Genomic DNA, 57671 nt, shown 5'->3' with positions numbered 1-57671 from the left:
CATGGAGAAAGATCCTCTCTGTTTATGCAGGATGTGCGATGGCGGTAGCACCGGCACTCGCTCCTGGAATGGCGTGGGCGAGAATGGCACTTTCCGTCAGCTGTTCGCGCAAGATTTCAGCCGCGATCTGCCCTTCCCGCATCACCAGGACCCGGTCGGAGAGCCGGATGACTTCGGGAAGCTCGGAGGAGACGACGATGATCGAATGGCCTTCGCGGGCCAGGGCTTCGATCAATTGGTAAATCTCGGATTTTGCCCCGACATCGATGCCGCGTGTCGGCTCATCGAACAGCAGGATTTGCGATTTGGCCGCCAGCCAGCGGGCAATAATGGCCTTTTGCTGGTTGCCGCCGCTGAACAGACGGATAGGGCGATCAAGCTGAAATGGCCGCAGGTTGACCCGCTTCAACAAATCCTGCGCGCTGGCGCGCAGTTTTCCGGTGCGGATCAGACCGGCAGCGGAAAAGCTGGGAAGCGAGGCGAGCGCCATGTTCAAACTGACCGGACGCAAAGGGATGATGCCTTCGCGCTTGCGCTCTTCCGGCACAAGGCCGATTCCTGCCGCGATTGCGTCACGGGGATTGCGCAGGCTGACACTCTTGCCATCGATGGTAATAGACCCCTCGCTCAGACGATCGACCCCGGCGATCAGGCGCAGCAATTCCGTGCGCCCCGAGCCGACCAGCCCAGCAATGCCTAGCACTTCACCCCTTTTCAGGGTGAAGGAGACATTTTTGATCTTGGTGGCTGAGGACAGATTGCTGGCTTGCAGCCTGACCTGATCGGTCACGAAGGAATGATGGGTTTCCTGCATCAGTTCACGCCCGACCATCATGGCGATGACCTGTTTTTCCGATGTGGCTTTCATATCAACGATGCCAACGAGTTTGCCATCCCGCATGACGCTGGCGCGTTGGCAGATGCGGAAAACCTCGTCCATCTTATGTGAAACATAAATAATCGACACGCCACTGGCCGAGAGATCGGCAATCACCTCAGCCAGCCGGTCGAACTCGCTCGGCGTCAAGCTGGAGGTCGGCTCATCCATGGCGATGACCTTGGCCTTGTCGAGCAGGGCGCGGCCGATCTCGACAATCTGTCGCTGCGCGACTTTCAGGCTGGAGATGGGTGCGGAGACGTCGATGCTGCGGTCGATCATCGACAGCGCTTCGGCGGCTCGCTGCTCCTGCTCCCGGCGCGAAACGAAAAGCCCGCCCATGCGGGTCAGTGAATGGCCAAGAAACATGTTCTGGGCAACACTCAGATGCGGAACCTGTTGAAGTTCCTGATGGATCATCGCAATGCCAGCCTGTCTTGCATCCAGCGGCTTGCGAAACGCGACAGCTTCGCCATCGACGAAAACAGTGCCGGAGGTTGGGCGGAAGACACCGGACAAAATGCGCAGAAGCGTTGATTTTCCCGCGCCGTTTTCACCCAGCAGGCCGTGAATTTCTCCGGGAGCGACGTCAAAGCTCACCTCCGTCAGCGCGTTGACGCCCGGAAAGCTCTTGGAGATTGTTTCAAATCCCAGTCTCGGCACCATCTCTTACCTCCTCCTGCAAGACACGCGCTGCCAGCCCTGAAAGCTGGCAGTGCCCTAACCCCGATTATTTTGCAGCCTTGGCATCTTCCATCAGCACGGCGCGCACATCGACGCCCTTGCCCTGGTAGCGGGCGAGGTTGTCGGCGGTGATCAGCGCCTGAGGCGTTGCGACAACGCGCGGCAATTTCTGGCCGGCAACGAGCCGAAGGGCTGTTTCCATGGCCACTTCACCTGTTAGAACCGGAAAGCTATCGACGGTGCCGGTCAGTTCGCCTGCCTTGATCGAGGCGTAGGCGTCTGAAATACCGTCAGTGCCGAAAACCGCGACCTTGCCCGCAAGCCCTGCCGCCTTGACGGCTTCGACCACGCCCAATGCCATGCCGTCATTGTTGGCATAGAAGCCGATAAGATCGGGGTGTTGGTTGAGGATGTTGGTCGCGGCATCGTAGGAGGTCTGCCGGTCCCAATTGCCTGGAACGCTGGCGACGATCTTGAACTTGCCGTTTTCACCGATGGTGGACTTGAAGCCGTCGGTGCGTTGCGCGGCGGCATAAACACCGGCCTGACCCTCGATGATCGCCACCTTGCCACCCTGCGGACGGTTGGTGATGAACCATTTGGCGACCCGCACGCCATTGTCGCGCTGGACATTGCCGACATAGTGCTCGGCCTGCGGGATCACGGCATCATTGACGTCAACGACCGGAATATTGGCGGCCTTGGCCTGTTCGATCACCGGCTGAAGATTGGAATCCGTCTGCGGCGACACCAGCAGAACGTTATAGCCTTGGGTGATCATCCCCTCGGCAATTGTCAACTGACCAAGCTGGTCGCCTTCGCTTTGCGCCGCCTGATAGGCGACCGGAACGTTCTTGGCCTTGCCGAACGCCGCATAGCCCTCACCGAGCGACCGCCAATATTCGTTGGTCAGTGTCTTTGAGACTGCGCCCGCCTTTGTGCCGTCAGGAAGCTTCGGAAAGGGGCCGAACTTTGCTTCCAGCTGCGACCAGTCCATGCGGTCTTTTTCAGTGTCGGAATTGAGCGGGGCTAGCTGCTGTGCAAAGGCTGCGCTGAACAGGAAGCTGGCAGCAAGGCCAGTGGCAAGCGTCAGTTTCATCATGGTCTTCATCGGTTCCTCCCAGGTGGTATCATCAAGCATGCCTCCGGCATGCCTTTGGTTACAAAGGTCTGAAATCTCGGGGTATTTGGAATTGCGGGCCTTAGCCCAGCATCAGTTCCTGAACGATGGCCTGCGCGGACACGGCATCCTGACGGTCGATGGCGCCCGAAAGACGATTGTCCTGATCGAGGCGATCGACAATCCGCAGCATGCGCTTGACGGTCTGGATATTGACCTCGCATTCGTGGACGGGATCGAGACCCGTCATGTCCGGGAAGGTGTCGAAGTAGATGGCGCCATCGTAGCCGTCCTTGCGGATCTGGCGCAGAAGCTCGATGGTCTGCTGGGTGTGGACCGCGCCCACCATCAGGCCATCGTCGCGCTTGGCATAGCCATCGTTCAGATGCACACCGAGAACGCGGCTATGGCGGGCAATCAAGGCGGCGGCAAAGGCTGGCTGTTCATCGGCGTAGAGAACGTGGGCAAAGTCCAGCGTCACGCCAAGATTGGGCATATCGACATCCCTGATGGCCAGCAATGTCGTTGCCGCATCCGGCATCAGGCTGTAGGACCGAGGTTCGTTCGGCTTGTACTCGATGCTGATCTGGCATTCCGGGTCATGGGCGCAAACTTCACGGATTCCATCAATTTCGTGTTGCCACAGGATGTGATAATCCGCCTGAAAGGCATAATCGAACCCATCCTGGCCGAGCCAGAGCGTCATCAACCGGCTGCCTGCTGCACGGGCTGCGTCAATACCGGCCTTGGTGAGATCGATGGCTTCCCGCCGGACTGCGGGGTCTGAATTGGTGAATGCGCCGATCTTGAAGGCGGGATTGGTGTAATAGCGCATGGCGAACCCATTGATTGCCAGGCCCATATCGCCGATCTGGCGTGCCAAAACAGCAGGGTCTTCGCCAACATGATCGGGATAATTGAGATCGAGATCCGTTAGCCCATCGACTTTTGCGGCACGCTTTGCCATTTGCAGCATGGTCGGCTTGCCGGACAGGTCCGGCCATTCTGCCTTTGGGCAGGAGGCAAAGGAATTCAGGCGGGTTGCAAATTTCAGCTGGGTCACGGCTCTGGCTCACTTTGATCACTACACTTCATACTTCACAAAATAATTGTGATTTGTAAAGTAAAAAATCTCTTAGCCCCCAGTGAATTGCCTGTAGCCGACCTCAGCCACGCAGCAATGCCTCGATTTCGCTGCGCTCCGGCATGGCGGGCGCGGTTCCCCGGCGGGTAACGGCGATGCCCGCCGTCGCACATCCAAACCGGACCGCGTCGAGCGGAGTAAACCCATCGGCAAGCGCTGCCGCAAAACCGCCGACGAAGGCGTCCCCTGCCCCTGTCGTATCGATGACAGGCCCGGCTGCAATGGCCGGCACCGCCACCGAGGCATCGTGGCTATGAAACAACACGCCTCTGCTGCCGAGCGTGATGATGGCAGCACCGACACCGCGCTCCAGAAGCACATCCCCCGCCCGCTTCGCATCTTCAATCGTATCGAGCGGAAAGCCAACCAATGCGGCGGCTTCGGTTTCGTTGGGAATGATATAGTCGCATAGCGGATAGATCGCGTCTGGAAACGGCTCGGCGGGGGCGGGGTTGAAGATAGTGGTGACGCCAGCCTTACGGGCGATCATCAGCCCGTGGTGGGCTGCCTCGGAGGGCTGCTCAAGCTGCGTTACGAAAATTGCGCTGGTCTCGATGGTTTGCCGCGCCGCCTCGACATCCTCAATGGTAATGGTTCCGGCAGCGCCGGGATAGACGATGATGGCATTGTCGCCAGTCTTGTCGTTGACATAGATGAACGCGGCACCGGTCGGCTGGTCATCCATAACGGTCAGTTTTGGCAGGACACCGGCATCCGCATAGGTCTTCAACGCCAGATCACCGAACGTGTCGCGACCGATCTTCGAGATGAAGGAGACGTTCGCGCCCTCCCCGGCCCTTGCTGCCGCAACCGCCTGGTTGGAGCCCTTGCCGCCCGGCCCGACGGAAAAGCCGCTGCCGGTGATCGTCTCGCCTACGACCGGCAGCCGGGCCGCAAGATAAGCTGTATCGGCAACAAAGATTCCGAGTATCGAAACGCCCTTGCCCATCCTGCCCTCCTTATGCTCCAGCCGGTGGGATGACGCCCTTGGTGAACAGGAAGCAGCCGTAGAAGCGGGTTTCGCCGGTTGAAATCACACAATAGGCCTTCTTTGCAAGGTCGTAGAATGCAAACCGCTCAATGCCGTACATAGGCGATGGCTTGCCCTCGGCACTGTCGATTTCAACTTGGACCTCGTGTTGCACCGGCTGAATGTCGTCCGGGGCACCCATGACTTCCATACGACCTGCCGAATTTTGCAGCGGCGTATCGAGCGGAAAAACCGACAGCAGGACGCGCACGGCTTCCGCGGCGGATAGATTGGCCATGGAGAGCGGACGGCCCAGCACGGTTTGGCGCGCCACGCTATCGCTGGGGAAGTTGGTATCGGAAATCACAAGTGTATCGCCATGCCCCATGGATCGCAGCGCATGCAGCACGTCGGCATTCAAGGCAGGATGAAGATTTTTCAGCATGGGACACTCCTTGTCTAACTTAACTTACTACAATGACTGGCCTATTTGACCGCACCGGCGGTCAGGCCCTTGACGATATAGCGCTCCAGGAAAATACCGACCAGGACAAGCGGCATGATGGCGGCGGTGGCGATAGCGGCCATGGACCACCAATTGATGCCTTGCGAGCCGGTCTGGCTGGCCACCATGACGGGCAACGTTTTGGCGTTCGAACTGGTCAGCAGCGCTGCGAAGAAATATTCGTTCCAGCAGAGAATGACTGAAAGGATGAAGGCAGCCACCATTCCCGGCAGGGCGATGGGCAGCACGATCCGCATAAACGCGCCCCAGATCGAGCAGCCATCTACAAGGGCTGCCTGCTCGAGTTCGACGGGGATCGTGTCGAACTGGTCACGCATGATCCAGATGACGATGGGCAGTACCATCAGCGTGTAGACCAGAACGAGACCGGTCAGAGTATCCAGCAGCATCAGGTGTTTATAGAGCACCAGAAACGGCATGGCGAGCACGACGGGTGGCAGGATCAATTGGGACAGGAAGAAGAACGAGATATCCTTATTGCGCAACCAGAGGAATTTGTAGGAAAACCGGCTGAGGCCATAGGCCGCCAGCGATCCGATCACCACAGCCAGAAACGAGGCTCCAGCCGAGGCGACGACGCTGTTGAAAAATCGCCGCATGAATTCGTCGCGCACCGTCGAGGCCACAAATATCGTATCCGGCGAAAGGCCAAGTGAGCGCCAGCCCTTCCAGTCCGGCGTAAAATCCACGAAGGGAATGAGGTGGCCCTGGGTGACATTGACGGCGGTCTTGAACGAGGTGGTAATGGTCCAGTAAATCGGAAACAGGGAGATAAAGGCCCAGAACACCAGCGCCGCGTAAATCAGCAGGCTGCCTGTCATGAAGCGAGGGCGGCGAAACCTTGTTTCAGGACCGCTATGGCGGGTAGGGTTGCGTGCCATGGTCTAACCCTCAGTTGGAACGTTGCAGCCAGCGGCTCGTCACCTTCAGGATGAGCGAGACGAAGATAATGATGATGACGAGATAGAACTCGGCCAGCATGGTGCCGTAGCCGACGTTCGAGCGGTCACGATATTCCCGGAAGATGAAGCTGGAGACCGTATCTGTTGCGCCGCCGGGTCCGCCTGCGGTGACATTGATGACGATATCGGCAAGCTTCAACTGAAAAATGATCCGCAGGATAATCACGGTGACGCTGACCGGCAGCATCAGCGGAAAGGTGATTTCCTTGAAACTTTGCCAGCCGGAAGCGCCATCGACCTTGGCGGCCTCCTTGATCTCCGTTGGCAGGGCCTGAAGCCCGGCCAGAAGCAGGATCATCATGAAGGGGATCGACACCCAGGCATCCATGGCCATCAGCGAGAGACGGGCAAGCCACGGGGTCGAGAAAAACGCCGGGTTGTCCCATCCGAGATGCCGGGCAAGCGTTGCTGCCGGACCGAAGCGATATTCCATCAGGGATTTGCCGATCATCCAGCTGACGGCAACCGGGCTCAACATCAGCGGCAGAAGGAAGGCGACGCGAAAGAACTTCCGGGCCTTGATTTCGGCGTTCAAAAGCAGCGCGAGGCCAAAGGCAATGGCATATTGCACCAGAACCGCCAGAACATAATAGACCATGTTCAACAGCGCATTCCAGAAATAAAAGTCGGCAAACAGCGTGCGCAGGTTGTCGATGCCATTGAAACGCCGTCCTGCGGCCGCGCTGAGGTTCCAGTCGGTGAAGGCAATGTAGAGGCCGAACACCGTGGGAAATACCACCATGGCTATCGTAAACAGCATTGCCGGTAAAACGAACACGGCCCGCTGGCCAGCTTCGCCACGGATCATGATTTGCGCGGCGCACAGAGCCACGGCCCAGACGATATAGGCATAGAGCAAGGGACGCCAGCTGACGAGGCCAAGCGAGGTCACCCCGGCTACATCGAGAACTTGCAGAACGAGCACGCCAAGCAACAGCACCGTGGCCACCGTCAGCAGCAGGCGACCACGCCGGGCACCGGTTTGCCGCAGCGATACCCTTTCGGTCGGGCGAATGACAGGCATGGTCGTGTCGGACATAAGCAAACCCTTGGGCATAACGCCCTGCATAAACCGGTGGCCAAAAGTGGCTTTAGGCGGTCAATAAAGGTCAGGCGACATTGGAAAGCCGCCTGACGCCGTATGGAAATACCAGCGGCAATTTCCCGCTGCTGGCATGGCTCAAACGCCGAGCGAGGCCTTGTAGAGTGATATCTGCTTGTCGCGTCCAAGCTGATCGGTGATTTTTTCCCAAGCAGCCGCAATAGCGTCGGCGCCTTCCTGGGGCTTCACCCTTCCGGCGAACACCTTTGCCAATTCATCTTCCGCCACGCTGTAATATTGGAAGATACCGGGAATACGCGGCTCGATGGCAGCGTTCGGGTGGTTGTAGGACTTCGACTGCGAGGCGAGATAATTGCTGATGAACGCTTCCTCGTAACCCGCTGCCACCCATTCCTTGATATCGAATTGGCTCTTGCGATAGCACTGGAAGCCGGAGGGGTAGGCTGCCGTCCACAAGGCGAGATCCTTGCCGCCGAGATGGGCTGCCGCACTCCAGGCCGCCTTCTTTTTCTTCTCGTCCTTATCGACACGAGCCATGACGTAAACGCCCCAACCCAGATAGGCCATGTTGGGCGCATAGTTCGGCCCGCTGGCCAGCGTCTCCCATTTCCCGGTCTTGGCATTATAGACATCGTCGGAGCCGGGAAGAATGTCGAAGGCAATGGTATCGCCCACCACCGAACTATCGCTGGTCTGGGCGCTTTGCCCGACATCGCCCCACCAGGAGACCATGGAGCCGGTTCCGGCCAGAAACTGCTGGAACGCCGTCGTCCCCGGATCGGCATTCAGCTGGTCACCGGCTTCGGAAGGCAGGGCATCGACCACGTCCTGTATAGCGCGCACCCAGGCAGGATTATTGATGCGCGGCTTCATCGTATCGATGTCGAACAGCCAGGCCTTGTCAGCCGGGTGCTTGGCATAGGCCGTCGCGCGGCTGCCGAGGAAGTAGAAGCCAAAACCACCCCAGGCCTTTGGCGCGTCGAGATAGCCGATGGCATCGGCACCGGCGATTTTCTTGCCCTTGAGGAACTTGGTCGCTTCCTGAACCTGCTGCCAGGTTTTCGGCACGCCCCATTCGCCCGCATGGCCTTCGGCTTTCCAGGCCTTGGCGAGATCGGCGTCGGTGAAATAATCCTTGCGGTAGTTGAAGTTGTGGCAATCGCCATCCACCGAGACACGGTAGACTTTGCCACCCCAGGTGCCGACCGGGGCCTTCAGGTAATCGACGTAATCATCCATGTCGATCTGGGCCTTTACCCAGTCCGGCATTTCCGAGGCAAGACCCTTGCCGCAGACATCACCTTCAAATGGCGCGCCCATTTCCAACAGGTCGAAATCCACGGTGCCGGTGGCAATCGCCTGTTGAAGACGGGGATTGTAATCTGCCTGGGCCAGGTCGATCCAGGTGATCTTCGCGCCGGTATAATCCTCCCAGGGCTTCAGGAAGCCGCGAAACAGCACATTGTGCAGATTCTGATTGTTCAGGCCCATGAAGGACAGTTCGACGCCAGCGAACTCTCCCTTCTTGACGGTCTTCCTCGTGGCCTCCAGGCACAGCTCGCCGACCTTCTGCCAATCGGCATCGGTGGGAGAGCCTTTTCCAACGCCGGGTATTTGCAGGATCTGGGTGCGCAGGGACGCTTCATCGGCAAGTGCCGTTCCAGCATTGCCCAGCAACCCACCGGCAGCCGCCACAGCCCCAAGGCTTGCACCGGTCTTCAGGATGGCGCGGCGGCTCAACCCTATCGCCATCATCCTCTCGTATTCGCTGACTTTCATGCGTATCTCCTCCCTTGTTCGCCTATGTCAAATAACTGCTTTCACATGTCCCCTCCCGTGGACGGGCGAAAGCAGACTCTCGCTTTTCCCTGACAACCTCTATTCCAACCGCAGCCCCGTTTCACCGTCGAACAGATGGACCATGGCCGGGTTCGGCGTCATGGCAATCATCTGTCCGGACGGCTCTGCCAAACGCTCGCGGAACACGCCGATAACTTTCTGCTGGCCAAGCCGGGCGAAGACCTGGGTCTCCGTTCCGGTCGATTCCAGCACGGTGACGTTGGCGGTGACATCGCCGCCAAGCACAAAATGCTCAGGCCGAATGCCGTAGAAAGCCGCTCGTCCGTCCGAACCTGCAGGAGCCGAATTCAAGGGAAGTCGGATGCTCTCTTCGGTCTCGAAAAACGGCGTTGCAGATGCCCGGATATGTCCCTTGATCAGGTTCATCGACGGCGAACCGATAAACCCAGCCACGAACATGTTGGCTGGCGCATCGTAAAGGGCCAGCGGCGAGCCAATCTGCTCGACGCGACCATCCCGCAACACGACGATACGGTCCGCCATGGTCATGGCTTCAACCTGATCATGGGTCACATAAATCATCGTCGTCGCCAGACGGCGTTGCAATTCCTTGATTTCAGCCCGCATTTGCACGCGCAGTTTCGCATCGAGATTGGACAGTGGTTCATCGAAGAGGAAAACCTTCGGATCTCGCACAATCGCCCGGCCCATCGCCACGCGCTGCCGCTGGCCGCCGGAAAGCTGACGGGGATAGCGGGCCAGATAGGGGACCAGATCGAGAATTTCCGCTGCCTTGCGAACGCGCTCATCAATGAACAGCTTGGTTTCACCGCGCATCTTCAGCGCAAAGCCCATATTCTCCGCCACCGTCTTGTGCGGATAAAGCGCATAGCTCTGGAACACCATGGCGATATCGCGATCCTTTGGCGGCAGGTCGTTGACGACCTTTCCGTCGATAACGACATCGCCAAAGGTGATCGGCTCCAGCCCGGCAACCATGCGCAGCAGCGTGGATTTTCCGCATCCCGATGGGCCGACAAGAACAACAAATTCACCATCAGGAATCTCGACAGAAACGCCATGGATAACCCTCAGGCTACCATAGGCCTTGCCGACATTGACGATATTCATCGATGCCAAAAGCAATTCTCCTCCCAGGACGGCGCGCCTTGCGCACGCCGTTTAAGCGGTTTTCCGGAAAACCGTAACGGTTGGAGACCTCCCTCTCGCCGCCCCAGTCCTTGCGTCCCGAAAGACGCTGTCTTCGCCAGGAACTTCACATAGTCTTTTATTTTGGTAAAGTCCGTTATTGCGTTTCGCTTAAATATTTTCGACGTTCATCGAAGCGCAGTCGAAACGGAAGTTTTGGCGACGTTGAACTATGAATTGCGATGAGTATAGCGCGTCGCGCCGCCCTGTTTAAGCATCGCCGCATCGGGAACATCACAAAAATATGTTAAATCGTGAAGAAATTCATGACTACAAAGGGAAGGCAAGCCAATGCTGAAGGGAATAGATCCGGTTTTGAACGCTGAGTTGCTGCATGCCTTGATGTTGATGGGCCACGGCGACCAATTGGTGCTGTGCGATATCAACCATCCGGCCGAGACGATTGCCAAGCACACGACTTATGGCAAGCTGATCAATCTGTCGGGTTGCGGTCTTGAGGTTGCCACGGCGGCCATCTTGACGCTTTTCCCCCTCGATACCTTTGTGGAAGCGCCGGTGAAGAGAATGCAGGTGGTTGGCGATCCCGATGGGCAGGTGCCGATCTTTTCGGCCATCCAGCGTGTGGTGGACCATGCAGAAGGACGACCGGTCAAGATCGACGCCTTGGAACGTTTCGCGTTTTATGCTGAGGCAAAGGCGTCCTTTGCGATCGTCAGAACGTCCGATCCCGGCCCCTACGGATGTTTTATTTTCAGCAAAGGCGTCGTTTGATTCGAAAGCAAATGTGTCTTGATCTATCAGAGGGGTGAATCGATCAGGCCGGATCGATTCAGATAACTCGTTGGACGCTTGAATCGAACCACGCCAGACTCTGGCCATGGAGAAAGAGAACAACAGCCCGGTCCAACTTCGCCGTATTGATCCGTCGCAAAACATGCGGCGCTTTTACACGCTCGCGCTGCAACCGACCCTGTTCGGGGGCGCCTCGGTGATCCGCAACTGGGGTCGGATTGGGACGGCAGGCCAGACCCTGATCGAGACTTTTGATCGAAAGGAGGATGCCCAGCGGGTGCTTTCACGCCTGGAGCGGACGAAAAGAAAACGAGGTTACCATGACGCGGGTCGTCTATCTTGAAGACATCAGACATATTCATACTCTTTTACAGAGCAGTTGAATTTGCGTGCGATTCATCATACATATTCTACTTAGAGAGACGAAGGCGGCTCTGCCCTAAGCGGCAGGGCATGAAAGTGGTGAATGGTGTGACCGGTCAAGTGAAAACACGCGCCAAGGGTGCTGGCTCCCTGGTTGCACAGGTCAGCGACAGCCTTCGCAAGGCGATCCTTGGCGGGGACTATGCGCCGGGCGATCGGCTTCCCAGCGAAATGGAGCTGACCGAGGCCCATGGTGTCAGCCGGACCGTCATCCGTGAGGCCGTGACCGGCCTGCGTTACGATGGGCTGGTGGAGGTGCGCCAAGGGGCAGGCATTTTCGTCCTCAATCATCATCAATCACGCTCAAGCCCGTCGAAGCTTGATCGCGCCCGATTGTCCTCAGATCTTGAGGTTTTGGAGATCCGCACGCCGCTGGAGATAGAGGCTGCCGGGCTTGCCGCGCTGCGCCGTTCGCCGGCGCAGGAGGAAGCGATTTTCGACTGCCATGCAAAATTGCTGGCCTGTATCGAGGCCGACCGCTCCATTCGAGAGGCCGATCTGGCCCTGCATATGGCGATTGCTGCGGCCACCAACAATCCGCTGTTTACGCAATTTCTCGAGATGCACGGTGCATCCGCTATCCCTCAGTCCAAAGTGGTTGCGGAAAACCGGGCTGCTGAACAAACGGCCTATCGCCGCCTCATCCACAGGGAACACCAAGCCGTGGTCGTGGCGATTTCCGACGGCGACGAAAAAACCGCCCGCGCCGCTATGCAGGATCATTTGCGCGGCAGCCAGTTGCGCTACCGTGATCTGTTGCGCGATCTGCGCGGTATCGGCAGCGAGACCTGAATTTTAGGCTTCCGTACCCCAAACCTCAATTTGGGTCAGCGCCGGAAACGGCGATGGATCATCGGCTTTCACCAGACTGTGCAGCCGAACCCATTCGGTGTGCGTTTCGGGCAGGCTAAAACACTGGGCGGCAGAGGATTTAACCAGCGTCAACTGCGTTTCTTCTCCACCCGAAAAGCTCAAAACAGCGCTTTCCCACCAGGCATCGTGCGGGAAATCAGCCCGTAGAGTGAGCACCACTTCACGGAGCGTGACCGGGCGACCGAAAAACAGGGTCAGGGCAGCCTGCGGGTCCCTGTTGATCCCCCAACTGGTGAACGGCCAGAAACCGTGATTGCTATTGGCCCGCTCGCCATCGATGACATTGCGAACTGCAAAGGCCGCCTCCCCGCGTGTTTCGACATTGGCCTCGACATGCGGAAAAGCTTGAGAATTGGCGTGGTCATCCAGGGGGTTAAAGGCAAGGTTTCTCTGTGCTGCTACCTCTTCCGGCCTCGCCTTCGCAGCGTGAAGCCGGTGCAGGTCTCCGCAAAAGGCATGGGGTGGGTAAGCGATCTTTCTGGCGCCGAACGGTATGGAAAAGCTAAAACGGCCCTGCGGCAGATAGAGGATGGCCGGTGCTATGGCGGCATCAAACGCCAGACGGATATGACCGGGCTCTGACACTTCAACCAATAGCTGGTCGCCGTCACGGTAGGGCTGACGATAGACCAGAAAGGCGTCTTCGTCCGCACTGCTCTGCGCCAGATTTTGGCCCGCAGCATCCACCACCGTGAGTGTCACTCTCATTCTCACCCTCCTCAAGTAATCGTCAGCGATAAGCGCGATGTCTCAAACGGCAGCAGAATACGGAAAATTCTCTCCGGCCATGCCTGCCGCAGCCGGGGATCACCGATATCGATTGCCTCGATGATTGGCTCTGCCGCACCGCTCACACTAATTTCGCCGAACCCGTCCAGGACCAGCCTCCCTGCTTCCACGCGTGGCGCAATGCAGGTCATCAGCGATAGAACGGCAGGCTTGTCACCATCATGCTCGTCGATAATCTCGATATGGCTGCCGCGAATGAGCCTGACGCTGCGGCGATAAGAGCGCAGCCCTGCTTCTTTCGGGTAAGCTGCGGCTATCTCCAGCGAAATGCGGGCCTCCTCCACCTCGAAAGCCGTCTCGACATCGCGTGCAGCACATTCCGGCCCCTCCTGCTGCATGATGCCCGCAAAAGCAGGAAGGTTGTGGTAAGCTGATTGCATCGTCCAGATCTCGTAACGCTGCGGCGAGAAAGTCTTGGCCGTATAGGTTTCGACGCCGATATCGATGAGAAATGGTTGTCCGTTCTTGTAAAGCGTCAGGCTGCCGACATCGTTATGATTATGGCTTTCGCCGTTGTGTCCACCCTTCACCGCCAGATCGAAACGGTTGTCGCGGGCGATGAAAAGCCCGGTGCCGGGGTAGAAAATATCACCTTTTGCCGCTGGCTTTGCGGGCGCAGGCTTAACGTCCGGCAAGCGTGTGGCTGCCATCAGCCGGTACCAAAGGTTCCACTCTTTCGACAGCAGAGGATCTGCGGATTGCTGAAGATCGGCAGCGGCAAAATCCATCAGCGCCTTCGAGCCGACCGCTTCGCCGAACAGATATTCCCTGATGCTACAGGGTTCCAGAACTGCGGATGAATCGGCAAAATTGACATAATGCCGTCCAGACACACGCATATTGAGGATGTATTCCGCCATATTGCGGATCTTGGCTGCCTGCCAAAGCGGACGGCACAGGTCCGGCACGACCTGATCCAGCACGGTCATGGCGCCAAACAGACAGAGAGCGGCATGGCGATAATAGAGCACGCCTTCCTCGCAGGCGCCGTCCTCGGCATAGTCGTTGAGAAAGGCATCGAGACTGCCCAGCGCTTTGACCAGCACTGCACGGCGAATCTCCTGGCTGGTGGGCAGGGAAAACGTGGCGATGAGGACGTTCTGGGTGATCCAGGCAGTCCAGTTGTTCATCCTCTCGTTTCCCTGCCCCATCCACCAGAAATGCCGGGTAAGATAAGGGGTGATGATACGGCGGTGGATCTCCTGTTCTATGCGGGCAGGCAGGCGCGGATCGCGTTGCGCAAGAGCCGGTCTCAGCAGCCAAACAACGGTTGCCAGGTTCGCCGCCGTTTCTGCCGAAAAGAGATCGACCACCGGGTCATCAGGATCGGGTAAAGGCTGACGCGGACCGCCGCGTCCATAGGCATTGTGCGCTGGCAATTGCCACCCGCTTTCCTCACAGATCAGGATGACACCATCGATAATGGCGTCAATGAAGTCGCCCCCGTCGCTCTCCCCTTTGCCTTTCGCACATTCCGCCAGAACCAGATCATTCAGCATCAGGCGGCGGCGGAAATATAGATCCTCGAAGCGCGAGCGATTGCCTGTTTGGGTATAATCGCGGTAATGAGAGGCGAGGATTTGCGGCCATTCAGCCTCCAGCGCCGTACGACCTGCGGTCTTAAGGGCGGTGAGATGGTCGGCGCCCAATCGTTGCAGCAGCGTATAAATATCGGGACCTGAGGCTGGCTGGAAATCGGCCAGATAGGGCGGCAAGCTGCCGATATGCTCGCTGAACATTGTGCTCACCTCCCCTTCCTCACCGTCTAGCAATCCCCTGCTATCATACCTATTTTCACCTTTCCAGTAAATTTGTCTGATGTAATAGGAAGTTGTTTGACCAATAACCGATCTATGCTATGCAAGGATCGGGAGACGGGTGCAACCGACAGGCGGCCCCGCATGGAACGCTTGAGCATGGCACGATACGGCTTCGTGCGGGAGGAAAGCTGATGACGGTCATCAGTCCGGTTCTATCTGGCGGCAGCGCCGAGAACGGCAAAGGTGCGACCTCGAAACGCAGGGTGCGGATCGTGTCCAAGCGCCGGCGGCGGATCGAAAATGCGCTGATTGCCTATTCCTTCATTGCTCCGAATTTCCTGGGCTTTGCCGTCTTCACGCTCGGTCCCATCCTGTTTGCCTTTGCGCTGGCCTTCATGCATTGGGACGGTTCCAACCCGATCACCTTTGCCGGGCTCGACAATTTCTGGCGGCTGTTTGAAGACAAGGCCTTTATCTCCGCCTTCTGGAACACAGTGATCTACACTCTTGTCTCGGTGCCTGCGACGCTTGCTTGCGCGCTTGGCCTCGCCATCCTGCTCAACCAGAAAATCCGTGGTCGCGACTTCTTCCGCACCGCGATGTTCTTTCCCTATGTCGCGTCACTGGTCGCCGTGGCTGTCGTCTGGAACATGCTGTTCAACCCCGAAATGGGGCCGGTGAACATGCTGCTCTACACGCTCGGCCTCGACCCCAACGACATGCCCGGCTGGGCCGCTGACCGGCACTGGGCGATGGTCACCGTCATCCTGTTCGGTATCTGGAAGAGCATGGGCTATTACATGGTCATCTATCTGGCCGGGCTACAGGGCATCAATGCCGAATTATACGAGGCGGCCGGTCTCGACGGCGCCAATGGCTGGCAGAAATTCCGGCATGTCACCGTGCCGCAGCTTGCTCCAACGACGTTTTTCGTCACGGTCATGCTGACAATCCAATCCTTCAAGGTGTTCGATCAGGTCTATATGATCACCCAGGGCGGGCCTGGAACCTCGACCCTCGTGCTAGTCTACCATATCTATAACGAAGCCTTCATTTCCTGGGATCTCGGCTATTCCAGCATGATCGCGCTGGTGTTGTTCTTCCTGGTTCTGGCGGTCACCGTTGTCCAGTTCCGCCGCCAGAGGGAGGATTGAACCATGCGGATTGCCGGACGCAGGATCAGGGTTTCGACAATTGCCATCTACGCAACGGTCATCGCCGTCACCATCATCATGTTGCTGCCGTTTGCGTGGATGCTGTCAGCCTCGCTGAAGCTCGACCGCGACGTCTTCGTGTTTCCCATCGAATGGATACCGGCCCATCCGCGCTGGCAGAACTATGTCGATATTTGGACGAAGATTCCGCTGGCCCTGTTCATCTACAACACCTCGAAACTGACGATCATCGTCACGCTTTTGCAATTGTTAACGTCGAGTTTTGCAGCCTATGCTTTCGCCAAACTGCATTTTCCCTTCAAGAACACGCTGTTTCTCGGCTATATCGCTACCATCGCCATGCCCTGGCAGGTCTATATGGTGCCGCAATTCCTGCTGATGCGGGAATTCGGGCTGAACAACACCCATCTGGCGCTGATTTGCCTTCAAGCCTTTACAGCCTTCGGCGTCTTCCTGATGCGGCAGTTCTATATGTCGATCCCGACAGAGCTCTGCGAAGCAGCCCGGATCGACGGCATGAACGAATATCAGATCTGGGCGAAGATCATGCTGCCGCTGTCGAAGCCAGCGCTATCGACCCTGACGATCTTTACCTTCGTGACCACCTGGAACGATTTTCTGGGGCCGATGATCTATCTCACCAAGACCGAGTTGAAGACCATCCAGATCGGGCTTCGGATGTTCATCTCGCAATATTCCGCCGAATACGGGCTGATCATGGCGGCGTCGGTCGTCGCGCTCATTCCCGTGCTCGTCGTCTTTCTGGCCTTGCAGCGCTTCTTCGTCGAAGGCGTCGCATCAACCGGGCTGAAGGGGTGATGCCATGAATGCCATGTTTTCCAACGCACCACAGCCAATCACCGATCAACAGGTGACCATGGCACTCGACATTGCTGTCGCCCAGGTGCGGCGCAATCTGCCTGACTTCACCTATGCGGCGCAGAACCATTCCAGCGTCGGCAACCGGTATCCAGCGGTTGCCAATGACCAATGGACGGCGGGCTTCTGGCCCGGCGAAATCTGGCTCGCCTATGAGCACAGCGGCGATAAGGTCTTTCGATATGCCGCTCAGATTCAGGTGCAAAGCTTCCTGCATCGCATCGAGAACCGTATCGCCACCGACCATCACGATATGGGGTTTCTCTATTCGCCCTCCTGCATTGCCGCGTGGAAACTGGTGGGCGACGAGGATGGACGCAAGGCGGCACTCCTGGCCGCCGACCAACTGATCGAACGCTACCAGCCCATCGGACAATTTATCCAGGCCTGGGGCGCCAAGGGCAATCCAAACGAATACCGCTACATCATCGACTGCCTGTTGAACCTGCCGCTGCTCTACTGGGCGACAGGCGAAACAGGGGATGAAAAGTACCGCGAGATTGCGCTCTCCCATGCGCGCACCACGCTTGCCCATTCGGTGCGGGAGGACTGCTCCACCTATCACACCTTCTACATGGATCCCACGACCGGCGCTCCGGTACGGGGCGTGACCAAGCAGGGCTATAGCGACGACAGTTTCTGGGCACGCGGGCAGGCCTGGGGCATTGCTGGCATGGCCCTGTCCTATCGTTACGAGCGCATTGCCGAATACCGCGACGCTTTTGAGCGGCTGCTGGGCTTTTATCTGCAGCGACTCCCAGACGATCTCGTGCCGGTCTGGGACCTGATCTTTTCGGCAGAGGACGGCGAACCGCGCGATAGTTCGTCTGCTTCCATCGTCGCCTGCGGCCTTCTGGAAATGGCCGATCTCGTGGAAGACGCGGACGCCGCACGCTACCGCGATCTGGCCCGGAGGATGATGAAAAGTCTGGCCGATCACTATGCTGTCAAGGACCCGGCCCTTTCCAACGGGCTTGTTTTGCATGGCACCTATTCGAAGAAAACCCCACACAACACATGTCGCGGCGAAGGTGTCGATGAGTGCGTGTCCTGGGGCGACTACTATTACATGGAAGCTTTGACGCGCCTGTCGCGCAACTGGTCTTCCTATTGGTGATGCGTGAGGGATAAATGGCAAGCATTTCGCTGAAAAAGCTCAACAAATCCTTCGGTGCACTGAAAGTGGTGCACGATATCGACCTTGAGATCGCTGACAAGGAATTCATCATCCTTGTCGGGCCGTCCGGCTGCGGCAAATCCACCACGCTCAGAATGATTGCGGGGCTTGAGGAGATCTCCGGCGGGCAATTGCTGATCGGCGAGGACCTGATGAATGACGTGCCGTCGAAGGATCGCGACATTGCCATGGTCTTCCAGAACTACGCGCTCTATCCGCATATGACTGTCTACAAGAACATGGCGTTCGGGCTCGAGCTGCGGAAAGCGCCGCGCGATGTGATTGAGACAAAAGTCCAGGAAGCGGCAAAGATCCTCGACATCACTCATCTGTTGAACCGCAAGCCCAAGGCGCTGTCGGGCGGCCAGCGCCAGCGCGTGGCTCTGGGCCGTGCCATGGTGCGCAATCCGGAAGTGTTTCTGCTCGACGAGCCGCTGTCCAACCTTGATGCCAAGCTGCGTGGCACGATGCGGGCCGAAATATCCAAGCTGCACAAGCGGCTGAATGCTACCTTCATCTATGTCACCCACGACCAGGTGGAAGCCATGACCATGGCCGACCGTATCGTTGTCATGAAGGATGGTCATATCCAGCAAGTCGATACGCCGCAGCGGCTCTATGACCATCCGATCAACATGTTCGTGGCGGGCTTTATCGGTGCGCCGCAGATGAACATGCTGCCCTCGACGATCCGGCGCCAGGAGGATGGTTTCGTCGCCGTCTTCAACGATCATGCCCTCCCCTTGCCGAGCACCTTCGACCAGAGCCGCATCGCGCCCTATCTGGACCGCGACATCGTTTTGGGCATACGGCCTGAAAATTTCCATGAGCTGGCACCGGGCGATATTGATCCGGCCAATACGGCACCCTTTGAGGCGGTCGTTGAATTGGCCGAACCGATGGGCTCGGAAGTGCATCTCAATCTCGTCGTCGCCGGGCGCTCCATCGTTGCCCGCGTGTCGCCGCGCTTCAAGGCCAGGCTGGGTGAGCAGGTGCGCCTCACCGCGGACATGACCAACGCGCAATTGTTTGACCCGCAGACCGAGCGGTCGATCCTCTACTGACAGGACAACACGATGCAATGGTTGGAGGCGATCTGGACGAAAGAAGGAAAGGGCATCGCCAAGGATGCGCCGAAGCGCACCGGCCTTGCGTTGTTTTGCGAGATCATCGGGCGCGAATGGTGGGAACTGGTCAAGCTCAACCTTCTGTTTCTGGTCGCTGCGCTGCCCATGGTCACGCTGCCCGCTGCCCTCTTCGCCACCGCCAGTATTTGCCGTTCCATGGTGGAAGACCGCAATGTCTACCTGCTGCGTGATTTTGCCGAAGCCTTTCGTCGCTATGTCGCCGTGGCAACGGGATGGGGTCTGGCAACCGGTCTGGCGCTGTGGATCGGTTTTTGTGCGATCTTAACCTATGGCGCCCAAGTGCGCGACAGCCTGATCTACGCGGGTCCCCTGGCTGTCAGCCTTGTCGCGACCGGTTTTGTTGGCGTGTGGTCGGCGCATTTCATCGTGCTTGCGGTGATGAGCAAGCGTGGCGCCCTGGAGATCCTGCGGCTATCGGCGCTGGCAACCCTTCTGCGACCTTTGCCGACGGTGGCGGCGCTGGTGTTTATCGCGGCCCTTTGGCTTGTGCATGTGCTGCTCTATCCGGTTTCTGTCTTCATGCCGGCAATGATCAATTTTTCACTTGGAATGTTCGCCATTTCATTCGGCGCGCATCGGGCAGCGGCGCTGGTTTTGGCCGAGCAAGATACTTCTTATCGAACGACAGAAATATCATAGGAAGCCGCTGGGAGGCGCTTTCAACGAGACAATCAGGGAGGAGAACAGAATGTACAGGCAGACATTTGGGATATCGCTGACCATTGCCACTGCGGCACTGGGAATGGTCACTGTCATGGCAGGCGGCGCATTCGCGCAATCGGCGGCCCCCGTCACCCTGAAATGGGCGCTGTGGGACTGGGACAAGGTGGCCTATTACAAGCCGCTGATCGAAGCCTATCAGGCCAAGCATCCGAATGTGAAATTCGAGCCGGTGGATCTCGGTTCGCAGGACTACACGCAGATGATCGCCACCCAACTGACCGGCGGCGCCAAGGATATCGACGTTGTCACCATCAAGGACGTGCCGGGTTACGCGACCCTGGTGCGGGCCAACTCTATCGGTGATCTCTCGGGCTTCATGACCGAGCAGAAGATCGACAAAGCTGGATATGGCGGGCTTATCGAGGAGCTGAGCATCGACGGCAAGGTCTATGCAATACCCTTCCGCTCCGACTTCTGGGTGGTCTATTACAACAAGGACATCTTCGACAAAGCGGGCGTTTCCTACCCGACCAATGACATGACCTGGACGCAGTTCGACCAGATCGCGGTTAAGCTGAAGGGTGGCATGGGGGTCAACAAGACCTATGGCGCATTGCTGCACACATGGCGTTCAACCGTTCAGCTTCCAGGCATCATGGATGGTCAGCATACGCTGGTCGGTGGCGATTACGCCTTTCTGAAGCCCTGGTATGAGCGGGCGTTGAAGCTTCAAAAGGAAGGTGCGATCCCGTCCTATGCATCGCTGAAAACCTCCAATACCCATTATTCGGCACTGTTCTTCAACGGAACGGTCGGCATGTTGCCGATGGGGACCTGGTTCATCGGCACCCAGATCGCCAAGGTCAAGTCCGGTGAATCCAAGAGCAAGAATTGGGGCATCGTCAAGTTCCCACACCCGGACGGCGTTGCAGCCGGCACCACGGCGGCGCAGATTGCGGCTCTTTCGGTCAATAACAACTCAGCCCACAAAGACGTGGCGCTTGACTTCATCAAGTTCGTGACGGGACCTGAAGGTGCAGCAATCATTGCCGATACGGGAACTTTACCAGCGGTGCGCACCGACGATGTCAGCACCAAGATCACCTCGCTGCCCGGCTTCCCGCAGGACGAAAACAGCAAGGCGGCGCTTAAAGCCGGCAAGTCCTATCTGGAAATGGCGGTCAGTCCCAATGCAGCAAAAATCGAGGTCGTGCTGAACCGTGTGCATGACGCGATTATGACAGACAACACATCTATCGACGATGGCCTGAAGGAGATGAACGACGGCGTCAAGGCGATCAAATAGCGCGCAGCTGGCCTGGCCGCAGGTTGTCTCCTTCCTGCGGCCAATTCACTCGAAACAGTTCATGGATATCGATTGTGGTTTACGATCCGGCCCAGGCCAACCCGCTCTACGGCAACCCCTTGCGCAGCCGAGATGATGTGGCGAAAGCCCTGCTCGACCTGTTCACGCCGCTCCTGCCCTATTTTTCGCAAGGCGGCGCACGGGTAAGGCTTGGCGCATCCGGCGCGATTTTCGATCATGCGGCTGCCGATCTCGAAGGTTTTGCCCGGCCCCTGTGGGGCATCGTACCCTTTGCGGCGGGCGGTGGCGATTTCCCGCACTGGGATCTTTACCGACGTGGCCTGACCCATGGCACCGATCCGCAACACGAAGACTATTGGGGCGATGTCTCTGATCGCAACCAACGGCTGGTGGAGCTTGCCGCCATCGGCTTTACGCTCGCCATGGTGCCACAGCATATCTGGGAGCCTCTGGATGATGTCGCTAAGGCCACCATCTCGGCCTATCTGCTCAAAGCCAGAGACCGCGAGTACGTCGATAACAATTGGAAATTCTTCCGCGTTCTGGTCGATCTGGGATTGGAGCGGGTGGGAGTAGAATTCGACCACGCCAAGACCATTGCCTATCTCGATGAGCTGGAAGGATTCGATATTGGTGATGGCTGGTACCGCGATGGGCCGGTGCGTCGGGTGGACCACTACATTCCCTTTGCCATGCATTTTTATGGGCTGATTTATGCCGTGCTTGCCAACGAAGACGACGCCCGTAAAACCCGTCTCCGCGACCGCGCAACGGTCTTTGCCAGGGATATCCGCCATTGGTTCGGACCGGATGGTGCTGCACTCGCTTTTGGGCGCAGCCAGACCTATCGTTTTGCCGCTGGTGGTTTCTGGGGCGCGCTGGCCTTTGCCGATCTTGATGCCCTGCCATGGGGTGAGATCAAGGGCTACTACATGCGCCATATCCGTTGGTGGTCGGCATTGCCAATCGCCGACCGCGACGGTGTGCTGTCTGTCGGCTACGGCTATCCCAATTTGCTGATGAGTGAGAGCTACAATTCGCCCGGTTCACCCTATTGGGCGCTGAAATTCTTTCTCCCGCTGGCCCTGCCCGCCGATCACCCGTTCTGGCTGGCGCAGGAAACCGAAGCGCCGTCCTTCAATGCGCCGGTGCCGCTCGAAAAACCGGGCATGGTCGCCATGCACACGCCGGGCAATGTGGTTATTCTCTCCTGCGGCCAGGAACACGACAAGATGCGTGGCTCCAACGAGAAATACGCCAAATTCGTCTATTCGACCCGCTATACCTTCAATATCGAGGCCAATGATCGCCATTTCGATGCGGCCAGTTTTGATGGCATGCTGGGCCTGTCGGATGATGGCGTGCATTTTAGGATGCGCGAGACGCTTGAAGAGGCGATGATTGCCGATGACAGGCTCTATTCCCGCTGGAAGCCCTGGGCGGATGTGACTGTCGAAACCTGGCTCGTTCCACAAAATCCCTGGCATATCCGCATCCATCGGATTGCAACGCCGCGCAGCCTGATGACCAGCGAAGGTGGCTTTGCCATTGCCCGCGCCGACTTCAGCCGCGACCGTATAGAAGAAAGTGCTGGCCGCGCGGTGTGGTTCGGGCAAGCGGATGTCAGCGCCATTGTCGATCTATCCGACCATCAACGCACCGGCCGTGCTCATGTGCCGATTGCCAATACCAATCTTTTATGGGCAAAAACCAACCTGCCGCAATTGCGTGGCGCAGTCGAACCGGGCCAAACCGTGCTGGTAACGGCAGCATTCGCGCTACCGCTGGGACGTGCAGCAGATGAGGCTCTTGCCGCTCTGCCTACTTGCCCCGATCTCGAGGTGCTGGAGCAGCAGTTTAGAGACGCTGGACGCCGCGTCGCGGCCTTCGATATCGGCTGAGTGTCATGAGCATGAATGACCGAGCAAACGAGCAAGAGGAAGTGGCATCCTTGCGCCGCCACCGGCTCAATATCCTCACCTGGGAGCGGAATGCGCAGGATATCGAGAGCGCAGCCCATCAGGCACGGCTTCGCCAGCTTCAGACCTATGCCGGCGCAACATTTTCTCCGGGCGCTTATGTCGCGGAAAAGGCTGAAATCCATACGGATAGGCTGGTGATGGGTGCCGGATCGTGGATTGCCGGTCATGCTCTGGTGCGTGGCGATGTCGAGCTTGGCGAGAACGTTTCGATCAATGCCTATGCCTGCATCTCTGGCCGGGTAAGGTTGGGAAATGGGGTGCGGATTGCCTCGCATGTCAGCATTATCGGCTTCAATCATGGCTTCGACGATCTTGAAACGCCGATCTATCGTCAGCCGCTGACATCGCTCGGCATCGAGATTGGTGATGATGTCTGGATCGGTGCCAATGCGGTCATTCTGGATGGCGCCCGGATCGGCAGCGGTGCCATTATCGCCGCCGGTGCCGTGGTCTCAAAAAACATCCCGCCACTGGCCATCGCTGGCGGCGTACCGGCCCGCGTGCTGCGGATGCGCGGCAAAGACACGACGTCTCCCCCCAAAACGGCGGCGGTCGAGGCCGCGCTTGCCGCAATCGATACTGCTGCTTCGGCTGATTGGCGAGCGGTGGTGGAACGACATCGTGTCGGGGAGAATTACAGCTCGCCAGATGCAAGCGGCAAGCCCGTTACCAGCATTCGTCATCTCTGCGACGCCATCGAAATTGCCGCAGCCTTCGGTGATATCGGCTCGATATTCGATGTCGATGCCACCATCGCCCGCCTACAAGCCGTTCAAGACCCCGAAACCGGGCTTTTCCCGGACCCTTATCGTGACGCGCAGCAGCCTCTGCATCACGATCCGATTGCCTTGTACAATGTGCTGGCAGTTGGGTATGCCCTTGAATGCCTGGGATCAGCGCCACTCCATCCCTTCCGGTTCATCGAACGCATGAGTGCAGGTGATCTCGTGCAATGGTTGGAGGAGCTGCCCTGGCAAACACGCGCCTGGCATTGCGGTGCCACCGTCGATGCCATCGCAACCGCCTTGCATTTCAACGGTCACTATTTTGGTGCAGGTGTCAACCGGCACAGTTTGTTTGGCTGGCTGAGCCTCAACTGCAATCCAACATCCGGCCTTTGGGGTACGGAGACACCGGAAGACGGGCTGTTGCAGCCGGTCAATGGTTTTTACCGGCTGACACGCGGCGCTCATGCGCAATTTGGCATACCGGTTCCCTATCCGGATGCCGCCATCGATTCCGTTATCGCCAATTACCGCGCTCATGACGGATTTCGTGGACAAGGCTTCAATGCCTGCAATCTGCTCGATACTGTGCACCCGCTGCTGCTTTGCCTGAAGCAGACACCTCATCGCCGCGACGAGGCGATAGAAATCGCAACTGGCATCATTCTGCAACTGTCGACACGATGGCAAAGTGGGCAAGGCTTCCCGTTCGCAGACGGTCATCCACCCGGTTTGCAGGGAACTGAAATGTGGCTCACGACCTGTTGGCTTGCAGCCGAACTCCTGAACCTCTCCAGCAGCCTGTCATTCAAGCCACGAGGCATTCATCGGTACCGAGGATGAGACAGCATTTTCAAACGCTACCCCCTCGCCAACCTCTTTGCTGCGAGATATCGATTATGTCATTTTCTACGTAATTTGAAGTGGCCTCCCGGGGCGTATGATCTCGAAAGGCCTGCCATATTCGGGTAACTGCACAAAGTGTCGCAATAAGGCCTCTATGTTCTCCTTTTAAATTGACCTACCGGCCTCATCGAACCGGTGAAGGCATCCCTCCATTGGCTTGGCACTGATGATTTCGCCGATCCTTGGCTCATGGCTGCCGCTGGTGCGGATCAGCAGCTTTCCGTACAGAGCGGAGTCGATGGTCATGAACGTATCGCTGCCAAGGCATTCAGCGGCAACCACCGCACCGGTCCAGGCATCATGGTCCTGGGAAAGCACCAGATGCTCTGGTCTTATACCAATGGTTGCTGCACTATGTCGCTGGGCCGCTTCGCCCGACACCAGATTCATTTGTGGTGAGCCAATGAAGGCGGCAACAAAGAGATTGGCTGGTCGGTGATAAAGCTCCAGCGGTGTGCCCAATTGCTCAAGGACGCCCTTGTTGAAAACGGCAATTTTATCGGCCATGGTCATGGCTTCCACCTGATCATGGGTGACGTAAATGGTTGTCGCATTCAATCTCTTCTGTAATTCCCGAATTTCCGAGCGCATTTGCACCCGCAGCTTGGCATCGAGATTGGAGAGAGGCTCATCGAAGAGGAAAACCTTCGGGTCGCGCACAATGGCTCTGCCCATGGCAACGCGCTGACGTTGCCCACCTGAAAGAGCTGCGGGCTTGCGTTTAAGATATGGTTCAAGCCCCAGGACCTCAGACGCCTTTGCCACGCGCGCATTGATGTCCGCCACAGAATGCCCGGCGAGCTTAAGGGCAAACCCCATATTCTCGGCTACTGTCATATGCGGATAGAGCGCATAATTCTGAAACACCATGGCAATGTCGCGCTCACGTGGGCTCAAGTCATTGATGCGGACACCATCAATAAAAATATCGCCGCCTGATACCTCTTCCAAACCCGCAATCATCCGTAGGAACGTCGATTTTCCGCAGCCGGATGGTCCAACCAGCGCCAGGAATTCCCCGTCCCCGACCTCTAGATCCACACCATGGATGACCTCCAAGGCCCCGTAATGTTTCCGTAAATTTTCAATGCGCACCACAGCCATGATTTCCTCCCAGACAAATCGCTTGACGCAAAACAAAAGTGATTTAATCTATTTATTACGCTGAGGAAAGATGCCTGTTGGAGGAGACGGTAGGCATTGGATGACATGGAGGCGGGGGCTTGCCCGCGATTGAGGGTTTTAACGCATGGCACTCAACGGCATGCGACTTTGGGAGGAAAGCACATGAAAAAGAACAGGCATGCGTTGACGCTTGTCGCGCTGTTGGTCGCCCCAGTGGGCGCGAATGCCAGTGATATGATCACCGGCGACACGGTGGGCCCGGCTGACGCCCCCAATAAGATGACATTCCGCATGACCACCGACGGCCCGCGCAACAACGATCCGGTTGTGGCTGAAGGCTATGGCAAGCTGTTCAATCAGTTTATTGCCAAGCACCCCGGCTGGCGCATTGAATTGCAGATGATGACGGGGGATATCAGCCAGGAGCAGGCCCGCATGGTGGAGCAGGCCAAGTCCGGCAATGCACCCGATTGCGCTGCCGTGGACTCCTTCGTGCTACCTGTTTTTAAAAAGGCTGGCGTGCTGAAGTCCTTCTCGCCCTATTTTACCAAGGAAGAGATCGACCAGCTTTTCCCCTTCATTCGCGAGGGCGTTACCGGAACGGACGGCCAGATTTATGCCTGGTGGTGGTCTACCGATCTTCGCGTTCTCTATCGCAACAAGGAGATCATTCCCGATGCGCCGCAGACATGGGACGAGACCAAAAAGGCCGCGCTGCACTCCGTGAAAGAGGGCATGGAAGGTATTCTGTTCAACGGCTCGCGTTATGAAGGTACCACCTTTGACTGGCTGGCCAATTTCTGGGCGCAAGGTGGCAAGCTGGTGGATGAGAACGGCAAGCCGATCTTCGGCGAAGGCGCTGAGCGGGAAAAATTCGTCACGGCGGTGAATTACTATCGCGATCTGGTGGAGGCCGGTGCGGCCCCCAAGCGCGTGGCCACCATTGGCAATTATGATGATTTCAATGCCGCCGCAGCCGCTGGCACCACGGCGCTGTTTGTCGGTGGCAATTGGCAATATGGCCAGCTGCAAGCCGCCCTTGAGCCGGAAGAACTGGCAAAATGGACATTCTCACCCCTGCCCGGCCCCACCAAGGATCAGCGCTCGACCGGCACAGGTGGCTGGACGGTTGCTTCTTTCGCGTCCGATCCGGCCAAGGTAAAAATGTGCGCCGATCTGGCTCGTGATGTCTATATGGGACCTGCCAACGAGGTTCAGGGGCAGCTGCCAACCCGCGCCGACCTTTATGAAAAGTACAAGATTTTCTCCTCTGACATCAACAAAGCTTTCTCGGAGGCCCTGAAAGTCGGGCAAGCTCGGCCCGGTGCGCCGGTCTATCCCGAAATCTCCAATCAGATCCAGATCATAATGGGCAAGGTGCTGACGGGCACGCAAGCCACGGATGCGGCGGTTGATGAAGCCTTCAAGGCTTCACTTGCGGCCTATGATCGCCACTGAACTCCCTTTGATGCTGCGGGACCCAAGGGTTCCGCAGCGCTTTGTGGTCTGAATCCAAAAGGTGCACTCCATGGCAACAATCAGCTTGCAGGCGGGCAAACAAATGGGTGCCGCCCGAAGCCGTCACAGACCAAAGGCAGCGCCCTGGCTTATGCCGCTGATTTTGGTGCTCGGCATTTTCTACCTTTATCCGGTGCTGGATGTTCTGCGTCTTGCCTTCACCAGAGCCACCCTGCTCGGGGATGATGGTGGCTATACCATCACAACATTGATCAACACGCTGACCCGCGCAGAAATTCCGCAGATCCTGTGGGTCACGCTCACCTTCACGGCTGGATCGGTTCTGGCGCAGCAACTGTTTGGTCTTGTGATCGCATTGGTGGTGGTGCGGGCAGAAAGACGCGGTCTGTTCGGTGCGACAATCCTGCGAACCACGGCGCTGATTGCCTGGGTGGTGCCGGGCATTGCTGGCGGGATTATCTGGAAAATGCTGTTTAACGAGGCCCCGTTTGGCGGGCTGAACAGCCTGCTCCGGCTTGTGGGAGCCGGCCCCGTGCAATGGCTTTCCGATCCCAACCTGGTGATGTGGTCGGTGGTGTTGTCCAATGTCTGGCGCGGCACCGCCTTTTCCATGGTGGTGATGTATGCGGCCATCAAAGCCATTGATCCGGTGCTTTATGAGGCTGCGGCTGTAGATGGGGCGCGGGCCGATCAGCGGCTGCGCTATGTTACCCTGCCGCAGCTAAAATCGGCCATTCTGGTCAATCTGATTTTGATCACCATCCAGACGCTCAACACCTTCGATGCGATCATCTCCCTCACCGGCGGCGGACCGGGACGGGTGACAGAGGTACTGTCGCTCTACACGTTCAATGTGGTGTTTCGCAATTATGATCTGGCGGCGGGCGCTGTCCTGTCCATCCTCATGCTGGTAATCTCGCTGACGCTGGCCTTGATCTATGCCGCCTTCCTGCCAAAGGGAGATGACCAATGAAAACCCGCACAAGTGAGCGCCTTGGTGATGCTCTGAGCTATCTTTTCATGGCCATTACCTTTGCTTTTTTCGCATGGCCGCTGCTGTGGCTTTTGTCTTTGGCGCTCAGAACCCGCAAGGAAGTGTTTCTGGGTGTCACTCGCTTCATTCCCAAAGCACCGACACTGGATAATTTTGCGATGATCCTGTCCTCGGACAAGTTTATTTCTTACCTTTGGAATGCGCTGAAACTCTCCTGCCTGTCAGCGGCAGGCTGCCTGATCGTGGCCTTGCCTGCGGCCTATGCCTTTTCGCGCTTTCAGTTCAAGGGCAAAGGCGCGTGGATGATGGCGCTGTTGTCGGTGCAAATGATCTCCCCGCTGGTGATCATGGTGCCGCTCTATCGCTATATGGCGGCCATGGGCCTGCTGGACAGCCATTTCGGCACCACCATGGTCTATGTGGCGCTTGCCGTTCCGGTCTCCACCTGGATTTTGAAAGGCTCAATCGACGGCATTCCCAAAACCCTTGATGAAGCGGCGATGATGGATGGCTGCACCCGGTTTGGCGTATTTGTCAGCGTTATCCTGCCGCTGTCCACGCCGGGCATCGCTTCGGCCTTCATCATCGCGGTCATCAGCGGCTGGTCGCAATTTCTGGTGCCGTTTCTGCTGATTACCAAGGAATCCCTCACCCCGATTGGCGTCGGGATTTTTCAATATGCCGGTACGCAAAATGACTCTTCCATCCAACTTCTCGCGGCGGCCTGCCTTGTCTCGGTGGTGCCAGCCATCATCGCCTTCCTCTCGCTCCAGCGCCTGATATTGGGCGCGATGACCGCCGGAGCCGTGAAGGGCTGAACCTATCCTGTTGAAAGACTTTAGGAAAATATCATGAGCCTGACCTACACCCAACGCCTTGAGCGCATCGAAGTTCGCAACGCAGAATTCCAGTTCTGGCGCGCCCGCAAAACAGTTGAACTGACCGGCTGGAGTTTCAATGGCCAACCCATTGCCGTTGGCGAATCCTGGCCACACAAGTCTCCACCCATTGGCTTCACAACGGATGTAACCGTGCCGGACGGCTGGCCGCTTGCGGATACCTATCTTTACCTCAACCTCGGCGGCGAAAGCCTTCTGAGCATCACAGCGCAAGATGGCACCACCAAGCGATATGGGCTTGACCCCTACCACCGCGAATTTGCAGCGCCTTCGCAAAGCTTTTCGCTACACGCACAATCCGTTCCGCGTCTGCCTTTTGGTGAGCCAGTGAGGGCACCAAAGCTGGAGCGGGCCGAATTGTTCTGGATAGACCGCTCCGTGGACCGCATGTGGCTGTTGATGCGCCAGATTGCCGAAGCACTAAGGGTGTTGGATGGTCATGATGTGGTGCCCTATTTGCTGGATGCTGCCGAACAGGCGTTTTACGCCATCGATTGGCCATCGGCGACGGCAGACTATGTGGCGCGCACTGCCCCTGCGGTGATGCAACAAAAGATCTGGCAACTGCCAGAGTTGAAGGCCGATCCCGAAGGTCTGACCGACGCCCAGCGCGCCAAACTGGATCAAGCCTATGAGGCGCTGATGGTGCGCCTTGGCGAACTTCGTGAACGATTCCCCCCACAGGGCAAGGTGGCATTGACCGGTCATGCTCATATCGATCTGTGCTGGCTCTGGCCCTATGACGAGACTCGCCGCAAGATGCGCCGCACCTTCCACACGGCGCTGTCGATCATGGAAACATCGAAGGATTTCCGCTTTAACCAGTCCACCGCCCACTATTACTGGCAGTTGGAAGAGGATGATCCTGAACTGCTCGACAAAATCGTCGAACGCGCCAAGGACGGCCAGTGGGAAACACTCGGCGGCATGTGGATTGAACCCGACACCAATATGCCCACAGGCGAAAGCCTGACCCGGCAAATCCTCTACGGCCAGCGCTATTTCGAGAAAAGATTTGGCACGCGCCACAGCGTCTGCTGGCTGCCGGATTGCTTTGGCTTTGCCGGAGCCTTGCCGCAGCTTCTCAAGCAGGGCGGCATGAAAAGCTTCTTCACCATCAAGGTCAATTGGTCCGAAAGCAACCACATCCCTGCCGATCTGTTCTGGTGGGAGGGGCTGGATGGCAGCCGGGTGCTGGCCCATTCGTTTGACAATCCGATGGAGGGCTATAACGGCTTTGTGCGTCCGGATTGCATTACGCCAACATGGAAAAACTATCGCCAGAAAGACCGTCACGACACCACATTGCTCTGCGTCGGCTATGGTGACGGCGGCGGTGGCCCAAGCCCGGAAATGGTGGTGCGGGAAGAGCAGCTGCGTGTATTCCCAGCCATCCCGGAAGCGCGCTGGACCCGCGTGCATGATTTTTTTGAAGATGCCCATGCAATGGCGAAAACCACGCCCATATCCGTGTGGAAAGGCGAGATCTATCTGGAACTGCACCGCGCCACGCTGACCACGCAAAGCGCCATCAAAAAACTGCACCGCAAGGCCGAGCGTAGCTTGATTACAGCGGAAACGCTCGCATCCCTTGGCCATCTTCTGGGAGCGGACAAACCGCGGTCAATGGAGCCGGAATGGCGGGTGGTGCTGAAAAACGAGTTCCATGACATTCTTCCCGGCTCTTCGATTGCCGAGGTTTATGTGGATGCGAAAGTCGAGCTTGAACAGGTGCTTATTGATGGCGCGGCGGCGCAAAAAGCGGCCGTCGATGCCATTCTTGCGCAATTGCCTGAGGGCAATGAAGGTGCTGTGCTGGTGATCAACCCCACGCTCAGCCCCCGGCCAATCCGCCTGACCCTGAAGGATGAAAGCATCGCAGCTGACGGCTTGGTGCCAGCCCTTGGTGTGAGCGTTTTGCCAGCCAGCGCCCTGGACCCCAAACCGGGCTTGAAAGCGACGCAAAATACGCTGGAAAATGACATCATCAAGGTGACGCTGGCAGACGATGGCTCGATTGCCTCCATCCTGCACAAAGCATCGGGCCGTGAAGCGGTCGAGGGCGGTGCCAACCGGCTGATTGCCTATACGGCCGATAAACCACGCAACTGGGATGCCTGGGATGTGGAAGAGGATTACGGCCAAAAATCCGAGGAGTTGAGCGGATACGAGTCCATCGAGCTTGTTGAAAACACCGCCCATCGCGCCGCCATCCGCATCAAGCGTCGCTGGCGCGATTCCACCATTGTGCAAACATTGAGCCTTGCCGCTAATGCTCGCCGCCTCGATATTTTCACCGAGATTGACTGGCATGAGCGCCGCGTCATGCTGCGCACCGAAAATGGCGTGGCGGTCAGTGCTGCCCGCGCCACCTGCGAAGTGGCCTACGGCGTTGTGGAGCGCCCCACCCATTCCAACACCTCGTGGGATGAGGCGATGTTTGAAGCACCGGCGCATCGGTTTATCGATCTGTCCGAGCCGGGCTTTGGCATGGCCTTGCTGAATGATGCCAAATATGGCCACTCGGCCCGTGGCAATGTATTGGGCTTATCCTTGCTGCGCTCGCCCATCTATCCTGATCCGCTGGCCGATGAAGGCTATCAATCCTTTACATATGCGCTGATGCCGCATGAAGGCACATGGTACGAAGGCCAGGTGCGCGAGGAAGCCGATGATCTGAACCAGCCGCTGATTGCCATTCCTGTGTCGGATAAAGCGGCAGGCGAATGGTGCCCGTTGAAGGCAGCAGGGCTGGATGTCGCGCTTTCTGTCATCAAACCTGCCGAGGATGGCAATGGTTTGATTGTGCGGGTGTATGAGCCAGCCGGTCGCCGGGGTGGTTTCCAGCTTACGCCGCCTGAAGGTTGGGCGGTCAGCGGCGCACTCAGCATTATGGAAGAACCAATGGAGACGGCGGATGCGGATGCACTGAGGCCCTTTGAGGTGAAGAGTTGGCGTCTGTCGAAAACCGCTTGAAAATGCTTTCACCCCGCACGTCTATGGTGCATGGTTTCCTCGCTGCCGTTGTCCGGCGGCGAGGAGATTGACGATTACGATGAGTTATTCCGGAGCCAATGGCGAGCAGGCCGCAGCCCTCAACAGGGCCATCATCCTGAACGCCATTCACCGTGGCGGGCCAATTTCGCGTACCGAAATTGCCAAGCTTTCGCGCCTGACAAAGCAGGCTGTCACCCGGATTGTCGATAAACTGCTGGATGAGGGGCTGGTGATGGAAGCGCGCCGCCGCCAAGGCTTGCGCGGCCAACCGGCCATCGAGCTGGAGATTGACCCTGAGGGGGCCTTTGCCATCGGAGCCAATATTGACCGTGATCACCTGACCATTGTGGCGGTGGATGCGGTGGGCAATGTGCGCGGGCGTATTCACCATGAAGCGCGGTTTTTGCTGCCGGATGCCTTTGTAAAGCTGATGGAAGACGCCGTATCGTCCTTCCTGCGTCGCAAGGTTATCCACGAATCGAGACTTGCGGGCATTGGCCTTGCCATTCCCGACTGGCTGGGTGAGGTGCAGGTGATTGGCCTGCCAGACACGTATAGCCAGTGGAACGGTTTTGACGTGCGCGCCGCGCTGTCACATATCACTGACCATCCCATCTATATCGACAATGACGCCAATGCGGCGGCTTTGGGCGAGATTGAATATGGGCTGGGCACCGAAATGCGCAGCTTTTTCTATATTCTCATATCCGCCTGTCTCGGCGGTAGTCTGGTAATTGATGGTGTGCGCCACAAGGGCGCAGGCGGGCTGGGTGGCGAAATCGGCTGGTTGCCCACGGCGGTCACAACCGGTCCCTTTGCCGGGGAAACCAGGCCGCTGGGCGATATGCTGTCGATGTTCGTGCTGCTCGATTACCTTGCGGACAATGGTGTGGATGTGGCGACACCTGCAGATCTGTTGACGCTGGATGGACGGGGACGCGCCCTTCTCAGCGGTTGGCTGAAGAAAATGGCCGTCAACCTTGCCGAAGCTGTCAGCGACATCGGCATGGTGGTGGACCCCGATGGCATTATTCTGGGTGGACGCCTGCCGGTGCGGCTGATTGATGAATTGCTGCTCTACGTGCATGAGGAAATCAGCCGACGGGGCGCGTTGGCCCCAAGCCTACACCGTGCGGCAGCCTCAGAGGATGCGGCAGCCCTTGGTGCTGCCGCCATGGCGCTCGCCGACCGGCTCTGTCTTCCCTCTGCCGATTCTGCCCATCTCAGCCGTTCACCGCTGACGACAGCGATACGACCTGCATCGATCAATTCGATTTTGGCAGCAGCAGTTCGATAAACGGCGCAACAGCAGCACCATAAGCGGCGTCGCGGTCTGGAAAGCTCAAGGGGCGAACAGGCGGGATCCATGCTGCGGGGACAAAATATCGCTCTTTGCTCAGTCGGGCTTCGGCAATTTTTTCAATCAACCGATCTATGACAGCGGCGGGCAATTGCCCGCCCAGCAGCATGGCTCCGGGTGAAATGAAACCGGCAATGGTGACAACGCCGTCCAGAAGGCGACTGGCGGCCTGTTCAATCCAGCGATCAACCTCGCTTTCACCCTGCTCGGCAATGAAAGCCCTGTAAGACGCCGCACTCGCCATCACATCCAGTGTGCCTTCCGCCAGGCCAGGACGCATGGCACCAATTGCGCCCGCTCTGCCATGCGTGCCGCGGTAAAAGCGGCCATTGATGATCAGGCCCGCCTGCACCTGTTCATCAATCAGCACAACAACCAGCCCGCCTTCCGGCTCACCGATGCCAAACAATCTCTCCCCAGCCAGCACCGCATCGGGTTTGGACAGAGTAAAGTTTGGCAATTCGCCAAAAGCCGTCGTGAATGCATCATCCTTGTCTGCATTCATCACCACGCCGACACCGATGGGGGCGGGGAAGCCCACCTCTGCCTGCACAATCTGCCGAACAGCAGCAAAGAAGGCTTCATCTTGATCAAAGCGCTGATAAAGCACCATGGCACCAGCGAGATTGCACAGAGCAAGGGAGCCACCATTCTGGCAACGCTCAACACCAAGACCGTAAGCGCCGGATGACACAAGTGAAAATTCCGCCGCTTTATAGCGTGTACTGGTCTGGCGATTGCCCTTGGACACAAGGCCTGCCGACAACAGCCGTTGAAGAATGCCGGTAATGGCAGGCTCTGTGAGCTTAAGCCGTGCGGCAAGCTCCTGGCGCGTCATCGGCCCTTCACGCAGCAAAAGCGCAGAAACGGTGCGTCCGTTATGATCTGCGATATCTTCAGGACTGAGGCCCTGAGCGTCGCGATCCTCCAAGAGCCGAACCGTCTGATGCCTTACAAGTCGTCGTCCCACACTCAAACTTCCATCGGCGGTTTCATTGTAATCTTTGCTGTTAGCAAAAAAGAAAACAAACAGGCTTTGCTCAATGCAGTCAATCGACTCCGTCGAAGCGTCGACGGCCTTGTCGCAGTTTTTTGCAAAGAGATTACGGAAGTGTCAGCGGATCTATGCATAAAAATAACGCAGCATACATGCCTGCCTAGAATTACACCAAAATTCGCTTGAACGATTGAAAAATATCTATACTGAAATTCAAGTGATATTTTTTAATCAGGACCCGCATCTTGGATATTGAAAGCGTAACATCAGCGCAAGAGCGCATGTCGATGTCGCAACGGATCATTCAGGCCACCCTATCGCCTGCCCACCGGCAGATCGCAGATTATGTGCTGGATTATCCTTTGCGCGTTGCCGCCATGCGGGCTGAAGAATTGGCCGAGATCGTTCATGTGTCGGTTCCAACCGTCAATCGCTTTGCTCGCGCCCTGGGTTTTGCGGGTTACGCGCAATTTCGTGCCGATCTGGTGCTGGGGTACGAGACGGCTTTGGCACCTGTGGAAAAATTACAGCGACGGTCGCAGGCGGCAACCAGCCCCGCAGATGTGTTTGCCAACAACCTGGCCATGATAACCAGGAATATTGAGAGAACCCATCAGGCTCTCGATACCGACACGCTATCGCGGGCTATCGGTCTCGTTTTGTCCGCCCGCCGTATTTCTATCATCGGCCTTGGCAGCAGCGCCTGGCTTGGCGGCCTTATGCAGCGGCGGTTTGATCTGTTTTGTGATGATGTTCGCCTGCTGGCCACCGTCGAAGGTGCATCCTTCGCAGCGCGGGCTTTGCGCAATGTTCGCGCCGGTGACCTTCTCATCGCCATCGCCTTTCCACGCTACATGGCCGATACGGTGACGCTGGCAAAACGCATGCGCGATGCGGGGGCCGATGTTCTGGCACTGACCGATAATGCCAGCTCGCCGCTGGTAGCCCATGCCACAATGACACTGTTTGCGCAGATCGAGAGCGATTATTTCGCCAGTTGCGAAGCCAGCGCGCTGGCCTTGATCGAGTCACTCTCGGCTGCCGTGTCCTATGCCTCGGGCCGTTCCATGCAGGCCGCCACCCAGCTTGTTGATACCGTGCTTCCCTATCTGCACAGCGGCCCAAACCACCATCATCGGGCATCGGCGAAACCGTTAGCCGAAGACGACGAACCCGAGCTTGACTGATGCCTTCTCTGACCCATTTTCATTGAGACGATCTGCCATGACCTCTTCTGCGACCCTGCCCCAAACCGCACCCTCTCTGCTGGACAATCAGGTTCTGGCGGTGGATGACCTGACGGTATCCTTTGCCACATCCGAGGGCCGGGTGCAGGCCGTGCGCAATGTCAGCTTCGCGGTTGGCCGGGGTGAAACGCTTGCGATTGTTGGTGAATCTGGCTCTGGCAAATCTGTCACCTCGCTGGCGTTGATGCGCCTAATTGAGCATGGCGGTGGGCGGATTGATAGCGGTGCTATGCTGTTTCGCCCCAGCAATGGCAAGGTGCTGGATCTGGCAAAAGCCGATACGCCGACCATGCGCAGCATTCGCGGGGCCGACATTGCGATGATCTTTCAGGAACCGATGACATCGCTCAACCCGGTGTTTACCGCTGGCGAACAGATTGCTGAATCCATCCGCCTGCACCAGAAAATGAACGAGGCCAGCGCCAAGGCGGAAGCGCTGCGCATGCTGGATCTGGTGCGCATTCCAGAGGCCAAACATGTGTTTGGCCGCTATCCGCATCAACTGTCCGGCGGCATGCGCCAGCGGGTGATGATTGCCATGGCGCTGGCCTGCCGCCCTTCCTTGCTGATTGCCGATGAACCCACAACGGCGCTGGATGTGACCGTGCAGGCGCAGATTTTGCAGCTGATCCGCCAGCTTCAGGACGACATGAACATGGGCGTGTTGTTCATCACCCACGATATGGGCGTGGTGGCAGAAATTGCCGACCGCGTGCTGGTGATGCGCCAGGGCGAAAAGGTCGAGCATGGCGCGTCGAAAGATGTGTTCGAGCGCCCGAACCATCCCTATACCAAAGCCCTTCTGGCCGCCGTACCGCGCCTTGGAGCCATGGCGGGCACCGATGGTCCGCGCGCCTTTGATCTGGTGGGGGCCGATAGCACTCAGACCCATACTGAGCAGCCCCCTGCACGGTTTGATCTGCCACCGATTTTGAAAGTGCGTGATCTGGTCACCCGCTTTGACGTTCGGCGCGGCCTGTTCAATCGGGTTGATCGGTCAGTTCATGCGGTGGAAAAGGTCAGTTTTGATCTGCATGCCGGGGAAACCTTGGCATTGGTGGGCGAATCCGGCTGCGGCAAATCCACCACGGGCCGTTCACTCTTGCGTCTAGTTAACAGCCAAAGCGGCAGCGTCGAATTTGATGGCCGCAATGTTCTTGATCTTCCGGCCAGCGAGCTGCGCGGCCTTCGCCGCAGCATTCAGCTGGTGTTTCAAGACCCATTCGCCTCGCTGGACCCAAGGCTGACGGTTGGTTTTTCCATTATGGAGCCGCTGCTGATCCACGGCATTGCCAAGGGCGAGGAAGCGAGACAGCGCGTGGCATGGCTGTTGGAACGGGTGGGCCTGTCGGCTGCCCACTCTGAGCGCTATCCGCATGAATTCTCCGGCGGCCAGCGCCAGCGCATTGCCATTGCCCGCGCCTTGGCGCTGAACCCGAAAGTGGTGGTGGCCGATGAATCGGTCTCAGCGCTGGATGTGTCGATTCAGGCGCAGATCGTCAACTTGCTGCTGGAATTGCAGCGGGATCTGGGCATTTCCTACCTGTTCATTTCCCACGACATGGCCGTGGTGGAGCGCGTCAGCCACCGGGTGGCGGTGATGTATCTGGGGCAGATCGTCGAGATTGGCCCGCGCCGGGCCATTTTTGAAAACCCGCAGCACCCCTATACCAAAAAGCTGATGGCCGCCGTGCCGATTGCCGATCCGGCCCGCCGCCATTTGAAACGGCAATTTACTGTTGAAGACCTGCCAAGCCCAATGCGCAAAAAGGGCGATGAGCCGGTGGTGGAAGCCTTGCACGAGGTGTCACCCGGCCATTTCGTGGCCCGGCACAGCGTTGGCGCGTTTAAAATGTAAATCAAAACTTACCGAACTGACCCAACCAGCACAGGAGATATTGATGAAGCATAGATTTTCGTCCCGGCTCGCATCTGCCACGGTCTTGGCAGGCCTTCTCACTATGGGTGCGGGACAGGCACTTGCCGCTGGCAGCGTGGTTCTGGCCCTCAATACGCAGGCTGAAACGCTGGACCCCTATAACACCAACACCACGCTGACCACTGCCGTCACCAAATCGTTCTACGAGGGCCTGTTTGGTTTCGACAAGGATTTGAAGGTGCAGCCGGTTCTGGCAACGGGCTACACTGTCTCCGATGACGGTCTGGTCTATATAATCAAGCTGCGTGACGGTGTGAAGTTTCAGGACGGCACCGATTTCAATGCGGATGCCGTGAAGGTCAATTTTGACCGTGTGCGCAATAGAGAGAACAAACTCGCCCGCTTCAACCAGTTCAACCAGATCGACAAGATTGAGGTTGTGTCGCCGCTTGAAGTGCGCATCACGCTGAAGCAGCCTTTTGGCCCGTTCATCAACTCGCTGGCCCATGCCTCTGCTGCGATGATCTCGCCAGCAGCACTGACAAAATGGGGCAACAAGGAAATCGCCTTCCATCCGGTTGGCACCGGCCCGTTCGAATTTGTCGAATGGAAACAGACTGATTACGTCAAGGCCAAGAAGTTTGATGGCTACTGGCGCAAGGGCTTCCCAAAGGTGGACGAAATTACCTGGAAGCCAGTGCCTGATAACAACACCCGCGCTGCCATGTTGCAGACCGGCGAGGCTGATTTTGCCTATCCCATGCCCTATGAGCAGGTGGCAACGCTGAAGCAGAACACCAAGCTTGAGGTGACGGTTTCGCCGTCGATCATTGAGCGTTACGTCAGCTTCAACATGCTGCAAAAGCCGTTTGATGATCTGCGCGTGCGTCAGGCCATCAACTATGCCATCAACAAAGAAGCCCTTGCCAAGGTTGCGTTTAGCGGCTTTGCCAAGCCCGCAGAAGGCGTTGTGCCAGAAGGCGTTCTCTACGCCCACAAGATTGCACCATGGCCTTATGATCCAGCCAAGGCACGCGCTTTGTTGAAGGAAGCAGGCTATCCAAACGGCTTTGAATCCACCCTGTGGAGCGCCTACACCACCACCACAGCGCAAAAGGCCATTCAGTTCTTGCAGCAGCAATTGCAGCAGGTTGGCATCAAGGTGACGCTTCAGGCGCTTGAGCCGGGCCAGCGGGTAGAATGGGTGCAGACACCCCCCGATCCAAAGACCGCCAAGGTGCGGATGTATTATACCGGATGGTCATCTTCGACTGGCGAAGCCGATTGGGCATTGCGTCCGCTGCTGGCCACCGAAGCCTGGCCGCCAGCACTCTACAACACCGCCTATTACAGCAATCCCGTTGTGGATGATCTGATTGCCAAGGCGATGAAGACCACCAAGGACGACGAAAAGAAGACCTTCTATGCCGATGCACAAGAACAGATCATGAAGGATCTGCCTTGGGCTCCGCTGGTGACAGAAAACAATGTGTCGGCTGCCGCGACAAAGCTTGAAGGCGTCTATGTCATGCCTGATGGCAATATCGACAGCTCGGATATTGCGCTGAAACAATAAGACTTTCTGAAAACACGATCCCGGCGCTGTTGTAGCGCCGGGACATTCCTTTTACGCATTTCCGAACGCAAAACCGCGATACACTTTTGCTGGAAATGCTCTCATCTCTCCTGAAGGCTTTCGCTGCGGTTGCCATGTTCAATTATTTTCTCAAGCGCCTGTTCGGGCTGCTGCCCACACTTCTGATCGTCGCCGTTCTGGTGTTTCTGTTTGTGCATATGCTGCCGGGTGATCCGGCACGCCTTGCGGCAGGGCAGGATGCGGACGAGCAGACCGTGGCGCTGGTGCGCAGCGAACTGGGCCTCGACAAGCCGCTGCCCCAGCAATTTGTCGAGTATTTCACCCGCATGTTGCATGGCGACCTTGGGGTGTCGATCCGCACCCATCGCCCTGTGTCTGTTGAAATTGGCGAGCGCTTCATGCCCACCATGCTGCTGACGCTAACCAGCATGATCTGGTCCGTCTCCGTTGGCATGATCATTGGCGTATTTTCTGCCGTGTTTCGCAACCGCTGGCCGGATCGGCTGGGCATGACCGTTGCCGTGTCTGGCATTTCCTTTCCGGCCTTTGCGCTGGGCATGTTGCTGATGCAAATCTTCTCCGTCTGGCTTGGATGGCTGCCCACCGTGGGGGCCGACAGCTGGCGGCATTATATTCTGCCGTCGCTGACGCTTGGGGCAGGCGTTGCCGCCGTCATGGCCCGCTTTACCCGCGCCGCCTTTGTCGATGTGATTCAGGAAGATTTCGTGCGCACCGCCCGCGCCAAGGGGCTGAATGAAAAAGTGGTGATTGCCAAACATTGCCTTCGCAATGCGCTGATCCCGATTGTCACCATGATGGGCCTGCAATTCGGCTTTCTGCTGGGCGGCTCCATTGTGGTGGAGGCGGTGTTCAACTGGCCGGGCGTTGGCCGTTTGCTGGTCGATGCGGTCAACCAGCGGGATTATCCGGTGATTCAGGCGCTCGTGCTGATGTTCTCGCTGGAATTCATCCTGATCAATCTTGTCGTGGATTTGCTCTACGGCGTCATCAATCCGACAATCCGTTATAAATGAGCCGGCCATGAGCAATTCAACATCTGCCGCCGCTGCACAGGCCAGCCGGGCTGTGCGCACGCCCTGGAGCGAATTCTGGCGCAAATTCAAACGTCAGCCCGTGGCGCTTGGGGCCTTGGCCTTCATTGTCATTCTGATGGTTCTGGCTATCGCGGCACCCGTGATTGCGCCCTATGACGCCGAAAATTTCTTTGACTACGACATGATCAATGCCGGGCCTTCCTTGAGCCATTGGTTTGGCGTTGATCCATTGGGCCGCGATATTTTCAGCCGCATTCTAATGGGTGCGCGCATTTCGCTGGCGACAGGCCTGTTGTCCGTGACGCTTGGCGGCTTTATCGGCACCGTCTTTGGCTTGCTGGCTGGCTATTATGAAGGCTGGTGGGATCGCGTGGTCATGCGCATCTGCGATGTGCTGTTTGCCTTTCCGGGCATTTTGCTGGCTTTGGGCATTGTTGCCATTCTCGGCAGTTCCATGGTCAATGTGGTGGCGGCCGTCGCTGTGTTTTCGGTTCCCGCCTTTGCCAGACTGGTGCGCAGCAGCACGCTGGTGCTGAAAAACATGACCTATATTGAAGCTGTAAGAAGTGTTGGCGCGTCAGACTTCATCATCCTGTTTCGCCATATTCTGCCGGGGGCTTTTTCGTCGATTGTGGTCTATTTCACCATGCGGCTTGGCACATCGATCATCACCGCCGCCAGCCTTTCCTTCCTTGGTCTCGGGGCACAGCCACCAACGCCGGAATGGGGTGCTATGTTAAATGACGCGCGCGCCGATATGGTCAATGCACCCCATGTGGCGCTGTTTCCAAGTCTTGCGATTTTCGTCACCGTTCTGGCCTTCAATCTGCTGGGCGATGGCCTTCGCGATGCGATTGACCCGAAAATCGACAGGAAATAACCTCTTCTATCTTGGAGTTCCCCATGAAAATTCTCATCTCTGTCGATATCGAAGGGGTTGCTGGCGTCTATCACCCGGAACAAACCCGCGCGGGCAATGGCGAATATGAACGCGCCCGCCTGTTGATGACGGACGAAGCCAACGCCGCCATTGCTGGTGCCTTTGATGCCGGGGCAACGGAGGTGTTTGTCAACGATTCCCACGGCTCGTTTCGCAACATGCCGCCAGATCGGCTGGACCCGCGCGCCCGCGCCATTCAGGGCAAGCCCCGCTACCTTAGCATGATGTCTGGCGTTGAACTTGGTGTCGATAGCGTTTGCCTGATCGGCTACCATTCTCGTGGGCAGGGCTTTGGCATTTTGGCCCACACCATCAACAGCTTTGCCTTTTCTCGGATTTTCCTCAACGGGCAGGAACTGGGCGAAGCGGGCATTTATGGTGCTTTGGCGGGTGAATATGGCGTGCCGGTGATTATGGGCAGCGGCGATGATGTGTTCATTGCCGAGAACCAAGACCTGTTTCCCAAAACCGTGTTTGTGGAGACCAAAAAGGCAAGCGGTGGCATCAGCGGCGTCAGCCTTTCTCCATCGGAATCCTGTCTTGCCATTCGTGAGGGCGCACGGGCTGCGGTGGAACAGGCAGGGCAAATACCCAAATTCACCCTGGCTGGCCCCATTTCTGTGACCATCGAAACCCAATCGACCAAACTTGCCGATCTGTTTTGCCAATGGCCAACCCTTGCCCGCACCAGCGGCAATCAGGTGGCATTTGAAGCGCCCACGGTGGAACATGCCGTGCGGATGATCAACAGCCTATCCGCCATGTCCACCATGCTGCGCTAACGGCGGGCGACCCATTTTTGAGCATTTCGAGGCATTCATGAGCGATACTCAACCAAATCCCATTGCCATTGCCATTCACGGCGGCTGTGGCGTGATGAACAAGGCGGATATGCCGGAGAGCGAATGGGAAGCCGCCCGCACTGACCTCAAACGCGCATTAAAGGCCGGATGGAGCCTGTTGCAACAAGGCGCATCCGCGCTTGATGCCGTGGAAGCCTCCGTGATGGTGATGGAAGATTCTGAGCATTTCAACGCAGGCCATGGTGCAGCCCTAAACACCGATGGCGAACACGAGTTGGATGCCTCCATCATGGATGGCCACACCCTTGAGGCCGGTGCCATTGCCATGGCACGCGCCATTCGCAACCCGATTTGTGCCGCCCGCAAACTGATGCACAGCGGCGAGACCGTGATGCTGGGAGCAAGTGCTGCCGATGCCTTTGCCCAGAAATCCGGCCTACCCATGGTGGAACAGTCTTATTTCACCACCGAGCGCCGGGTCAAAGCACTAGCATCCTTGAAGGAACACGCCAAAGCCGGAACGGCAGCCCTTGCCAGCGAGGCGGAAAAGCATGGCACGGTTGGAGCCGTCGCGCTGGACATCCACGGCCATCTTGCCGCCGCAACCTCCACCGGCGGCTTCAACGACAAGCCTTCAGGCCGCATTGGTGATACCGCTGTGATAGGCGCTGGAACCTATGCCTGCGATGGCGTGGTGGCTGTCTCCGGCACCGGCAAGGGTGAGTTTTTCATCCGCCATGCCGTGGGCCACGAAATCGCCAGCCGCATGCGGTATTTGGGCGAAAATCTGGAAGATGCCTGCCAGCATGTTGTGTTCACCGATCTTGCCCCCCACCATATCGGAGCAGGGCTTGTCGCAGTTGGCGCAGATGGCTCCATCGCCGCACCGTACAACACGGCGGGCATGTTTCGCGGCTGGATCAGTCCGGATGGGCACATGGTTGTCGCAAGCCATGACACGCTGTTTGAAGTGCATATTTAGAGAATTGTTTCGTTTTATGGAAACACTGAATATTGGAGCAGTGTCGGAGGTTGACCTCTATAATCACTCCCGTAGAGCCGTGATTTTTTGAGATAAGATGGAGATCGGCAGGCACGACGGGCGCTGTAGATCAGCCCGATCTCGTTACGATCTTGCAATTAAAGTCAGGCAATTACTGACTTCGAAGGGGCACCCTTCCTCAGTCCCAATGATTTTGAACCCAAGGCGGGGTTAGCTTAACGCGGCGTCTGAAAAGCGGCAGCAGGCCAAGCCTCCTGGGCTGTCCGTGATTTATGCCCGGCGCACGAGCCTGAGGAGCAGAAGAAGGACGATCGCCCCGACCGTAGCGTTGACAATCGCTCTGACGATTCCCGTACCCAGGCTGAAACCGAGGCGGGGGAAGAGCCATCCCGCGATGAACGCGCCGATGATGCCGACAAGAATATCTCCGATCAGACCAAAGCCGCCACCACGTACCACCAGACCGGCAAGCCATCCAGCAAGGGCGCCAACAAGAAGAAATACAAGCAGGCTCTCATTCGACATCATACCACATTTCCTTGGCTGGTGGGATTAGGCAATGCTTTGCATTGGCAGGGTCGCCTTTCCTAATTCCCATAATGCCTATCGTGATCCTGCCCTTGCGTCAAATAGCCAATAGCCAGACCGTGCTCTTGCTTGGCAGCGAGAGCACGGTCTGGATCGAGGGTACTCAGGGACGCTTTTTTGTAATCCACGGAATCGCCGCCATCCATTTCCGAGTCTTTGATCGGAATGCCGGCCAGCTTCATGCCGGAATCAGCGACATAATCGAGCGTCTGTGGGCCTCTACCTTATCATCGCTTAGTGGTTATGCCCTTTCTTGAAAATCGGAATCTTCAGCATCAGGGCCACCCATCGACATATCGAGCACCCAGCCTTTTACGCGGGCCTGCTGGCCTGCAACGGAGTGGCCGGGTTTGGACATATGGGCCATGGCGATCGGTTTTGTTGAGATATTGCTTTTGGGCCGGGTCTTGATCGACTGGTTGCGCGACGCTTGCATTTTAACGTCACCAGCAATGTCGACCTTAAAGAAGGCGATGGAGGCTTGAAGCTCCTCGGCTTGGGCTGCGAGTTCTTCAGAGGTTGCCGACATCTCTTCCGAGGCTCCGGCATTCTGCTGTGTCACCTTGTCGAGTTGCTGGATTGCCTCGTTGATCTGCGAAGCACCGATATCCTGCTCACGGCAAGCCGCAGAGATTTCTGAGACCAATTCGGCAGTCTTGCGGATGTCGGGAACCAGACGCGCCAGCATTCCACCAGCTTCGGTGGCAACCTGCACAGTCTGTCCAGACAGACCGCTGATTTCGGCGGCGGCTGACTGGCTGCGTTCGGCAAGCTTTCGCACTTCAGAGGCAACAACGGCAAAGCCCTTGCCATGTTCTCCAGCACGGGCTGCTTCCACAGCGGCATTCAGAGCGAGAAGGTCGGTCTGACGAGCGATTTCCTGCACTATAGAAATTTTTTCGGCAATCGTTCGCATCGCGGTAACCGCCCGGTTGACGGCTTCGCCGGAAGCTTCGGCATCCTTCGATGATTGGCGGGCGATCTTTTCGGTCTGGGCAGCGTTGTCAGCGTTCTGCTTGATATTGGCTGCCATTTCTTCCATTGATGCAGAGGCTTCTTCAGCCGCCGCAGCTTGTTCGGTCGCACCTTGCGAAAGCTGTTCTGAGCCAGCGGAAAGCTGCTGTGAACCCGCTGAGACATTTTGACTTGCGGCTAATGCATCGGCAACAACGCCGCGAAGGCGCTCGACCATAGACACCAATGCAATTCCCAGTGTGTCCTTGTCTGAAAGCGGCTCCGGCTCGACGGTTAAGTCGCCACTGGCAATCAGGTCGGCTATGGTTGCTGTGTTGCGCAGGTTGTCTACCATAGTGTTGATCGCATTCTTCATGCTCGCATGATCGCCTTCGCATTCGATGTCCACATGCTGGGTGAGATCACCGAAACTCACCTGGCGAAGAACGCGATTGCCCTCTGAAATCGGAAGAATGATAGCATCCAACATGCCGTTGATTCCCGAGACCAGCTTGGCGAAATCCCCGACGAAATGTTCGGCCGCGCCCCGCTCAGAGAGCTTGCCGGCTGTAGACGCGGCAATCAAGCGCTGAAGTTCAGCGGTAATCGCCCGTAAATTTCCGCGCAGCGTCTCGATCGTCGTATTGATGAACGCCTTTTTGCCGGGAAACTGTTCGAGCGGCGCATTAAAATTACCCTCGCCCAGTTCTTTGATGCAGGCCATGGCCTTCTTTTTTACGGCGATGTGGCTACTGACCATATCGTTGACGCCCTTGGCCATAAGGGCAAAGTCGCCCTTGAATTTCTCAACCGGCACGAAGACGTCAATGTCGCCTTTATCGTGCTCGATCGACATCGTATTCATTTCAGAAATCAAACCCTTCAGATTTGCGCGCAAGGTTTCAATAGTCTCATTGATGAAGGCTTTTTTGCCGGGGAACTGCTCGAGCGGGGCTTCGAAATTGCCCTCACCTAGCGCCTTGATGCAGGCCATGGCCTTCTTTTTAACTGCGATGTGGCCCGCGACCATATCGTTGACGCCTTTGGCCATCACGGCAAAGTCGCCCTTGAATTTCTCAACCGGCACGAAGACCTCAATGTCGCCCTTATCGTGCTCAAGCGACATCCTATTCATCTCAGAGATCAGGCCTTTGAGATTGGTACGCAAGGTTTCGATTGTCTCGTTGATGAAAGCTTTTTTGCCGGGAAACTGCTCGAGCGGTGCTTCAAAATTGCCCAACCCAAGTTCCTTGACGCAAGCCATGGCCTTTTTCTTGACCGCGATATGGCCGCCGACCATATCGTTAACGCCTTTGACCATGACAGCGAAGTCGCCCTTGAAGTCCCCTGAAGGTAACCTGACATCAATGTCGCCCCTGTCATGCTCACCTGACATGTCAGCGATAGATGCCCCGAGCTTCTGCATCGGCTGCATACTGGCCTCAAGTAACTCGTTGACAGCAATCAGCATCTCTCTGGCTTCGCCAGTGACTGCATCGAGATTTGCACGCGCGGCTAGTTTTCCGTCTGCGATACTAACTTTGACGCGCTGTATCTCAGCCACAGCCGCCTGAGATTTGGAAGATCTCTTCATTTGAGTGTAGAAAGACATCGTATATCCTCTATCGGAAGCTGTTTTGGGAGTTGCTGTCGCTGATAAGTCGTGGGCGCCCTACGGCGACCGACCTGTAAAGAAAAGATTGGCCAGGTTTCTGCTGAAGCACATGCAGATCATCAAAGCCACCTTGAATGAGCGCTGCACCCTATGGCCACGCCCGCGTCCCTTTCGATGAACCGCTCCATAAACGCGCACGATGCCTCTCGCCCCTTAAAGCTCAAGGGATAGACCACTAGACTCAGCCTTAAAACGTGATTTTGTGTCGCGTCATGCGAAGGAACATCTCAACTAGATGCTATGCAGCTTCAATTATAAGATGCAATTGTTAACCATGCCCTAATGCAACCCCCATTTTTTTAGTGAGAACTTATGTAAAGGTGGTGGGTTTGTCGCGATTTTTGGAAAGGTTTCAGAAATGTCTTCGCTGGAGGCAGTTATGGGGCTCTATTGCAAATATTGTGATTTGGCTGGAGCTGCCTATTATCGCCCGACCATCTGCCCTGACGTTTGAGATTATGGGCGCGGTGTGAAACAACTTCGGTGAGAGAATTGGGTCAGAGACCAAAAGCACGCTCAACGCTCCGGGCGTCTCCGCGGATGTCACGATCAGATTGAAAATTGCAGCCTGTCCCTGCATAAAAAGCCCGATGGGCTTTCCGGTAATATAGATCTTCTCAAGGAAATTGCCGTCGAGATCGATATAGCGGACATATCGGTTGCTGTGGCTGCCGAGCGCCTTTCCGTTGCCACCCAGAAAATTCATGCCACCGCAAAGCGTCGGTTCGATCTCGTCGAGATAAAGCGTACGCTCGGCACCAAACAATTGATCAAGCCTCTGACGCATTTGAGATATTTTCAATTTTTTCAAGTCGAGAATGCGTCAGCATCTTCGAGACTTGGTATGAGAAGGGGGTAAGACGTTGAAAACGGCCTATGTGACGATCAACGGGTTAGAGGCCATGCGAGCGTTACGCAGAGGCCAGGCTACGATTTTCAACCTGACAAAAGGCATCCGTGGGCAGGACCATATTGTTGAATGCTCCTTTGCCGTTCAAGATGTTTGCAACAGAGCTGGATCGGCGTCCGTATTGTCAACCAGATAACAGCCAGAAATTGTGGTGCTGATGCTGACCTTTTTTGACGGTCTGCATAGGGTATTCGGGAACGTGACTGACGTCTACTCTTGCGAAGATCTGAGCGGCTTTATACGAACATCGGCAGAAGATTGCATTTGATCGCCTGCTGCACACAATGAAAGCCGCCAGAAATGTCTCTTGGATGTTACGATATCGAAATGCGCAAGCGGAACGCCGCCGTTCTCGTCGTGCTGTTCTCCCATTCGACCAAGCATCATTTCAAGTCTGTCGATTTTCCGGCGGACGTCCTGAGCATCGCGGATAAGGAAGACACCTATTTCACCAACACGCCAGATATTCTGGCGAATTTCATAAAAGATGTCAGTGCGCCATACGATCTGGTGATTACGATTGGTGGAAGCAAAGGAGGGCATGGGGCGCTGTATCACGGCACGCTTCTCGCTCGCATGATCGAAAAACCTGTTCGTGTCCTTGCCTTCAGCCCGGTTGTCATGCTCTCGGATAACCCGAATGACGTGCCATATGTGTCCTACCAAAAGCTGATGGAGCGAGCGCAGACGACACCAGAACTGGCGGAAAACCTGCGCCAGTCAACCCAGGTGATAACAGCAGACCCGCCGCCCAATCTCACGGCCTTCTGCATCGTCGGGGCCGACAATAAATGCGACTGTGTCGAGGCCAGCCGACTGATCGGCGCGCATATCTTGACGCTGCCTATGCATCACCATGAAACTGTCATCCCATTCCTTTGCGATACCAGCGATGCCAGAGCGGTGACGAAAACCGTGCTGGTGCTGTATGATAGAGCCGCAGAGGAGGCCGATGTTGCCCATCTGCTTGAAAAAGGCAGCGTTGACAAAATGATCGCGGACCTTTCCCGCGTTCCAAAACAGCCTCGCCTCGATGAACTGACGAATCTTGTCATAAAGGGTGATGCAAGCATTGTGAGGCAGGCTGTGACAACGGCAGGCGTTCTTCAAACCTGATCGAATCGACCTAAAGCCTGCGCTTGCATTCATCATTGCCGCCACAGGCATCTCACAAGGATCGAAGCCTTGTCTTGAACGACAAAGCTCCCACGCTGGCGAAAAAAATCTTACGCTATGGTCCCAAACCGAACCGGCGACACGTCTATCCATCAGCAAGCGAACGTGGTGCCTCCTGAGGCGCACCTTTGATCTCCTGCATAATTCCTCAAGCCAGAGTTGGCTCACAGAGAAAATTATGTAGCGAATATAAGGAATTACGGCGTTTTTTGTGCGTTTTCACAAGACGCACGTCGCTTAAGCAATGTGTTGGGGAGAGAGGGATGATGCATTTCACACGCGAAACCATGACCGTCCTTGCGGTCCTCACGGCCTGTGCGTGCAGACCCGGCCGTAAGCTTGCCCTCTGGGAACTTACCGAATTGCACAATGGCCCCACAGGAGAGGTCGTCAAAAGCATCTTGCTGTTGCTCCGGCATGAACTGTTGCACCGCGAGCCAGACGGCCGCGTGATGCTCGCCATCGATCCAGCCAGCGTCACACTGGGTGCCGTCCTGCGACTCACCCAACCCGATCTTCTCCAAGGCGATAAACACCGCAGCCATAGGCAGCAGAACGTATTCACGCTCGCCGTTGAAGCCGCATCAGTGAATTTCGTGCGGATGGCTGACAAGTTCACGCTCGCCGATCTCATCGCGGACCGCCCATCCGTTGCCTCAGGGCAATCAGGCGTCTGCTTCCAGAGTGTCGTCCACGGGGGACAACTGGGGTGCGGGCAACAGCATCAGACGTTCGCGAACAGGGCGTGAGGTCACGAGGCTGCACTCCAGACAAGCGATAGCGGAGCTATCGGGCGAGGCCACGAGGTCCGCGACAGTAAAGCGGTCGAGCAAACTGACAAGAAAGGACGAGGCCGCGGCAACGATGCCGTCAAGCAAGGGTTGGCCTTTGAGCGTGCCGGGCTCCGGTTCTTCCGCGTTGCCGTCCAGTTCCGGCTGGGTGATCCGCAGCACATCGGCGAGCTTGATGTCCTTGGCATCACGCGCAAGGCGCAGACCACCGCCCGGCCCGCGATCGCTGTTGAGAAAGCCGTTGCGGACCAGAAGAGCGACAACTTGATAGGCATGATCCCTCGTCGCGCCGACCTCTTGCGCCAGATGCTGGGCTGGGTATTTCGTCGATGGACTTTTCGCGCAGACCGTCAATATACCGATCGCTATTTCGGATTGCCGCTTCAGGCGCATGGATGACACTATCAAGGGAGTTACTCGTTCAGCCATAGTCGCATATTTGGCTGATGGTGACCATGGGCTTCATTGTGCAAAACAATATCAGGCAATGGCATTGCCCATCCATCCCCGCCCGTGCCAGCGCGAAAGCATGAAACCGGCCTTCAGTGTCTCTTCGATGATCAGCGCGTACCAGACACCTTCCACCCCATAACCCGCCTCCACGCAAAACAGCCATGCCAGCGGCAGGCCGAGCCCCCAGGTCAACCCGATACTGACGAGGACCGGAACCCTGACATCGCCGACAGCCCTGAGCGAATGCAGCAACACGGTATTGAAGGCGAAGCCGGGCTGCATGAGGATCGTCAGCAGCAGCAGGTAGGTGGAAAGCGCCAGAACTTCACCGCCCTGCCCGAACAATCCGAGATATTGATTGGACAAGAGCCAGAACAGAAGCGCGATTGTCGTCGTGACCAAGGTCGCCGCAAAGCTGGAGCGCAACGCCTGACGATAGGCGTCCTGCCGTCGGCCTTCGCCCCAGCGATAGCCGACGAGCACCTCGTTTCCTTGGCTCACAGCCATAACGACAAGGATGAGAAACGTCATGGCCAGCATGACATAGGTACGGCTCAAGACACTTGAGACGCCGAAGCCCGCCACGAAGCCGAGCAGCACAAGCTGGTAAAAACCGTAGCCGATATAGTCCGAAACACTCGGAAAGGCGAGGACGAGCATGCGCCGCACAAGCGAAAGCCGCGCCCTGATCGGCCCTGCCACGAAACGAAGACCGAGCGCGCAATAGACGGCAAGGCCGAACATCAGCGCCATTGCAATCCTTGACCCGAGTGTTGCATAGGCCGCGCCTGTCACCCCAAGCGGGGGGATTGGTCCGGCACCAAGCACAAGAACATAGGTCGCCCCAATGTAAATCACCGACAGGAACAAGCCGGTCATCACAATCACCCGGCTGCTGCCGAAAGCCCTCAGGCAGGCAATCGCAGCCGTGGCAAGCGCGTTGAAGACCATGGCAGCGGCAGCGACGGAAAGATAAAGGCTTGCATCGTGAACGATTGATGCCGGGACATCGAGAATCCGCAAGGCCACCGGTCCACCCAGAAACAGCAGACCGCCTACCAAAAGGCCAAGGAGCGTATTGGTGAAGACCGCAAGCGTTGCGATCTGCCGCGCGCCCTCCTCGTCACCACGCCCGAGACTGTGCGATATCAGGATGACAGCGCCGATCCCGACCATGCTCGAAATCTCGAAGACGACCTGAAGCACTTGCCGCACAATCGCCACGGCGGCTGCCGCATTGGCGGAATAGGCGCTCATGATCAGCATTTCCGACAGCATCACCAGAAAAGTCAGCAGCGAATGCACGAACATCGGCAGGCTAAGCCTGAAAAGCGACTTTGTCGTTCGCGCCGATGGCGGGCGGCGCGGCGGGGCCGCATCGCCAAGGGTTTCAACTGTCTGCATGCGTCAGGCACCTGTGCGTTCGGCCCGCAGGCCACGACGATCTGCAAGGCGATCGCGGCCCGTCTGGCGCAAGAGGGTTCGATCACCTCCAGACCACGCGCCTTCACGACCGGCTTGGAGCTGCGCGATATGGGCGGCCATTGTTTCCAGCGTCGGAAACTGGAAAAAGGCCGTAATATCAATCGATACTCCAAAACGCTTGCCGATCACACCCTGCAAAGAGACAACAAGCAGCGAATGGCCGCCGCATTCGAAGAAATTGTCACTCGGACCGACGTAGTCGATTTTAAGCGCCTCTCGCCAGATTGCGGCGAGCGTTGCGGCGGGTTCGCCGGAGATCGGCAGGCGCGTTTGCTGCTGCGCCGGTTTTGGCCGGCAGGCCGAAAGCGCTCGGCGATCAACCTTGCCGTTTGGCGTCAGCGGGAAGGTATCGAGCGCGACATAGACCGATGGCAACATGTAGAGCGGCAGACTGTCTGCCATATGTGGTCCAAGCTCCGCGCTCGCCTCCCCTGCAAATGGCTCTCGCCAGCGCAGATAGGCGATAAGCTGCTTGCCAGCACCGCCATCCTCGACAAGCACTGCCGCTTCGGCAACGCGAGGATGGGCCGCAAGCCTTGCCTCGACCTCCCCGAGTTCTATTCGATAGCCGCGCAGCTTCACCTGATTGTCGATCCGTCCGAGAAAATCGAGCGCGCCATTCTCCGCCAAGCGCACGAGGTCGCCGGTGCGGTATAGATGGTAGCCGTCCTGCGGACCACGCCGGAAAGGGTTGGGGATGAACCTGTCTGCCGTCAGACCGGGTTTGCCCCAGTAGCCCGGGCTCAATCCCGCACCGCCGATGTGCAATTCTCCCGGCGTGCCCGGTGGTACGGGTTCTCCGCGCCGGTCGAGAACATAGAGTTGGGTATTCTGAATGGGGCCAGCAACCGTAACGCTGTGACCATTCAGGTCTTCACGCCGCACCTCAGTGGCCGCAGACCAGATGGTCGTCTCGGTTGGACCGTAAAGATTCCACAGGCAATCGCCCCGATCCAGCAACTCGGCCGCAAGAAGGCTGTCCAGCGCCTCGCCGCCGCACAGCATGCGAAGCCCCCTCGCTCCGCGCCACCCCGCCTCAATCAACATGCGCCATCCGGCAGGCGTTGCCTGCATGACACTCGGCTGCACACGATCCACGAGCGCGGCAAGACGCCGACCGTCGCGGGCAATGGCGCTGTCCGCAAGCAGCACCGTTGCGCCTTGCGAAAGGGGCGCGAACAATTCCAGCCCCGCAATATCGAAGCCAATCGTGGTCAGCGCCAGCAGGCGGTCGCCCGCGCCAATCCCCGGCCTGTCGGCCATGGACTCGATGAAATTGGCAAGCGCACCATGGGTGATTGCCACTCCCTTGGGCTGGCCGGTGCTGCCGCTGGTATAAAGAATGTAGGCGAGATCATCGGCCTGCACCGCAGCAGGTTCGAAGGATGCCTGCGCACAACCGAATGCCTGGGTCGGGTCCAGCACCGGAACATCTTGCGGTATAACCGCCCGCTCACTGTCCCCAAGATCCGTCAGTACCAGCGCTGCACCAGAATCGGCTAGCATGTAGGCAATGCGCTCTGCCGGATAGTCGGGATCAATTGGCAGATAGCCAGCACCCGACCGCATGACGGCCAGCAGAGAGGGCAGCAATGCGCTTCCACGCCGCAGATAGACCGCAACGACCGCGCCCCGGCCAATGCCTTGCTGGTAAAGACGAAGGGCAAGAGCCTCCGCATAACCGACGAGATCGCCATAGGACATGGTGCTGTCGCGGCCCTCACCCACCTGAACGACGGCGGCTTTGCCCGGTTCGCCTTTCGCCCGTGCGATGATCTGGTCATGCACGGCAGCACATGGCTGCGTCTGCGGACCTCGGCCAGTCTGGAGCAGGATGTCTCGCTCATCGGGCTTAAGCATCTCGATTGTGCCAAGGCATGCCCGTGGATCATCGGCGATGGATGAGAGCAAAGTCTCGTAATGTCGCAGCAGACGATCAGCTCCGGTGGACGACAGACGTGACGGGTCCGCAGCAAGCGCAATCTCTATCTCGGCACCGGGAAAGATCCGGAGCGACAGCGGGTAATGCGTGCGCTCATAGCTGCCGGGATCGCTGAGGGTGAGCGTGTGCGTTCCTTGCGCAAAGGCCGCCTGCATCGAAAGCGGCAGGTTCTCGATAATCAGCAACGTGTCGAACAGCGGTTGATCGGTGGTCTTGCCAGCCCAGCGCTGGATATCGGCAAGCGCTGCATGCCCATGCTTTTCCCGCTGGCGATGCGCTGACTGGAGGCTTTGGAGCCATTCGGCCACCCTCTCCTCCGGTCGTGTCCGGGCACGAAACGGCACCGTGTTGAGGAACAGGCCAATCATTCGGTCTGCATCCGGAAGGTCCGGCGGGCGGCCCGACAAAACCGTTCCGAAGATCACATCGTCCTCGGCCCCATACCGGGATAGAAGCAGCGCCCAGGCCCCCTGTAGCACGGTCGCCAGCGTCAGCCGCTCCCGACGCGCCATGGCGGCAAGCCGCGTTGCGAGACTGGCATCAAGGCTGCGCCGGATCTCGACAATAGCCCCCTGTCCCGCCTCGCCAATTTTTGTCTCACCCAAAAATCCGCCTTGCGGCAGATCGGCAAGAGCATGCGACCAATAGGCCTGAGCAGAAGTGATATCCTGCCGGTCGCGCCACGCGATGTATTGGCGATAAGACGGGGGAGGCGTTGGCAGGCTTTCGCCTGCATAAGCCTTCAACATTTCACCGACAAGCAGCGAGCCGCACCAGCCGTCCATCAACAGATGGTGGAAACTCCAGACGAAGCGATGCCGGCCGGGACCGAGCCGGATCAGCGCAAACCGCAAAAGGGGTGCCGCATCCAGCGTAAAGCCACGACGGCGATCCGCCTCCAACCACGCCGCAAAGGCTGTCTCCTGCCCTGCCACGTCTTCGCCCGACCAGTCCGCTTCGCGCCATTCGGGCACAACATTCTCGGCAATGACCATGATGGGCCGCTCGACATCCGTCCAGCGGCAGGCACCGCGCAAGACCTCGTGGCGGGCGATCACCCTCTCCCACGCCGATTTGAAGGCATCGGCATCCAGCGGGCCTTCCAGCACGCACCAGCATTGCTCGATATAGGTGCCTGAGGCTGGGGCCATCAGACTGTGGAACAGCATGCCCGCCTGCACGGGCGTCATCTCGAAGCTGGAGCCGCTTTCGGCAACCTCAATCGTATGGACCGCGCTTTCGGCAACGGCGGCCTCTGCCTGTGCCGCGATTGTCTGCAACTCGAAAATCTGGGTCGGTTCGAGCTTCAGCCCCTTGGCTTGCGCCTTCGCGACGATCTGAACCCCGATAATGGAGTCACCACCGAGATCGAAGAAATTATCCTCGATGCCGATATCTTCCCGCCGCAGCACGGCCTTCCATATCTCCAGCAGCGTCGCCTCTATGGCATTGCGGGCTGGAATTGGCTCCGCGCGCGTTGTGGAAAGCTGGGGGATCGGAAGCTGTTTGCGATCCACCTTACCATTCGGATTGAGCGGAAACTCCTCCAAAATCACAAAGGCGGTCGGCACCATGTAACGCGGCAATTGCGCAGACAGCGACTGGCGCAGCTTGCGCTCAATCTCGCCATCGTTCGTCGTCGGCCAATCGCGAACGAACACATAGGCAATCAGCCGTTCGTTTTCGGCGTCAAGCGTGACGATGGCCTGCTCAACAATGCTTTCGCGCAGCAATTTGTCTTCGATCTCGCCGATCTCGATGCGGTAGCCGCGCAGCTTGACCTGAAAATCCGTGCGGCCGATAAATTCGATCTCGCTATTTGCCAGACGAACAACTGCATCGCCTGTGCGATAGAGCCTCAGCGCAGGGCTGTTTTCATCGTAGAACGGGTTCGGCACGAAACGGGAGGCTGTGAGAGCCGGGCGGTTCCAGTAACCGGGGCTGAGGCACGGCCCGCCGATATAGAGTTCGCCGCCAATGCCGCGCGGTAAGGGCTGCATATAGGCGTCGAGAACGTGGAGGTGGGTATTGTCGAGGAGGCCACCAACGGGCACTTTGCCGCTTTCCGCGTGGGCGTGGGTGACCTTCAGCGCGCTTGCCCAGATTGTCGCCTCCGTCGGCCCATAGACGTTCCACAGCTCTTTCGTGCGATCAATCAGCTTGCGGGCAAGCGGCGCATCCAGTGCCTCGCCGCCGCAAAGGGCGATCAGATGCGGCAATCCCTCCCAACCGCTGTCGATCAACATGCGCCAATAGGCGGGTGTTGCCTGCAAATGCGAGATGCGATCCGTGACAAGCACATCGGCAAGCCGCTGTGGCGCAAGCAGCAGGTCTTGGCCGTAAAGCACGGTGGTCGCGCCGACGCTGAGCGGCAGGAGCATTTCCAGAATGGAAATGTCGAAGGTGGGCGTGGTGATTGCCAAAAGCCGATCACCGGGCGCAAGCCCCGGCGAGACGGCCATGGAGCGCAGGTGATTGAGCAGGCTTGCATGGGCAATCGGCACGCCGTTGGGGCGGCCCGTACTGCCGCTGGTGTAGAGAAGATAGGCGATGCGCGCGGGATCGGAGGCCGGCAGCGCTGCAGGGGTCTCGCTCACTGGCATTGGGCGGGTCGGATCAAGGGAGCGCTGGGCCGGATAGAGATCTGCCCTGTCCGTCAAGACCAGACTGACACCGGAATCCTCAAGCACATAGGCAACCCGGTCCGCCGGATGATCGGGATCGAGCGGAACATAGACGGCACCCGCTTTCAGAATGGCAAGGAAGGCAATGACGGATTGCCCCCTGCCCGGCAGCGAAACGGCAACCCTATCGCCGGGGCAAACCGAAAGGCTGACGAGTGTTTCTGCAAGCGCATCCACATCTTTCTGAAGTGTGCCATAGGTCCAACTGCGGCCCTTGCTTTCCAGTGCAATCGCATCGGGTTGGCGAAAGGCAACTTGCGCAATCGCATCGTGCACGGTGATGTCAGGCACAGGCCGTGCGGTTGGCGTTCCAAGCGCTACCACGGCGGCATGCTCTTCCTTTGAGAGATAGGCAAGCGTTGGCAGCAGAGCATTGGGAGATTGCAGGATAGAGCCGAGCAAAACCTCGAAATGGGCTGCCATGCGCTCGATCCGCCAGGCATCAAAGATCGCCACGCGATATTCGATGTTCAGCAGATAGCCGGATTCCCGCTCCATCACATACCAGCTGAGATCGACCTTTGTTTCACTCAGCCGTGCTGGCTGTTGGCGAACAATGAGATCGTCGATGCCGAAATCGATCTGCTCGGCATTCTGTGCGCGGTAGTCTTGCGACTGCAACTGGAACATAACCTGCGAGAGCGGGCTCTGCCGTTGGTCGCGGCTCATGCCAAGTGCCTCAGCAATCAGCGGAAAGGGAAATGCCTGATGGTCGAGCGCGTCCGAGAAGCGCTCCTGAACCGCCCCGACCCATTGCGAAAACGTCATGCGCGGGTCGAGTTGCGCGCGCAGCACCAATGTGTTGGTAAACAGACCAATCAGCCCTGCGGCATCCGGATCGTTCCGTCCGGCGACGGGCACGCAGACCGACAGGTCCCGCTCGCCACTGTAGCGATGAAGCAGCAGCGAAAAGGCCGCAGCCATCACCACAAAAGGCGTGGTTCCAAGCTGGCTGGCAAGCGAGGCGACCTGTGACGACACCGAGACGGGAATAACCCGTGTCGCGGTGGCCGCCGTCATCTCAACGCTGCTGCTGCGGGATCGGTCGCTTGGCAATTCCAGCGGCTTGAGATCGGCGAGGGTTTGTTTCCAGTAGTCGCGGGATCGTCCGCAATCTTGGCGCTGAAGCCACGCGTGTTGATCGAGAACCAGATCCCCAAAATCACGGGTGATGGGCGAAAGCGCGGGCACGGCACCCATACGATAGGCGCGGTAGCAGGCCGTCAGCTCGCGCATCAGCACGCCGCGTGACCAGCCATCCGCAACGATGTGATGGAGGGTGATCGCCAGCAGGTGTTCGCTCTCATGCTGCCGGAAGAGATGTGCCCGGATCAGCGGTGCCTTTGAGAGATCGAAAGATTCCGTGGCAACCGCCAGCGCCAGCGCCTCGCCATCTTCGCCTGTCGCTTCCAGATCGGTAAAGCCCAGAGCAAAAGCATGGTCTGGATGAACCTCCTGCCAAGGCTCGCCCGCCTCGACGGGAAAGGCGGTTCTGAGCGGCGCATGCCGGGAAACGATTGTTGCAAGGCTCCGCTCCAGCGCTGCACGATCAAGCGGCCCCTCAAACCGCCAGCGATAGGCGACGTGATAAGCAGAACTCTCGGGATAGAGGCTCTGCTGGAGCCAGAAATGCTTCTGGCCGGGTGTCAACGGCAAGCGGGCGGGGCGCGTTGACACCCTTGACGTCTCTTGTGGCGTCTCTT

Annotated in this window: 45 protein-coding genes and 2 pseudogenes (2 of these 47 only partly in view); 24 read left to right on the top strand and 23 right to left on the bottom strand. The window is 57.6% G+C overall.

Features of this window, described 5'->3' with window-relative positions; all coding sequences use genetic code 11:
- The 10 genes from H1Y61_RS23480 to H1Y61_RS23435 all read right to left on the bottom strand — a co-directional run.
- On the bottom strand, nucleotides 1-3 hold the beginning of the coding sequence (locus H1Y61_RS23480) for an ABC transporter permease (RefSeq protein ID WP_015918470.1). The gene continues 975 nt to the left of window position 1, outside the view; 3 of the gene's 978 nt are visible here — the first part of the coding sequence; its start codon is at nucleotides 1-3; its stop codon lies beyond the left edge, outside the window.
- A 19-nt stretch (nucleotides 4-22) separates the two neighbouring features.
- Nucleotides 23-1543 carry a sugar ABC transporter ATP-binding protein gene (locus H1Y61_RS23475; protein ID WP_180575296.1) on the bottom strand — a complete coding sequence of 507 codons (1521 nt, stop codon included), beginning with the start codon at nucleotides 1541-1543 and terminating at the stop codon, nucleotides 23-25.
- 64 nt (nucleotides 1544-1607) lie between these two features.
- Nucleotides 1608-2672 carry a sugar ABC transporter substrate-binding protein gene (locus tag H1Y61_RS23470; RefSeq protein WP_180575295.1) on the bottom strand — a complete coding sequence of 355 codons (1065 nt, stop codon included), beginning with the start codon at nucleotides 2670-2672 and terminating at the stop codon, nucleotides 1608-1610.
- Between the two features lie 91 nt (nucleotides 2673-2763).
- Nucleotides 2764-3735 carry a sugar phosphate isomerase/epimerase family protein gene (locus tag H1Y61_RS23465; protein ID WP_180575507.1) on the bottom strand — a complete coding sequence of 324 codons (972 nt, stop codon included), beginning with the start codon at nucleotides 3733-3735 and terminating at the stop codon, nucleotides 2764-2766.
- A 112-nt stretch (nucleotides 3736-3847) separates the two neighbouring features.
- The gene (gene rbsK / locus H1Y61_RS23460; RefSeq protein ID WP_180575294.1) at nucleotides 3848-4774 is read right to left on the bottom strand and encodes a ribokinase; all 927 of its coding nucleotides are present in this window, start codon (nucleotides 4772-4774) and stop codon (nucleotides 3848-3850) included.
- A 10-nt stretch (nucleotides 4775-4784) separates the two neighbouring features.
- Nucleotides 4785-5240 (bottom strand): RbsD/FucU family protein, encoded by a 456-nt coding sequence (locus H1Y61_RS23455; protein ID WP_087730621.1) that lies wholly within the window; start codon nucleotides 5238-5240, stop codon nucleotides 4785-4787.
- Between the two features lie 41 nt (nucleotides 5241-5281).
- Nucleotides 5282-6142: a carbohydrate ABC transporter permease gene (locus H1Y61_RS23450; RefSeq protein WP_234613951.1), complete on the bottom strand. Its 861-nt coding sequence runs from the start codon at nucleotides 6140-6142 to the stop codon at nucleotides 5282-5284.
- A 70-nt stretch (nucleotides 6143-6212) separates the two neighbouring features.
- Nucleotides 6213-7322, bottom strand: a complete 1110-nt coding sequence (locus H1Y61_RS23445) for a carbohydrate ABC transporter permease (RefSeq protein WP_180575292.1) — start codon at nucleotides 7320-7322, stop codon at nucleotides 6213-6215.
- A 141-nt stretch (nucleotides 7323-7463) separates the two neighbouring features.
- Entirely contained in the window at nucleotides 7464-9125 is a 1662-nt protein-coding gene (locus H1Y61_RS23440) for an ABC transporter substrate-binding protein (RefSeq protein WP_180575291.1), read from the bottom strand.
- Nucleotides 9126-9224: 99 nt separating this feature from the next.
- The gene (locus H1Y61_RS23435; RefSeq protein WP_180575290.1) at nucleotides 9225-10286 is read right to left on the bottom strand and encodes a sn-glycerol-3-phosphate ABC transporter ATP-binding protein UgpC; all 1062 of its coding nucleotides are present in this window, start codon (nucleotides 10284-10286) and stop codon (nucleotides 9225-9227) included.
- A gap of 360 nt (nucleotides 10287-10646) precedes the next feature.
- On the opposite strand from H1Y61_RS23435, the gene H1Y61_RS23430 reads away from it, so the two are divergent.
- The 3 genes from H1Y61_RS23430 (at nucleotide 10647) to H1Y61_RS23420 (ending at nucleotide 12323) form a co-directional block, all read left to right on the top strand.
- Nucleotides 10647-11087: an RbsD/FucU family protein gene (locus H1Y61_RS23430; protein WP_180575289.1), complete on the top strand. Its 441-nt coding sequence runs from the start codon at nucleotides 10647-10649 to the stop codon at nucleotides 11085-11087.
- 106 nt (nucleotides 11088-11193) lie between these two features.
- Entirely contained in the window at nucleotides 11194-11451 is a 258-nt protein-coding gene (locus tag H1Y61_RS23425) for a WGR domain-containing protein (RefSeq protein WP_180575288.1), read from the top strand.
- A 110-nt stretch (nucleotides 11452-11561) separates the two neighbouring features.
- The gene (locus H1Y61_RS23420; RefSeq protein ID WP_180575287.1) at nucleotides 11562-12323 is read left to right on the top strand and encodes a FadR/GntR family transcriptional regulator; all 762 of its coding nucleotides are present in this window, start codon (nucleotides 11562-11564) and stop codon (nucleotides 12321-12323) included.
- Nucleotides 12324-12326: 3 nt separating this feature from the next.
- Here the strand turns inward: H1Y61_RS23420 and H1Y61_RS23415 are convergent, their stop codons facing one another.
- Together H1Y61_RS23415 and H1Y61_RS23410 are read right to left on the bottom strand one after the other, a co-directional pair.
- A complete protein-coding gene (locus H1Y61_RS23415; protein ID WP_180575286.1) occupies nucleotides 12327-13112 on the bottom strand; it encodes a carbohydrate-binding protein in 786 nt (261 codons plus the stop codon).
- A gap of 11 nt (nucleotides 13113-13123) precedes the next feature.
- Nucleotides 13124-14932: a heparinase II/III domain-containing protein gene (locus H1Y61_RS23410; protein ID WP_180575506.1), complete on the bottom strand. Its 1809-nt coding sequence runs from the start codon at nucleotides 14930-14932 to the stop codon at nucleotides 13124-13126.
- Nucleotides 14933-15144: 212 nt separating this feature from the next.
- Here H1Y61_RS23410 and H1Y61_RS23405 point away from each other — a divergent pair, with 212 nt between their 5' ends.
- The 8 genes from H1Y61_RS23405 to H1Y61_RS23370 all read left to right on the top strand — a co-directional run bounded on the left by H1Y61_RS23405 (nucleotide 15145) and on the right by H1Y61_RS23370 (nucleotide 24872).
- Entirely contained in the window at nucleotides 15145-16107 is a 963-nt protein-coding gene (locus H1Y61_RS23405) for a carbohydrate ABC transporter permease (protein WP_180575285.1), read from the top strand.
- 3 nt (nucleotides 16108-16110) lie between these two features.
- Nucleotides 16111-16947: a carbohydrate ABC transporter permease gene (locus H1Y61_RS23400; protein ID WP_180575284.1), complete on the top strand. Its 837-nt coding sequence runs from the start codon at nucleotides 16111-16113 to the stop codon at nucleotides 16945-16947.
- A 4-nt stretch (nucleotides 16948-16951) separates the two neighbouring features.
- Entirely contained in the window at nucleotides 16952-18124 is a 1173-nt protein-coding gene (locus tag H1Y61_RS23395; protein ID WP_180575283.1) for a glycoside hydrolase family 88 protein, read from the top strand.
- 14 nt (nucleotides 18125-18138) lie between these two features.
- Nucleotides 18139-19248, top strand: coding sequence for an ABC transporter ATP-binding protein (locus H1Y61_RS23390; protein ID WP_180575282.1), 1110 nt, complete (start codon nucleotides 18139-18141; stop codon nucleotides 19246-19248).
- Between the two features lie 12 nt (nucleotides 19249-19260).
- Nucleotides 19261-19971: a DUF624 domain-containing protein gene (locus H1Y61_RS23385; RefSeq protein WP_180575281.1), complete on the top strand. Its 711-nt coding sequence runs from the start codon at nucleotides 19261-19263 to the stop codon at nucleotides 19969-19971.
- Between the two features lie 103 nt (nucleotides 19972-20074).
- On the top strand, nucleotides 20075-21301 hold the full coding sequence (locus tag H1Y61_RS23380) for an ABC transporter substrate-binding protein (RefSeq protein WP_409364013.1): 1227 nt from the start codon (nucleotides 20075-20077) through the stop codon (nucleotides 21299-21301).
- Between the two features lie 74 nt (nucleotides 21302-21375).
- On the top strand, nucleotides 21376-23223 hold the full coding sequence (locus H1Y61_RS23375) for a DUF2264 domain-containing protein (RefSeq protein ID WP_180575279.1): 1848 nt from the start codon (nucleotides 21376-21378) through the stop codon (nucleotides 23221-23223).
- A 5-nt stretch (nucleotides 23224-23228) separates the two neighbouring features.
- The gene (locus H1Y61_RS23370) at nucleotides 23229-24872 is read left to right on the top strand and encodes an acyltransferase (protein ID WP_180575278.1); all 1644 of its coding nucleotides are present in this window, start codon (nucleotides 23229-23231) and stop codon (nucleotides 24870-24872) included.
- A 168-nt stretch (nucleotides 24873-25040) separates the two neighbouring features.
- On the opposite strand, the gene H1Y61_RS23365 is transcribed toward H1Y61_RS23370, so the two are convergent.
- The gene (locus H1Y61_RS23365) at nucleotides 25041-26039 is read right to left on the bottom strand and encodes an ABC transporter ATP-binding protein (RefSeq protein WP_180575277.1); all 999 of its coding nucleotides are present in this window, start codon (nucleotides 26037-26039) and stop codon (nucleotides 25041-25043) included.
- Between the two features lie 183 nt (nucleotides 26040-26222).
- Between H1Y61_RS23365 and H1Y61_RS23360 the strand changes: the two genes are divergently transcribed.
- The 5 genes from H1Y61_RS23360 (at nucleotide 26223) to H1Y61_RS23340 (ending at nucleotide 33726) form a co-directional block, all read left to right on the top strand.
- Complete coding sequence (locus H1Y61_RS23360) at nucleotides 26223-27518, top strand: extracellular solute-binding protein (protein WP_180575276.1); 1296 nt, start codon at nucleotides 26223-26225, stop codon at nucleotides 27516-27518.
- Nucleotides 27519-27588: 70 nt separating this feature from the next.
- Nucleotides 27589-28512, top strand: coding sequence for a carbohydrate ABC transporter permease (locus H1Y61_RS23355; protein ID WP_180575275.1), 924 nt, complete (start codon nucleotides 27589-27591; stop codon nucleotides 28510-28512).
- Nucleotides 28509-29351, top strand: a complete 843-nt coding sequence (locus H1Y61_RS23350) for a carbohydrate ABC transporter permease (protein WP_180575274.1) — start codon at nucleotides 28509-28511, stop codon at nucleotides 29349-29351. The genes H1Y61_RS23355 and H1Y61_RS23350 overlap by 4 nt, the downstream gene beginning before the upstream one ends.
- Before the next feature lie 33 nt (nucleotides 29352-29384).
- Entirely contained in the window at nucleotides 29385-32408 is a 3024-nt protein-coding gene (locus H1Y61_RS23345; protein ID WP_180575273.1) for an alpha-mannosidase, read from the top strand.
- Between the two features lie 79 nt (nucleotides 32409-32487).
- Nucleotides 32488-33726 (top strand): ROK family transcriptional regulator, encoded by a 1239-nt coding sequence (locus tag H1Y61_RS23340; protein ID WP_180575272.1) that lies wholly within the window; start codon nucleotides 32488-32490, stop codon nucleotides 33724-33726.
- On the opposite strand, the gene H1Y61_RS23335 is transcribed toward H1Y61_RS23340, so the two are convergent.
- On the bottom strand, nucleotides 33695-34720 hold the full coding sequence (locus H1Y61_RS23335; protein WP_235680969.1) for an ROK family transcriptional regulator: 1026 nt from the start codon (nucleotides 34718-34720) through the stop codon (nucleotides 33695-33697). The two genes, H1Y61_RS23340 and H1Y61_RS23335, sit on opposite strands and share 32 nt — an antisense overlap.
- 311 nt (nucleotides 34721-35031) lie before the next feature.
- Between H1Y61_RS23335 and H1Y61_RS23330 the strand changes: the two genes are divergently transcribed.
- From H1Y61_RS23330 to H1Y61_RS23300, 7 genes are all read left to right on the top strand, one after another.
- Nucleotides 35032-35973 (top strand): MurR/RpiR family transcriptional regulator, encoded by a 942-nt coding sequence (locus H1Y61_RS23330; RefSeq protein ID WP_180575270.1) that lies wholly within the window; start codon nucleotides 35032-35034, stop codon nucleotides 35971-35973.
- 37 nt (nucleotides 35974-36010) lie between these two features.
- Nucleotides 36011-37891: a dipeptide ABC transporter ATP-binding protein gene (locus H1Y61_RS23325; protein WP_180575269.1), complete on the top strand. Its 1881-nt coding sequence runs from the start codon at nucleotides 36011-36013 to the stop codon at nucleotides 37889-37891.
- A 43-nt stretch (nucleotides 37892-37934) separates the two neighbouring features.
- A complete protein-coding gene (gene gsiB, locus H1Y61_RS23320) occupies nucleotides 37935-39488 on the top strand; it encodes a glutathione ABC transporter substrate-binding protein GsiB (protein ID WP_180575268.1) in 1554 nt (517 codons plus the stop codon).
- 134 nt (nucleotides 39489-39622) lie between these two features.
- Nucleotides 39623-40543 carry a glutathione ABC transporter permease GsiC gene (gsiC, locus tag H1Y61_RS23315; RefSeq protein WP_156618297.1) on the top strand — a complete coding sequence of 307 codons (921 nt, stop codon included), beginning with the start codon at nucleotides 39623-39625 and terminating at the stop codon, nucleotides 40541-40543.
- Nucleotides 40544-40550: 7 nt separating this feature from the next.
- Nucleotides 40551-41444 carry a glutathione ABC transporter permease GsiD gene (gene gsiD / locus H1Y61_RS23310; RefSeq protein WP_180575267.1) on the top strand — a complete coding sequence of 298 codons (894 nt, stop codon included), beginning with the start codon at nucleotides 40551-40553 and terminating at the stop codon, nucleotides 41442-41444.
- 23 nt (nucleotides 41445-41467) lie between these two features.
- Nucleotides 41468-42286 carry a M55 family metallopeptidase gene (locus H1Y61_RS23305; RefSeq protein WP_180575266.1) on the top strand — a complete coding sequence of 273 codons (819 nt, stop codon included), beginning with the start codon at nucleotides 41468-41470 and terminating at the stop codon, nucleotides 42284-42286.
- 37 nt (nucleotides 42287-42323) lie between these two features.
- On the top strand, nucleotides 42324-43289 hold the full coding sequence (locus H1Y61_RS23300; RefSeq protein WP_180575265.1) for an isoaspartyl peptidase/L-asparaginase family protein: 966 nt from the start codon (nucleotides 42324-42326) through the stop codon (nucleotides 43287-43289).
- A 291-nt stretch (nucleotides 43290-43580) separates the two neighbouring features.
- Here H1Y61_RS23300 and H1Y61_RS23295 read toward each other — a convergent pair whose 3' ends face one another.
- The 5 genes and pseudogenes from H1Y61_RS23295 to H1Y61_RS26780 all read right to left on the bottom strand — a co-directional run.
- Nucleotides 43581-43835, bottom strand: a complete 255-nt coding sequence (locus H1Y61_RS23295) for a GlsB/YeaQ/YmgE family stress response membrane protein (protein ID WP_060720108.1) — start codon at nucleotides 43833-43835, stop codon at nucleotides 43581-43583.
- Between the two features lie 62 nt (nucleotides 43836-43897).
- Nucleotides 43898-44080, bottom strand: a complete 183-nt coding sequence (locus H1Y61_RS23290) for a hypothetical protein (protein WP_174113629.1) — start codon at nucleotides 44078-44080, stop codon at nucleotides 43898-43900.
- A gap of 59 nt (nucleotides 44081-44139) precedes the next feature.
- On the bottom strand, nucleotides 44140-46029 hold the full coding sequence (locus H1Y61_RS23285; RefSeq protein WP_457915828.1) for a methyl-accepting chemotaxis protein: 1890 nt from the start codon (nucleotides 46027-46029) through the stop codon (nucleotides 44140-44142).
- A pseudogene (locus tag H1Y61_RS27175) lies at nucleotides 46015-46152 on the bottom strand (hypothetical protein); the annotation flags it as partial. The gene H1Y61_RS23285 and the pseudogene H1Y61_RS27175, both read right to left, overlap by 15 nt.
- A gap of 973 nt (nucleotides 46153-47125) precedes the next feature.
- Nucleotides 47126-47281: pseudogene (locus tag H1Y61_RS26780) on the bottom strand (phenylacetaldoxime dehydratase family protein); the annotation flags it as partial.
- Nucleotides 47282-47764: 483 nt separating this feature from the next.
- Between H1Y61_RS26780 and H1Y61_RS23275 the strand changes: the two are divergent.
- Nucleotides 47765-48553, top strand: coding sequence for a hypothetical protein (locus tag H1Y61_RS23275; RefSeq protein WP_235680968.1), 789 nt, complete (start codon nucleotides 47765-47767; stop codon nucleotides 48551-48553).
- Between the two features lie 257 nt (nucleotides 48554-48810).
- On the opposite strand, the gene H1Y61_RS23270 is transcribed toward H1Y61_RS23275, so the two are convergent.
- From H1Y61_RS23270 to H1Y61_RS23255, 4 genes are all read right to left on the bottom strand, one after another.
- Nucleotides 48811-49158 (bottom strand): hypothetical protein, encoded by a 348-nt coding sequence (locus tag H1Y61_RS23270; RefSeq protein ID WP_071203385.1) that lies wholly within the window; start codon nucleotides 49156-49158, stop codon nucleotides 48811-48813.
- Nucleotides 49159-49278: 120 nt separating this feature from the next.
- A complete protein-coding gene (locus H1Y61_RS23265; RefSeq protein WP_234617830.1) occupies nucleotides 49279-49806 on the bottom strand; it encodes an Rrf2 family transcriptional regulator in 528 nt (175 codons plus the stop codon).
- A gap of 78 nt (nucleotides 49807-49884) precedes the next feature.
- The gene (locus H1Y61_RS23260; RefSeq protein ID WP_180575262.1) at nucleotides 49885-51261 is read right to left on the bottom strand and encodes an MATE family efflux transporter; all 1377 of its coding nucleotides are present in this window, start codon (nucleotides 51259-51261) and stop codon (nucleotides 49885-49887) included.
- A gap of 3 nt (nucleotides 51262-51264) precedes the next feature.
- Nucleotides 51265-57671, bottom strand: partial view of a non-ribosomal peptide synthetase gene (locus H1Y61_RS23255; protein ID WP_235680967.1) — the 3' portion only. Its footprint extends 124 nt past the window's final position; the window shows 6407 of its 6531 coding nt (coding positions 125-6531); its start codon lies beyond the right edge, outside the window; its stop codon occupies nucleotides 51265-51267.

Origin of the sequence: Agrobacterium vitis, assembly GCF_013426735.1 — a bacterium.
In the GTDB taxonomy this organism is placed as follows: Bacteria; Pseudomonadota; Alphaproteobacteria; order Rhizobiales; family Rhizobiaceae; genus Allorhizobium; species Allorhizobium vitis_D.
Note: the sequence above shows the minus strand (reverse complement) of the source record. Positions and strands in the feature narration are given on the sequence as shown.

Excerpts from the sequence above, each read along its gene's own strand:
- H1Y61_RS23475 (WP_180575296.1), bottom strand. The coding sequence starts at position 1,543 with ATGGTGCCGAGACTGGGATTTGAAACAATCTCCAAGAGCTTTCCGGGC.
- H1Y61_RS23470 (WP_180575295.1), bottom strand. The coding sequence starts at position 2,672 with ATGAAGACCATGATGAAACTGACGCTTGCCACTGGCCTTGCTGCCAGC.
- rbsK (WP_180575294.1), bottom strand. The coding sequence starts at position 4,774 with ATGGGCAAGGGCGTTTCGATACTCGGAATCTTTGTTGCCGATACAGCT.
- H1Y61_RS23455 (WP_087730621.1), bottom strand. The coding sequence starts at position 5,240 with ATGCTGAAAAATCTTCATCCTGCCTTGAATGCCGACGTGCTGCATGCG.
- H1Y61_RS23450 (WP_234613951.1), bottom strand. The coding sequence starts at position 6,142 with ATGACAGGCAGCCTGCTGATTTACGCGGCGCTGGTGTTCTGGGCCTTT.
- H1Y61_RS23445 (WP_180575292.1), bottom strand. The coding sequence starts at position 7,322 with ATGTCCGACACGACCATGCCTGTCATTCGCCCGACCGAAAGGGTATCG.
- H1Y61_RS23440 (WP_180575291.1), bottom strand. The coding sequence starts at position 9,125 with ATGAAAGTCAGCGAATACGAGAGGATGATGGCGATAGGGTTGAGCCGC.
- H1Y61_RS23430 (WP_180575289.1), top strand. The coding sequence starts at position 10,647 with ATGCTGAAGGGAATAGATCCGGTTTTGAACGCTGAGTTGCTGCATGCC.
- H1Y61_RS23425 (WP_180575288.1), top strand. The coding sequence starts at position 11,194 with ATGGAGAAAGAGAACAACAGCCCGGTCCAACTTCGCCGTATTGATCCG.
- H1Y61_RS23420 (WP_180575287.1), top strand. The coding sequence starts at position 11,562 with ATGAAAGTGGTGAATGGTGTGACCGGTCAAGTGAAAACACGCGCCAAG.
- H1Y61_RS23415 (WP_180575286.1), bottom strand. The coding sequence starts at position 13,112 with ATGAGAGTGACACTCACGGTGGTGGATGCTGCGGGCCAAAATCTGGCG.
- H1Y61_RS23410 (WP_180575506.1), bottom strand. The coding sequence starts at position 14,932 with ATGTTCAGCGAGCATATCGGCAGCTTGCCGCCCTATCTGGCCGATTTC.
- H1Y61_RS23405 (WP_180575285.1), top strand. The coding sequence starts at position 15,145 with ATGACGGTCATCAGTCCGGTTCTATCTGGCGGCAGCGCCGAGAACGGC.
- H1Y61_RS23400 (WP_180575284.1), top strand. The coding sequence starts at position 16,111 with ATGCGGATTGCCGGACGCAGGATCAGGGTTTCGACAATTGCCATCTAC.
- H1Y61_RS23395 (WP_180575283.1), top strand. The coding sequence starts at position 16,952 with ATGAATGCCATGTTTTCCAACGCACCACAGCCAATCACCGATCAACAG.
- H1Y61_RS23390 (WP_180575282.1), top strand. The coding sequence starts at position 18,139 with ATGGCAAGCATTTCGCTGAAAAAGCTCAACAAATCCTTCGGTGCACTG.
- H1Y61_RS23385 (WP_180575281.1), top strand. The coding sequence starts at position 19,261 with ATGCAATGGTTGGAGGCGATCTGGACGAAAGAAGGAAAGGGCATCGCC.
- H1Y61_RS23380 (WP_409364013.1), top strand. The coding sequence starts at position 20,075 with ATGGTCACTGTCATGGCAGGCGGCGCATTCGCGCAATCGGCGGCCCCC.
- H1Y61_RS23370 (WP_180575278.1), top strand. The coding sequence starts at position 23,229 with ATGAGCATGAATGACCGAGCAAACGAGCAAGAGGAAGTGGCATCCTTG.
- H1Y61_RS23365 (WP_180575277.1), bottom strand. The coding sequence starts at position 26,039 with ATGGCTGTGGTGCGCATTGAAAATTTACGGAAACATTACGGGGCCTTG.
- H1Y61_RS23360 (WP_180575276.1), top strand. The coding sequence starts at position 26,223 with ATGAAAAAGAACAGGCATGCGTTGACGCTTGTCGCGCTGTTGGTCGCC.
- H1Y61_RS23355 (WP_180575275.1), top strand. The coding sequence starts at position 27,589 with ATGGCAACAATCAGCTTGCAGGCGGGCAAACAAATGGGTGCCGCCCGA.
- H1Y61_RS23350 (WP_180575274.1), top strand. The coding sequence starts at position 28,509 with ATGAAAACCCGCACAAGTGAGCGCCTTGGTGATGCTCTGAGCTATCTT.
- H1Y61_RS23345 (WP_180575273.1), top strand. The coding sequence starts at position 29,385 with ATGAGCCTGACCTACACCCAACGCCTTGAGCGCATCGAAGTTCGCAAC.
- H1Y61_RS23340 (WP_180575272.1), top strand. The coding sequence starts at position 32,488 with ATGAGTTATTCCGGAGCCAATGGCGAGCAGGCCGCAGCCCTCAACAGG.
- H1Y61_RS23325 (WP_180575269.1), top strand. The coding sequence starts at position 36,011 with ATGACCTCTTCTGCGACCCTGCCCCAAACCGCACCCTCTCTGCTGGAC.
- gsiB (WP_180575268.1), top strand. The coding sequence starts at position 37,935 with ATGAAGCATAGATTTTCGTCCCGGCTCGCATCTGCCACGGTCTTGGCA.
- gsiC (WP_156618297.1), top strand. The coding sequence starts at position 39,623 with ATGTTCAATTATTTTCTCAAGCGCCTGTTCGGGCTGCTGCCCACACTT.
- gsiD (WP_180575267.1), top strand. The coding sequence starts at position 40,551 with ATGAGCAATTCAACATCTGCCGCCGCTGCACAGGCCAGCCGGGCTGTG.
- H1Y61_RS23305 (WP_180575266.1), top strand. The coding sequence starts at position 41,468 with ATGAAAATTCTCATCTCTGTCGATATCGAAGGGGTTGCTGGCGTCTAT.
- H1Y61_RS23300 (WP_180575265.1), top strand. The coding sequence starts at position 42,324 with ATGAGCGATACTCAACCAAATCCCATTGCCATTGCCATTCACGGCGGC.
- H1Y61_RS23295 (WP_060720108.1), bottom strand. The coding sequence starts at position 43,835 with ATGTCGAATGAGAGCCTGCTTGTATTTCTTCTTGTTGGCGCCCTTGCT.
- H1Y61_RS23290 (WP_174113629.1), bottom strand. The coding sequence starts at position 44,080 with ATGAAGCTGGCCGGCATTCCGATCAAAGACTCGGAAATGGATGGCGGC.
- H1Y61_RS23275 (WP_235680968.1), top strand. The coding sequence starts at position 47,765 with ATGCGCAAGCGGAACGCCGCCGTTCTCGTCGTGCTGTTCTCCCATTCG.
- H1Y61_RS23270 (WP_071203385.1), bottom strand. The coding sequence starts at position 49,158 with ATGGCTGCGGTGTTTATCGCCTTGGAGAAGATCGGGTTGGGTGAGTCG.
- H1Y61_RS23260 (WP_180575262.1), bottom strand. The coding sequence starts at position 51,261 with ATGCAGACAGTTGAAACCCTTGGCGATGCGGCCCCGCCGCGCCGCCCG.